Raw genomic sequence first — 57,671 nt, 5'->3', positions numbered from 1 at the left:
CAGTTGGACCGGCTTGCCGTTGGCGTCCCGCGCGATCATGTCGTGCAGCGAGATGTTGTTGACGTCGATGCTGCCGTCACCGGTCTTGTCGAAGGTCAGCGAGGGCGCGTTGCCCTTGGCGACGACGGTGAAGTCGGAGGGCGGGCTGGGGATGTTGCCCTTGGCCACGTCGTTCTCGACCTTGATCCCGGAGAGCGGCCCGGACGGGGTGTTCACCGTGACGTCGGCGGTGGCCTTGCCCTCCAGGGTCTTGGCGCCGACCAGCCCCAGGCCCTGCGCGGCCCGCGAGCTCACCAGGGTCTCGGACGTGATCTCGAAGGCCGGGGTCGCCCGGCCCTTCTGGATCTCGTCCGGGATGTCGGCCGTGATGGTGATTTTGATCGGGTCGGCGTTGATCAGGGGGAAGACGCAGGAGTACTCCTGCTTCAGCTTGGCCGGTACCGCCGCTGCCGTGCCGGCGGCGGTGACCGACACCGTGGTGGCGACCACGCCGATGGCGGCGGTGACGGCCAGGGTGGACAGCGCTCCCTTGGTCCGCTTTCTCTGAATTCCCATGAGCTGCCTCTCGCTGTGGTGAAACCATCGTGTTTCGGATCGGAAACTACTGAGCGGTAAGGTAGGGGTCAAGGGTAAATTCAGTACCGAACAGCCAGGAAATTGTGAATTGGCAGCCATTGATGAATCGGGCGGTCTTTTTTCGTCGTCCCGTGCACATTCCTCGCGCCATAGGGATGTGATTCGGACGTACTGGCGGCGGGCGTGAAAAGACCGTTGACCGCCCTCCCCGACCTCACTACTTTCCTTGGGGTATGGGAGTTCCTAAAAGCAGAACCAGGGTGAAATGCGCGCTCGGTGGCTCGGCGGCCCTCGCGCTGGCGGGCGGCGCGCTCCTCTCGTACGGGGTCGGCAGCGCGGCCGCCGTGGAGGCCCGGCTTTCACAGACGTACGAGTGCAAGTTCCCGCTGATCGGGGCGGATCCGCTGAAGGTGGCGATCACCGCCGAACTGCCCGCCTCGGTTCCCGTGAACACCCAGACGGGCGCGATACGGATCGACGCGCTGTCCACGGTGAGCGCGCGGGCGGCGCAGGGCCTCGGGCTCGTGGGCGCGAAGAGCGTGGAGGGGGTCGCCTCGGCGAGCGCCACGGTGAACCTGCCGGGCGGCGATCAGCTCGACGTGGGCCTCGACACCACCGTGGCGAAGGCCGATGTGCCCAGTCCCGCCAGGGATTTCGACGTCAAGGCGTCCGGCGCGGCCCCGTCGCTCTCCTTCCGCAGACCCGGCGCGGCCACTATTGACGTCAACGCCCTCACGCTGAAGCTGACGGCCCGGGATGCGGCGGGCAAGGTCGTCCAACTTCCGCCCTATGGCGACGTGTTCGAGGCACCCTGCGCGCTCAAGCCCGCCGACCAGAACAAGACGCTCCACCGGTTCACCATCACCGGCGCCGACCCGACGGGCCCGACCCCCACCGGCCCGACCCCCTCCGGCCCCTCGCCGACCGGCTCCGCGACGGCCGGGCCGGGGCCGACGGGGCCATCCCCGACCGGCCCGAGCCCGACGGGCCCCGGCGGCACCCCCGGCCCCACCGGAACCCCCGGCCCCGGCTCGTCCGCCCCGCCGCCCGGCACGACCGGCGGCACCTCGACCGGCGCCTCCGGCAACACCGACCTCGTCACCCACGTCAACGGCCCCGGCTCCGGCGGCGGCGGCAGCCTCGCGGGCACCGGCGCCGCCGCCGCGGGCTGGCTGCTCACCGGCGCCGGAGTGCTCGGCGCGGCGGGCATCGCCGCCCTCCACTACGCGCCGCGCCGCATCCGGGGCGAGGGCGACGACGGGACCGCGTAAGACGACGACACCGCATGAGCCGTACGCGTACGGCCGAAGTCACCCGACGACCTGCCCGGTCCGCCCGGCCGCCCGGCGGCGCAGCACCAGCCACACCACCCCACCGGCCAGGACGAGTCCGGCGAGGGCGACGACCGTCCAGTTCACCGTGGCGTAGCCGACCTCGGCGCTCTCGACCAGGTTGCCCGCCGTGTCGCTGGCGGTCACCTCCACGTTCCCCCAGTCCACGAGCGGCGGCCCGACCCACTTCTGGGTCACCTCGACGCGCTGGCCCGGCAGCAGTTCGGCGGGCAGCCGCCGCCCCGGGGGCTCGAAGGAGGTGTGCCCGAACACCCCTTTCGCCCGCAGCGTCACCTGCGGCGAAAGCATCACGTTGCCGCTGTTGACCAGCGCGTACGAGATGGTCGCGGCACGTTTCGCCCCCGGCACGAGCGGCGCGGTGTAACGGAACCTCACGTCGTCGATGCGCAGCCCCTGCACGCGGGCGCCGTTCACCTTCAGATAGACACGGGCCCCGACGGCCTGCTGGACCGCGACCCCGTTGCCGTCGGCGCGGCCCAGATGGGTGTCGAGGGCGACGATCGCCCCCGGATGGTCGCCCGGCTCGGCGCCCTTCGGCACGGTGAGCGTGAACGGGACGGTGACCTCGCCGCCGCCGGGAACGGTCACCTCGGTGCGGTCAAGCCGCGTCCAGGCTCCGACGCCGGTCATCCGCTCGCCCTTGTTCCGCACGGCGAAACCGCCGTCGCGCGGCGTGTTGTAGCCGTCCGTTCCGTACAACTGGAAGGTCGCCGTCCGGGCGTCGAGGTTCTTCACGGTCACCTTGTCGCGCACGGTCGCGCCCCGGTCGGCGGTCATCCGGAAGTACGCCCGGGTCGGTGTGTTCGGCGCGCCCTGGTGCACCGGGAAGACCGACCAGCGGCCGTTGTCGGCGGCCTGCGCGGGAAGCGCGGGCAGCGCGGCGACCGCCGCGAGCAGCCCGAGGACGGCGAGGAGCGGCGCCCGCCGCCGCGAAGTGCTGCGCTTGCTCATACGGGTTCCCCCCTGGGAGCTCGTGGGGACGGAAGCGGGCCGGTCGCGGGGTGCGACCGGCCCGGGGGAGGCGCGACTCACGTCAGGGTGAGCGTGAGTACGGCCTTGTAGTCGCCCGCGGCGGTCGTCGCGGGGATGTTGAGGGACAGTGCGCTGTCCACGGTGAACTGGCCGCCGGTGGCGGCCGCGTCGGGTGCCCCGGCCAGGGTGGCGCCGACGGTTCCGACGGGGCCCTCGGTCCCTGCCACGCAGTTGCTCTTGGAGCCGGGGGACGTCGCGCACGCGGGCTTCCAGCTGAGCTTGTCCGCGCCGATCGCACCGGCCGTACCGGTGAAGTCGGTGACCTTGCCGGTCAGCGACCAGCCGGTGGCGCCGTTGCGGCCGTCCTTGACGGTGACGGTCTGGAGATTGCCGCTGGAGACGCCGCCCAGGCCCTGGTTCACGGCGGAGAGGGCCACGCTGTCACCGGGCTGGCTCATGGAGAGCGTGCCGGCCGCGGCCTTCACCTGGGTGCTCAGGTTCTGCTGAGCGGTGGAACCGGAGGGGGCGGTGGGGTTGGTGGGGCTAGTCGGGTTGGTCGGGTTCGTAGGGTTGGTCGGGTTCGTAGGGTTGGTGGGATTCGTTGGGTTGGTCGGGTCAGTCGGGTTCGTGGGATTCGTGGGGTTCGTGGGGTTCTTCGGCACGATCTTGAAGCTCGCGAGGACCTTGTCCGTCGACTTCAGCGTGCACGGGGCGTCGAACGTGTCCTTGCCCGTGACCAGTTGGATCGGCTTGCCGTTGGCGTCGCGCACGATCATGTCGTGCAGACCGATCCCGTTCACCTCGATGCGTGCGTCGCCCACCGTGTTGAAGGTGAGCGAGGGCGCGTTGCCCTTGGCGTTGACCGTGAAGTCGGCCGGCGGGCTGGGGATGTTGGTCTTCTCGACCGTGTTCTCGACGCCGATTCCGGAGAGCGGCCCGTCCGGCGTGTATACCGTGACGGTCGCCGTCGCCTTGCCCTCCAGCGTCTTTCCGCCGACCAGTCCGAGCCCTTGTGCCGCCCGTGAACTCACCTTCGTGGCCGTGTTGACCGCGAAGGCGGGCGACGCCGTGCCCACTTCGATCTCGGTCGGTATCTCGGCCGTGATGGTCGCCTCGATCGGGTCGCTGCCGATCAGCGGAAATACGCAGTCGTACTGCTGGACGAGCTTCGCCGGGGCCGCCTGCGCGGTTCCGGCGCCCGCGAATCCGAGCAGCGCCGCGACGACACCGCCGGCGGCGGCGACGGCCAGGACGGATCTCGTCCCGGACTTTCTCTGCTGAGCTCCCATGAGCTACCTCTTGTGTGTTGTACGGACAGTGCGGAACTGGCGCGAACACTCGCCCGCGAAAGGGCGTGAGGCTAGGTGAAGGGCGGAAAGTTCCGCGTTTCGGATGCGTAAACTACTTGCGAGTAGGGGGACGGTCAAGGCACGGGATATGCAAGGGTGGCGGAGGCCCCGGTGGCTCCTGTTTCTTGTCACCGCGGTGAGTGCGGCCGTGCCCTTTCTTGTCTCCGCCGTACACATGCTCACCGGCGTGACAAATCCCGGAATGGAAATGAAATAAATACAAAGAAGAAATGAAATTCCGGAAGCGGTGAGGAATGATCCGTATCGGGCGCCGGTCTCGCCGGGTGATCCCGCGCCGCCATCGGCCGCTCGGGCGCGATTGCAATATGACGGTGTGTCAGATATGACGGAACGCCAGGGAAGGTGGGGAGTCCATGGGGAAGCCGGGACGGCCGGGGACGGTGCGGCGGGGCGCGAGGCGCCCTGGCAGCCGCTCCCCGCGATCGGTAAGGTCGGCCCCGGCCGAGCGGCAGCCGGCCGCGTCGACCCGCAAGGCACCACGCTCGCCCCGGTCCTCCCCGTCGGGCGGCGCCGTCGAGAGTCCCCGCCCCACCACGCGACCCCGCCCCACCGCAAGTCCCGGCAGCGGTACGAGTACCGACACCCGTACAAGTCCCCGTATCAGCGCACCTCCCGGCAGTGGTACGAGCTCCACGAGCGGCCCGGCGCCGCAGGGCGGCCCACCCCCCGGCCGTCCGGCGGGCCCGCCGCCCCCGAGCCTGCGGAGCTCACCGCTGCCGCCACCCCCCTCGCAGCTCCATCGGTCTGATTCGGAGTGTTCATGACGCCCGTAGCGCCGAACCCTGAACTTGTCATCGGATTGAGCCCGTTGGGCCTGCCCGACCCGCGTCCGGTCGCCGCGGTCCGCCGGGCCGGCGGACTCGGAGTGCTGGATCTCGGGGCGGGCGACCGCCGCGCCAGAGAGGCGCTCGCCCGCGTACGGCGCTGGACGGCGGACGCCTTCGGCGTCCGGGTCGGGCCGTCCTGTGCCCTGACGCCCGAGGAGGTGGCCGAGGAGTGCGGCGGCGCCCTCCCGCCCGTGGTGCTGCTCGCCGCCGACGCCGACTGGAAAATCAGCCAACTGGCCGACGAATGCAGGGTATTGGCGGAGGTCGGGGACCGGGACGAGGCGCGCCGGGCCGCCGCGGACGGCGCGTACGGGCTCGTGGCGCGCGGCAGCGAGTGCGGCGGTCGCGGTGGCGACCTCAGCACCTTCGTCCTCCTCCAGGCGCTGCTCGCCGACCCGGCGTACGACCTGCCCGTGTGGGCCTGCGGGGGCATCGGCCCGCGTACGGCGGCGGCCGCCGTGGTCGGCGGCGCGGCCGGGGTCGTCCTCGACACCCAGCTGGCCCTGCTCGCCGAGTCCGGGATCGCCGACGAGGCGGCGGCCGCGCTGCGCACGGCGGACGGGTCCGGGACGAGCGTCGTCGACGGCGTCCGGGCGCTGCGGAACGCCCGCACGGGCCTCCAACTCCCCGTCGGCCAGGACGGGTTCCTCGCCGCCCGGTTCGCCGAGCGGTGGGGCACCGTGGCCGGTGCCGTACGCGGGGTGCGCGAGGCGATCGCGGCCGCAGTGGGCGACCCGGCCGTGGCGCGGACCCTGGCGGCGGGTTCCGCGATGGCGGACGCGCTCGGCACCCGGCTGCCGGTCGTGCAGGGACCGATGACCCGGGTCAGCGACCGGGCGGGCTTCGCGGCGGCCGTGGCGCGCGAAGGGGCGCTGCCGATGCTGGCGCTCGCCCTGTCCGACGGCGAACAGAGCCGCGCCCTCCTCGAACGGACCCGCGGCGAACTGGGTGAACGGCCCTGGGGCGTGGGCATCCTCGGCTTCGCCGACAGCCGCATCAGGGCGGAACAGCTCGCGGCCGTACGAGCCGTCCGGCCCACGCACGCGATCATCGCCGGGGGGCGGCCGTCCCAGGCGGCCGACCTGGAGGCGGCCGGAATCAAGACGTTCCTGCACGTGCCCTCGGCCACGCTGCTCGAACAGTTCATTGACATGGGCATGCGTAAGTTTGTCTTCGAAGGCGCCGAATGCGGCGGACACGTCGGACCGCGCAACAGCTTTCCGCTCTGGGAAGCGCAGTTGGCGGTGGTCGAGGAGTACGTGGCGCGCGCGCCCGGCACCGCGGGCGACTTCCAGGTGCTGCTCGCGGGCGGCATCCACGACGAGCGCTCCTCGGCCATGGCCGCCGCGCTCACCGCCCCGCTCGCCGCGCGCGGCGTCGCGGTCGGCGTCCTGATGGGTACGGCGTACCTCTTCACGGCCGAGGCGGTCGAATCCGGCGCGATCCAGCCGGTGTTCCAGCGCCAGGTGATCGCCGCCGGGGCCACCGCGCTCCTGGAGAGCGCCCCGGGCCACGCCACCCGCTGCGTCGCCAGCCCGTACACCGCCCACTACGCGGCCGCCCGCGCGCGCCTGCACGCCGACGGCACCCCCGACCGTCAGGCGTGGGAGGAGCTGGAGCGGCTGAACATCGGGCGGCTGCGGATCGCCAGCAAGGGCGTCGAGCGCGAGGGCGGCGAGCTGCGGCCCGTCTCCGAGCAACGCCAGCTGGACGCCGGGATGTTCATGGCCGGGGAGGTGGCCGTGCTGCGCTCGGCGGCCACGACCGTCGGCGCGCTGCACGACGCCGTGAGCCGGGGCGCCGCCGCCTTCGCCGAGCGGCGCGCGGCCGAACTGCGCGAAGCCCTCGGCGCGGCCGACGACGTCGTCGAGGATCCTGCCGCGCAGCCGCTCGACATCGCTGTCGTGGGCATGGCCTGCATGTTTCCGCAGGCCCCCGATCTGGCGACGTACTGGGCGAACGTCGTCGGCGGCGTCGACGCGGTCACCGAAGTCCCCGCCGACCGCTGGGACCCGGAGATCTACCACGACGCCACGGGCGAGCGCGCCGGTACGACCGCGTCGCGGTGGGGAGGCTTCCTGCCGCCGATCCCCTTCGACCCGTTCGCGTACGGCATCCCGCCCGCCTCGCTCGGCAGCATCGAACCCGTACAACTGCTCGCCCTCGAAGCGGCCCGGCGGGCGCTGGAGGACGCCGGGTACGGCGACCGGCCCTTCGACCGCTCCCGTACGTCCGTGGTGTTCGGGGCCGAGTCCGGCAGCGACCTGTCCGGCGCGACCACCTTGCGCACGGTCCTGCCCGCCTATCTGGGGGAGGTGCCGCCCGCCGTCGAGGAGCAGTTGCCGAAGCTCACCGAGGACTCCTTCCCCGGCATGCTCGCCAACGTCATCGCGGGCCGGATCGCCAACCGCCTCGACCTCGGCGGCGCCAACTACACGGTCGACGCGGCCTGCGCCTCCTCGCTCGCCGCGCTCGACGTGGCCTGCAAGGAACTCGCCTCCGGCACCAGCGAGATGGTGCTCTGCGGCGGCGCCGACCTGCACAACGGCATCAACGACTACCTGCTGTTCTCGTCGGTGCGCGCCCTCTCCCCGACCGGCCGCTCCCGTACGTTCGACTCCTGCGCCGACGGCACCGTGCTCGGCGAGGGCGTGGCCTGCGTCGCGCTGAAGCGACTGGCCGACGCCGAGCGGGACGGCGACCGCGTCTACGCCGTGGTCAAGGGCATCGGCAGCGCGAGCGACGGCCGCTCCCTCGGGCTCACCGCGCCCCGGCCCGAGGGCCAGCGGGCCGCGCTGGAACGGGCCTACCGGGCGGCCGGGATCTCACCCGCCCGCGTCGGCCTGGTCGAGGCGCACGGCACCGGGACCGTGGTCGGCGACCGCACCGAACTGGCCACACTGACCGCCGTGTTCACCGAGTCGGGCGCGGCCCCGGGCGGCTGCGCCCTCGGCTCGGTCAAGTCCCAGCTGGGCCACACCAAGTGCGCGGCGGGCCTGGCGGGTCTGATCAAGGCGGCGATGGCCCTGCACACCGGCATCACCCCGCCCACGCTCCACCTCCAGGAGCCGAACGCGGCCTGGGACCCCGCCACCAGCCCGTTCGCCTTCCACGCCGAGGCCCGGCCGTGGGCGGCCCCGGTGGCCGAACGGATCGCCGGGGTCAGCGCGTTCGGCTTCGGCGGCACCAACTTCCACGCGGTGCTCACCGCCCACGACGCGGACGCGCCACCGGCCCAGGGGTACGAGGAGTGGCCCGTCGAACTGTTCCTGTTCCGGGGCGCCGACACGGCGGCGGCCGGACGGGAGGCGGAGTGGCTGCTGGGCGAGCTGGGCGCGGGGTTTCGGCTGCGGGACGCCGCCCTGGTGGCGGCCCGGCGAGCCGAGACGCGGCCGGGCCCGGTGCGGATCGCGGTCGTCGCGGAGAGCGTGGACGAACTGCGCGGGCTCCTGCGGAAGGCGGGGGACGGGGAGCGGGGGCGGGGGGTGTATCTGGCCGACGGGGCCGGGTCCGGCGGGCTTGCGAGTGACCGGCCCGGGTCCGGTGACCTCGGAGCCGACCCGAAGGTCGCCTTCCTCTTCCCCGGTCAGGGCAGCCAGCGCCCCGGCATGCTCGCCGAGCTGCTCGTCGCGTTCCCGGAGGCCGCGCACCTGGTGCGGCAGGGCGGGGCGTACGCCCATGCGCTCTATCCGCCGAAGGCCTTCGACCAGGGTGCGGCCGACCGCCAGCAGGAGGCATTGAAGGACACGCGAATGGCCCAACCAGCCCTGGGTATCGTCGGGCTGACGGTGAGTCATGTACTGGAATGGGCAGGCGTACGGCCCGACATGGCGGGCGGGCACTCCTACGGGGAACTGGTGGCACTGGCCGCCGCCGGAGCCCTCACCCCCGACGCGCTGCTCGACCTCAGCGCCCGCCGGGCCGAGTCGATCCTGGACTCGCTCGGGGAGGACCCCGGCACCATGGCGGCGGTCGCGGCCGCCCCCGCCGACGTGGAGCGCGTCCTCGCCGGGGCGGGGCTGACCGGCCGGGTCGTGGCCGCCAACCACAACGGCCCCCGCCAGACCATCGTCTCCGGCCCCACCGCCCTGGTGGACGAGGCGATGGAGCACCTCCGGGGCGCGGGACACGGCGTGCGGCGCATCCCGGTCGCCTGCGCCTTCCACAGCCCGCTGGTCGCGGGCGCGGGCGAACGGTTCGCCCCGGCCCTGGCCCGGCACCCGGTCAGGGCGCCGGAGTTCCCGGTCTGGAGCAACCGGACGGCCGCCGCCTATCCGGCCCGGCCCGCTGGCGTACGCGCCGAACTGGCCGCGCAGATCGGGTCCCCGGTGCGCTTCGCCGAGCAGGTCGAGGCGATGTACGCGGCGGGGGCGCGGGTCTTCGTCGAGGCGGGCCCGGGCACGGTGCTGACCGGCCTCGTCGGCCAGATCCTGGGCGACCGGCCGCACCTGGCGGTCGCCTGCGAGCCCCGCCCCGGCGCCGGGCTGCGCGGCCTGCTGGAGTCGCTGGCGCGGCTGGCGGTCGCGGGTGTGCCGGTACGCGCCGGGCGGCTCCTCCACGGCCGGGGCGCGGTGACGGCGCGGCCGGAGCCGCCCGGCTGGACCGTGGACGGCCACCTGGTCCGCACCCGCTCCGGCGACCTGCTGCCCGGAGCCCTGCAACCGGCCCGACGGGTCAGTCTGGAGACGAACACGATGACGCGCGACAGCCCCTCCCAGCACGAACTCATCGCGGACTTCCTGCGCACGACGCGCGAGTTGGTCGCGGCCCAACGAGACGTCCTGCTCACGCACTTGGGGGCGACGGGCGGTGTCGCATCCCCACCACCGGTCCCTCCTCGTACGGACGCCGCTCCGCAGGCCGTGCCCCCGGCCGTGGTCGAGGAGACGCCACGTCCGGTCGTCGTCGACATCGAGCAGGCCGTGCTCACCGTCATCAGCGAGCGCACCGGCTATCCGGCCGACATGATCGAACCCGATCTGGACCTCGAAGCGGACCTGAGCATCGACTCCATCAAGCGCACCGAGATCGTCGGTGAACTGGCCCGCCACCTCGCGGGGACCCGCACCTTCGACGACGCGGAGATGGAGGAGCTGTCCCGGGCCCGGACGGTCGCCGCGATCACGGAGTGGATCACCGGGCACGAGACCCCGGCCGCGCCCGAGTCCGAGCCCCCGATCGCCGAACCCGAGCCCGTCCACGGCGTCGCCCCGCACCGCTTCCTCCTTGAGGAGATGCCCCTCGACGTGCCCGCCGCACCACCGGACGCCGACCTCAACGGCAGGCGCTTCGCCCTGCTCGGGGGCGGTGCGACCGCCGAGGAGCTGGCGGCCCGGCTGAGGGACCGGGGTGCGGAGGCCGTCGCGTACGACACGGACCGGCGGCTCGACCCGGCCGACGGCCCCCTCGACGGGGTCTTCCACCTGGGGGCCGTCGTCCCCGCGGCCCCCTCCGACGGCGGCGGGGCGCTGCTCCCCGGAGCCTTCGAGGTCTTCCGGGCCGCACTGCGTCTCGAACCCAGGTGGCTGATCTGCGGCAGGACCGCGCCCGGCGCCGGAGAGGACGCGGGGGCGGGGCTGCACGGGCTGTTCCGGACCATCGGGCGGGAGTACGGCGACGTCGCCGCCCGCGTCGTCGACCTGGACCCGGCGGCCACGGCCGCGCGGCGGGCCGACTTCCTGCTGGCCGAGCTGTACGCCGAGGACCGCGCCCCCGTCGTGGTGCGCACCGACGCCGGGCGGTACGGGTACGCGCTGGTGGAGCGCGCCCTAGGCGGTCTGGCGCGGACCGGCGCCGGGCCCGCCGGGGACGGGGCCGCCGAAGCGGCGGCGCTCGGGCTCGACCGGGACTCCGTCGTCGTGCTCGCCGGAGGCGCGCGCGGGATCACCGCCGACTTCGCCCTGGCGCTCGCGGCGGCCTCCCACTGCCGGATCGAGCTCCTCGGCAGGACCCCGCTGCCCGCCGGGCCCGAGGACCCGGAGCTCGCGGGCGCCGCCGACGCGGCCGCGCTGCGGACGCTGCTCGCCGCCCGGGGCGAGCTCGCCCCCGCCGCGATCGAGCGCGAGGTCAGGAACGTCCTCGCGGGCCGTGAAGTCACCCACACCCTGGACCGGTTGGGGCGCCTCGGCAGCCCCGCCGCGTACCGCGTCGCCGACATGTGCGACGGCGGGGCCGTGGCGCAGGCCGTCAAGGAGATCCAGGCGGAGCACGGGCGCATCGACGTGGTGGTGTACGCGGCGGGCGTGATCGAGGACCGGCTCATCGAGGAGAAGGACCCCGAGTCGTTCCGGCGGGTGTACGCGACGAAGGCGGACGGCGCCCGCGCGCTGCTCGACGCCGCGTCCCAGCTGCCCCACGGCCCCGGGACGGCCGTGCTGTTCGGCAGCGTCTCCGCCGTGCTCGGCAATCGGGGGCAGAGCGACTACGCCGCCGCCAACGACGCGCTCGCGGGCCTCGGCGAGCGGTGGGCGCGGCGCACCGGGCGGCGGGCGCTGACCGTGCACTGGGGGCCGTGGGCGCCGTCCGGGGTGCACGGCGGCATGGTCACCCCGCACCTCGCCCGCGAGTACGCCCGGCGCGGCGTGTCCCTCATCGACCGCGAGGAGGGGGCGCTCGCCCTGCTGCGGGAGCTGGCCTGGGGCGACGCGTCGACCACGTCCGTGGTCTACACGGCGTCGGGTTGGTGACATGACCGACGAGAGGCCGATTGCCCATGATGTGAAGGAGCGTCAAGTCCCCGTCGCCATCGTCGGCATGGCCGTCCTGCTGCCCGGCGCCAAGGACCTGGACGCGTACTGGCGCAACCTCGTCGACGGTGTGGACGCCGTACGGGAGGTGCCCGAGGGGCGCTGGGACCCGGTCTACTACCGGCCCGGCGACCCGGGCGGCGCCGCCGACCGGATCTACTGCCGGCGCGGCGGCTTCGTGGACGGCCTCGCCGAGGTCGACGCCGCCCGCTTCGGCATCATGCCGAGCTCGGTCGCGGGCACCGAGCCCGACCAGCTCATCGCGCTCTCCGTCGCGGCCCGGGCGATCGCGGATGCGGGCGGCGAGGAGCGGCTGCCCGAGCGCGGCCGGGTCGGGGTGGTCCTGGGCCGGGGCGGATACCTCAACCCGGGCCTCGTCCGCCTCGACCAACGTGTGCGCACCGCACACCAGTTGACGCGCACCCTGGGCGAGCTGCTGCCCCACCTGGCGGCGGACCAGCTCGACCGGGTCCGGGCCGCCTTCACCGAGACGCTGGGACCCGAGCACCCGGAGTCGGCCATCGGGCTCGTCCCCAACCTGGCGGCGTCCCGCATCGCCAACCGCCTGGACCTGCGGGGCCCGGCGTACACCGTGGACGCGGCCTGTGCGTCCTCGCTGATCGCCGTCGACCAGGCGGTGGGCGAACTGGCGTCGGGCCGCTGCGACCTGATGCTCGCGGGCGGGGTCCACCACTGCCACGACATCACGCTGTGGAGCGTCTTCGCCCAGCTCCGCGCCCTCTCGCCGAGCCAGCGCAGCCGCCCCTTCCACGCCGCGGCCGACGGCATCCTCATCGGTGAGGGAACCGGCGTCGTCGCCCTCAAGCGCCTCGCGGACGCCGAACGCGACGGCGACCGCGTGTACGCGGTGATCCGTGGCACCGGCGTCGCGGGCGACGGCCGCGCCGCAGGGCTGATGCACCCCGACCCGGGCGGCCAGACCCGCGCGGTCCGGCAGGCCTGGCGGGCGGCGGGCCTCGACCCCCGCGACCCGGGCTCCCTCGGCCTCCTGGAGGCGCACGGCACCGGCACCCCGGCGGGCGACGCGGCCGAACTGGCCACGCTGGCCGAGGTGTTCGGGCCGGGCGCGGACGGTGCGGCAGTGCCCGTCATCGGCTCGGTGAAGTCGATGATCGGCCACTGCATGCCCGCGGCGGGCGTCGCCGGACTGGTGAAGGCGGCCCTCGCCGTACATCACGCGACCCTGCTGCCGACCCTGCACTGCGACGATCCGCACCCCGCCCTCGCCCGCACCCGGTTCCGCCCGGCGACGGCCGCCCGCCCCTGGGAGGGGCCGCTGCGCCGGGCCGCCGTCAACGCCTTCGGCTTCGGCGGGATCAACGCCCATGTGGTCCTGGAGCAGGCGCCGGGAGCCGTGCCCGCCCGGCACCGGGCGGCCGTGCGCGAACCGGAGCGGGTGCTGCGCCTGACCGCCGACACGCCGGAGGGCCTGGCACGGGCCCTGGACTGGGACGACGCGACGGTACGGGAGCGGGGCGCCGCCTCGTACGGGCAAGGCACCCCCACGGCTCGGCTCGGCATTGTCGACCCGACCGCCAAGCGGCTGGCGCTCGCCCGCCGTGCGGTGGCCCAGGGCCGCCCGTGGCGCGGCCGCAGCGACGTGTGGTTCGCCCCGCGCCCGCTGCTCGGGACGGCGGGCGGGGGCAAGGTGGCGTTCGTCTTCCCCGGCCTGGAGGCCGAGTTCGCGCCCCGGGTGGACGAGGTGGCCGAGCACTACGGGCTGCGGCTGCCGGGCCGCGCGTACACCGAGGCGACCGACGTCGCCCGGCACGGGCTCGGTGTGCTCCGCGTCGGCCGGGTCCTCGACGAAGCCCTGCGCGCGCTCGGCGTCCGGCCCGACGGGGTCGCCGGGCACAGCGTCGGGGAGTGGGCGGCGATGATCGCGGGCGGCGTGTTCGCGGCCGACAAGGCGGACGACTTCTTCGCCTCCTTCGACCCGGACTCGCTCCGGGTCCCGGGCCTGGCGTTCGCGGCGATCGGCGCACCGGCGGCCCGGGTGAGCGAGGCCCTCACCGACTGGCCGGACCTCGTCCTCTCGCACGACAACTCGCCCGGCCAGTCGATGGTGTGCGGCCCGGAGCGGCCGGTCGAGGAGTTCGCGGCGAAGCTCCGGGCCGAGCGCGTGATCTGCCAGGTGCTCCCGTTCCGCTCCGGCTTCCACACGCCGATGCTCGCCCCGTATCTGGGCCCCATGAAGCGGGGCGTGGACGCGGCGGAGATCCTTCCGCAGCGGGTCCCGGTCTGGTCCGGCACCACGGCGGCCCCGTTCCCGGCCGGCCCCGACGAGGTCCGCGCCCTGTTCGTCCGCCACCTCCTGGAGCCGGTACGGTTCCGGCCGCTGGTCGACGCCATGTACGCGGCGGGCTTCCGCGCCTTCGTCCAGGTGGGCACGGGCCGTCTGACCTCGCTGATCGACGACACCCTCAAGACCCGCGACCACCTCGCGCTCTCCGCCAACTCGCCCCAGCGCGGCGGACTCGCGCAGCTGCTGCGGGTGGAGACGGGGCTGTGGGCGGAGGGGTACGCGCTGTCGCCTGCCCGGCCGGCCGGGCCGCGCTCCTCCTCCGCCCCGATCCCCCTCGACCTCGGAGCGGCGCTGCTTCCCCTCGACCCCCACCGCTTGGACGAGTTACGTGCGGAGCTGAGCCCTCGTACGGTCGCGGGGGCCGAACACCCCATATCGGCGGGCCTGTTGGGTGAGTCGCTCACCCGGCGCCACCCCGTCGCCGCGGAGCTCGACGCGCTGATGCGGGAGACGGCGGACAGCGTGGCGGCGGTGCTGGAGGCGGCGGGCCCGCCGGGGGCGCCGACCGCACCCGACGTGGTCACCGCACCCGTCGAGCAGGAACACCGCACCCGACTCCGCGTCTCCACCGCCGACATGCCCTACCTCCTCGACCACTGCTTCTTCCCGCAGCGGCCCGGCTGGCCCGATCCCGCCGACCGGCATCCGGTCGTCCCCGCCACCACCGTCCTGCACCACCTGATGGCCGCCGCCGAGCGGGCCGCGCCCGGGCACCGGGCCGTCGCCGTCCACGACGTGCGGCTGGAGAAGTGGGTCAACGCCATCCCGGCCGTGGACGTGACGATCACCGCCCGGCCGGACGGCCCCGGGCGGTGGGCGGTCGCGTTCGGGCCGTACGCCCGCGCGAGCGTCGAGCTCGCCCCCGGCTACCCGGCCCCACCGCCCGCACCCCCGCTGGACGCGGCCGAAGAGCGCCCGCCCGACATCGCGGCGGCCCGGCTCTACGAGGACCGGTGGATGTTCCACGGGCCCGCCTTCCAGGGCGTCACCGCGCTGCGCGGGGTCGGGCCCGGCCACGTCCGGGGCACGATCACCACGCCGTCCGCGCCGGGCGCCCTCCTGGACAACGTGGGCCAACTCCTCGGCTACTGGCTGATGTCGACCCACCCCAACCGGACCGTGATCTTCCCCGTCGCGCTGGGGGAGGCCCGTTTCTTCGGGCCGCCCCCGCCCCCCGGCACCCCCGTCGACTGCCACGCCGTCATCACCTCGCTCACCGAGGACACCCTCCTCGCCGACGTCCGGCTCACCCTGCCCGGCGGGACGGTGTGGGCGGAGCTCTCCGGCTGGCGCGACCGCCGGTTCTCCGGGCTCGACGCGCGCAGGTCCGGCGGTTACCCCGAGCACCTGGCCCTGGCCGAGGCCCGGCCCGGCGGCTGGTGCCTGCTGCGGGACGTGTGGCCGGACCCGGCCTCCCGCGACCTGCTGATGCGCATGCAGCTGGGCCGGGCCGAGCGCGAGGCGTACGAGACGAAGCCGCCGCGCGGCCGGCGGCAGTGGCTGCTCGGCCGGATCGCCGCCAAGGACGCGGTGCGGCGGTGGCTGTGGGAGCGCGGCGAGGGCGCGGTGTTCCCGGCCGAGATCGAGATCGTCAACGAGGAGTCGGGGCGGCCGCGTGCCGTGGGGGTGCACGGCCGTACGCTCCCGGCCCTCGACCTCTCCCTCGCCCACCGGGGCGATCTCGCGGTGGCGCTCGTACGCCCGCCCGGCCCCGGCCCGTACGGCACCGGTGTCGGCATCGACATCGAAGAGATCGCGGACCGCACCCCCGAGACCCACCGCGTCGCCCTCGGCCCCCGCGAGCTCGGCCTCCTCGGCCGGCTCGTCGCCGGGACCGGGGAGTCCGAGGCCCTGTGGTTCACCCGGTTCTGGACGGCCAAGGAGGCCGTCGCCAAGGCGGAGGGCACCGGGTTCGGCGGGCGGCCGCACGCCTTCGAAGTGACCGATGCCGCCCCCGACGTGAGCGGTGAGGCCCCCGATTCCCTCACCGTCACCGTCGACGGCCGCCGCCACCACGTCCATTGCGTCCGCGCCACCCCCACCCACGTCGTGGCCTGGACCACGTCCGCGCCGCCCCCCGAGGAGAGTGCCCAGTGACCACCAGCGAACGGCCGCCCGGCCCCGCCCCGCTCGCCCCGCCCGACGAGGAGACCGTCCTGGCGGAGATCGCCCGACTGATCGTGACGGTGCTCGGGGACTACGCCCCCGACCCCGCCGACATCCATCCCGACACCCTGTTCGGCGACGACCTGGAGCTGGAGAGCATCGACCTCGTGATGCTCTCCGGACATCTGGAGGAGCGGTACGGCGAGCGGGTCAACTTCGCCGAGTTCGTCGCCGGTCTGGAGATCGACGAGATCATCGCGCTCACTGTAGGACAGCTCGTCGCCCACGTGGTGCGCTGCCTGGACGAGACCCCCGGACCGGGAGCCGCCCGATGGTCATGATCCGCGCCAACGGGCTCGGGCTGCACGTCCAGCGGCTGGCCCCCAAGGGCCACGAGCCGTACGGAACGGCCGTGTTCATCCACGGCGCCTTCATCGACAGCCTCGCCAGCTACTACTTCACCCTCGGCCCGGTCTTCGCCGCCGCCGGATACGAAGCCGTCATGTACGACCTGCGCGGGCACGGCCGCAGCGAACGCCCGCCGTCCGGCTACACGCTGGAGGACTTCACCGCCGACCTGGACGCCCTGCTCGACGGGCTGGACATCGCCGGTCCTGTCCACCTCGTCGGCAACTCCTTCGGCGGCACGGTCGCGCTCGACTACGTGGTGCACCGGCCCGAGCGCGTCGCCACCGTCACCGTGATCGAGTCGGGGCCTGCCAGCCGCACCTGGTCGGACACCATGTCGGCGGCGCTGCGGCACGCCGGGGGCATGGCGGAGGACGACGCGCTGCTGTGGTTCACCGAGCAGTACGGCACGCTCTCCTCGACCCGTACCGGCGACACCCGCCACGACGCCCACATCCGCCGGCTCGGCCAGGCGGCGGGGCGTCTGGTGCGGTCCACCACCATCGCCGAGGACATCCCCGGCGGCCGGGTCCTCACCGACGAGCAGCTCGGCCGGGTGCGCTGCCCGGTGCTGCTGATCAACGGTCAGGAGGGCCTGGTGGCCGCCGAGGCCGCCCGGCTGCGGTCGCTGCTGCCGCACTGCCGGGTCGCCGTGGTACCGGGGCAGAAGCACTCGGTCCTCGTCGAGGCGTCCGACGCCGTCGGGGAACTGGCCCTGAGCTGGATCCGCGACCACACGGGCGCCGTACCCGAGCACGCCGCCCCCGGACCGAGCCGACCGGGCCCGGTCCGGTGAGCCGCTTCCTGTTCGTGGTGCCGCCGCTGACCGGCCACATCAACCCGGCCGCCGCCGTCGCCGCCGAGCTGACCGCTCGGGGCCACGAGGTGGCGTGGGCCGGACGCCCGGAGGTCGTCGGGCGCTTGGTGGGGGAGCGGCCCCGGGTGTACGAGTGCGCCGGGCCGGACGGCATCGGCGGACGGCCGCCCGACCTGCGCGGGGTCGCGGCCCTGAAGTTCCTGTGGGCGCGGTTCCTCGGCCCGCTCGCCGAGGCGATGGCGCCCGGGGTCGCGGCGGCGATCGCGGAGTTCGGTCCGGACGTGGTGGTGGCCGACCAGCAGACCGTGGCGGGCGCCCTGGTGGCGGAGCGGCTCGGCGTGCCCTTCGCGACCTCGTCGACCACCTCGGCCGAGCTCACCGACAGCATGGCCGGAATGCCCGGCGTGCACAGCTGGCTCACCGGGCTGCTCGGCGAGCTGAGGCAGCGCATCGGCGATCCGGCCGCCACCCACGACCCGCGCTTCTCCCCGGCCCTCACCCTCGCCTTCACCACCCCCGAGCTGACCGGCCCGTACACCACCCCCGAGACGGATCTGCGGTTCGTCGGACCGGCGCTGGCCGCCCGGCGCTCCGCCTCCGGGGACTTCCCCTGGCAGTGGCTGGACCTGGCGCCGGGGGCGGCGGCGGTCCTGATCACGCTGGGCACGGCCAACACCGACGCGGGCGGCCGCTTCCTCGCCGAGAGCGTCGCGGCGGTCCGCGCCCGCACCGGACAGCTGCGGGCGGTGGTCTGCGACCCCGGCGGGCTGCTCGGGGCGGTGCCGCCCGGGCCCGACGTGCTGGTCAGGGCCCAGTTGCCGCAAGTCGCCCTCCTGGAGCGGATGTCGGCGGTCGTCTGCCACGCGGGCCACAACACCGTCACCGAGGCGCTGTGGCACGGGGTGCCCCTTGTGGTCGCGCCGATCCGGGACGACCAGCCGGTCGTGGCGGCCCAAGTGGTGGGCGCCGGGGCCGGGTTGCGGGTGAAGTTCGCGCGGGCGGGGCGCGAGCGGATCGGCGCGGCCCTGGACGCGGTGGTGACCGAGCCGGCTTACCGGGACGCGGCCCGCCGCGTCCGGGACGCCTTCCGCGCCGCCGGCGGCGCGTCGGCCGCTGCCACGCACCTCGAAAAGCTCGCCGCCGCGGCGCCCGTCGCCGGACGGCCCCGATAGAGCCCCCACAGAGAGGGACGCACCGCCTCGGCCGCCGCGGGTGCCACCTCGTCCGTATAGAGCCCCACAGAGAGGGACGCACATGCCCGACAGCGAACGGATCGCCGAACTGCGCCCGTCGTACCAGGACGAGCTGGCCCGTGGCACGGGCCGCTTCTTCCTGGCGGCGCGCACCGACTGCCCGTGGTGCCTGGGCCGGGACCTGCGCCGCAAGTTCCGCACCACGGACCTCATCCAGGGCAAGCCCGGCGAGTTCGTCCTCGACGAGTGCCGCGGCTGCGGCCACGTCTTCCAGAACCCGCGGCTGAGCCAGGAGGGCCTGGACTTCTACTACCGGGACTTCTACGACGGCCTCGGCGCCGAGACGACCGCCAAGATGTTCGAGGGCAACGGCAGCAAGAAGCGGTTCCGCCGAAGCGCCCGCGCGCTGCGGCGGGTCGCCCTGCCCGGCCGGTGGCTCGACGTCGGCACCTCGCTCGGCCACTTCTGCGCCACCGCCAAGGAAGTGCTGCCCGACACCCGCTTCGACGGCCTCGACATGGGCGAGGGCGTCGAGCTCGCGGCCAAGGAGGGCCGGATCGAGGAGGCCCACCGTGGCCTCTTCGTGGACCTCGCCGAAGAGATGGCGGGCCGCTACGACGCGGTCAGCATGTTCCACTACCTGGAGCACACCCTCGACCCGCACCGCGAACTCGCCGCCGCGCACACGGCGCTGGCGCCCGGCGGGCATCTGCTGATCGAGGTCCCCGACCCCGAGTCGCTGTCGGGGCGGCTGCTCGGTCGGCTCTGGCTGCCCTGGTTCCAGCCCCAGCACCTGAACATGGTCCCGATGGGCAACCTGTGCCGGCGGCTGCGCGACCTCGGCTTCACCGTCGAGGTGGCCGAGCGGCGCGACGCCCACATCCCGGCCGACCTGGTGTGCGCCACCTGGTTCCTGTTCGACCGGCTGCTGCCGCGCGACGACGCGCCCTGGCGGCCCCGCCGCCCCGGCCGCGCCGCACGCGCCGTCCGGTTCGCGCTGGTGTGGGCGGCGGTGCCGGTGCTGATCGCGGTGTACGGGCTCGACCAGCTGCTCAACCCGCTGGTGCGGCGGACCCGGTTCTCCAACGCGTACCGGGTGATCGCCCGCCGTGACGGGTGAGCGCGCCGGTCACCCGCCCGACAGCACCTGGGCCAGGTCGTAGCGGACCGGTTCCTCCAGCTGGGTGTACGTACAGCTGTCGGGGGACCGGTCCGGGCGCCAGCGGCGGAACTGGGCGGTGTGCCGGAAGCGGTCGCCCTCCATGTGGTCGTAGGCCACCTCGCACACCCGCTCCGGCCGCAGCGCCACCCACGACAGGTCCTTCTTGCCGGTCCAGCGGCTCTGCGCGCCCGGCAGCCGGGCGCCCTCGTGGGCGGCCTCGTCCAGCCAGGCCGCCCAGGGGTGCCCGCCGCCCACCGGGTCGTCCATCAGGAGCGGCGCCAGCTCCTCGACGAGCTCGGCCCGGCGCTTCATCGGGAAGGCCGCGCAGACGCCGACGTGCTGGAGGGCGCCCGAGCCGTCGTACAGGCCGAGCAGGAGCGAGCCGACGACGGGGCCGCTCTTGTGGAAGCGGTAGCCCGCCACCACCGCGTCGGCCGTGCGCTCGTGCTTGATCTTGTACATCAGCCGGGCGTCCGGGCGGTAGCGCAGATCGAGCGGCTTGGCCACCACCCCGTCGAGCCCGGCGCCCTCGTACCGCTCGAACCACTCCTGGGCCTCTTCGGCGTCCGTGGTGGCGGGCGCCAGGTGCACCGGCGCCGTGACGCCCTCCAGGGCCCCGGCCAGGGCCGCCCGGCGCTCGCTCAGCGGGGTGTCGAGCAGCGAGTCGTCGCCGAGCGCCAGCAGGTCGAAGGCGACGAAGCTGGCCGGGGTCCGCTCGGCCAGCAGCTTCACCCGGGAGGCGGCCGGGTGGATGCGCTCGGTGAGCCGGTCGAAGTCGAGGCGGCCCTCGTGGACGATGACGATCTCGCCGTCCACCACACAGCGCCGCGGCAGCCGCTCCTTGAGGGCTTCGGCGAGCTCGGGGAAGTAGCGGGTCAGCGGCTTGCCGTTGCGGCTGCCGATGACGATCTCGTCGCCGTCTCGGTGGACGATCGCACGGAACCCGTCCCACTTCGCCTCGTACTGCATCCCGGGCGGAATCCTGGCGACCGACTTGGCGAGCATCGGCTTCAGGGGCGGCATCACCGGCAGATCCATGCCATTGATTCTCACCGGACTGTGCCGATATGCGCCATTTGCGGCGCACGCCTACCGTGGCCTGCATGGGCACGAGCAAGGGCGAGGCCGTCGAGCTGGACGTGGCCGGACGGGCCGTCCGGCTGTCCAACCCGAACAAGGTGTACTTCCCGGAGCGCGGCTACACCAAGCTGGACGTGGCCACGTACTACCTGGCCGTCGCCGACGGGATCACCCGCGCCCTGCGCGACCGCCCGACCACCCTGGAGCGCTACCCCGACGGCGTCGACGGCGAGTCCTTCTTCCAGAAGCGGGCCCCCAAGAACCTGCCCGAGTGGATCCCGACCGCCCGCATCTCCTTCCCCAGCGGCCGCCACGCCGACGAGATCTGCCCGACCGAGCCCGCCGCCGTCCTGTGGGCCGCCAACCTGGGCTGCCTCACCTTCCACCCGTGGCCGGTGCGGCGCGAGGCCACCGACCACCCGGACGAACTCCGCATCGACCTGGACCCCCAGCCCGGCACCGACTTCGACGACGCGGTCCCGGTCGCCCACGAACTGCGCGCCCTGCTGGCCGAGTCGGGCATCAGGGGCTGGCCCAAGACGTCCGGCGGCCGGGGCATCCACGTCTTCGTCCCGATCGAGCCGCGCTGGACGTTCACCGAGGTGCGCCGCTGCGCCATCGCCATCGGGCGCGAGCTGGAGCGGCGCATGGCGGGGAAGGTCACCACCGCGTGGTGGAAGGAGGAGCGCGGCGAGCGGATCTTCGTCGACTACAACCAGACGGCCCGCGACCGCACCATCGCCTCCGCCTACTCGGTCCGCCCCAAGCCGCACGCCCCGGTCTCCGCGCCGCTGCGCTGGGACGAGCTCGACGACGTCCACCCCAAGGACTTCGACCTGAGGACCATGCCCGCGCGGTACGCGGAGGTGGGAGACGTCCACGCGGACATGGAGGACCACGCCTTCGGCCTGGAGCCGCTGCTCGAACTGGCCGCCCGCGACGAGCACGAACACCAGCTGGGCGACATGCCGTACCCGCCGGACTACCCCAAGATGCCGGGGGAGCCCAAGCGGGTGCAGCCGAGCCGGGCCAAGAAGGAGGAGGCGTAGTCGCCTATGCCGTGGGCGGGCGGCGCTCCGCCGGGGGCAGCAGGAGTATCTCCAGGGCCTGGGCGCACGCCCGCGCCTGTGCCAGGAACCACGCGCCGCGCTCGTCCGTCATCACCGCGGGCGCCGCCCGCAGCGAGAGGGCGAAGCGGGCGTGGCCGGAGCGGTCGAGGACCGGCACGGCGAGGGTGCGCGTCCCGTACGCGGTGCCGTACGCGCCGGTGGGCGCCGCCTCGCTCTCCTCGCGCGCGAAGCCGTCGGCCCGTACGTCCGCCAACTCCTCGTCGGGGGCCACCGGTTCGTCCGGCCGGGGCCAGGCAAGCAGCACCCGGCCCGGCGCCGTCGAGCGCAGCGGGCGGCGCAGCCCGGCCATCGGGGGCACCGGGCCGCCCGCGACGCTCACCACGTGCGGGCCGCTGCGCAGCGCGAGGTCGGCGGCGGCGCCGGTCCGCGCGGCCAGGTCGGCCAGCTCCGGGGCGGCCAGGTGCAGCCCGCGCCGGTGGTACGAGAGACGGCCGAGCTCGGTCATGGCCGGGCCGAGCCGGTAGCGCGCGGTCCGCACGTCCTGCTCCAGGAAGCCCGCCGCCACCAGCGTGCGGGCCAGCCGGTGCGCGGTGGAGACGGGTAACCCAAGGCGCCGGGAGAGATCGGACGCGCTGAGGTCGGGGCCGTTGTCGTGGAAGGAGTGCAGCACCTCCAGGGCGCGCTGCACGGCCTGCGCGCCGGTCGGGGTGCGCACCGTGGTGGCCTCGGTCATATCGGCTCCCTGCCGGGTCGTGATCGACGAAGGGCTCCACACTACGGCCGGGCCATCTGGTCGCTCAGGGCAACGGCGAAGGCGACCGGAACCGCTCCGGCCCGCGTTGTCAGTGGCCGGAGGGAGACCGGGAAAAGACTGCCCGGCGCCGTCGCGGCAGCCGTAATCGGCCAAAGACCGCGCGGTGGGAGGAGATCGCTTGACGCGAGCGGTGAAGGGCGTTCAACGATCATTGACCGGACGTTGATCCGACCGGTCCAGCATGGATGTCATGTCGATCAACACCATCATCGCCGGGCAGGAACTCGCCTGGCAGGAGACCGCGTTGTGCGCCCAGGCGGGGCCCGAGTTCTTCTTCCCCGCGCCCGGGAGCTCGACGCGGGAGGCCAAGCAGCTCTGCGGCAGCTGCGAGGGGCGCCAGGCCTGCCTGGAGTACGCGCTGGCGAACGACGAGCGGTTCGGCGTCTGGGGCGGCCTCTCCGAGCAGGAGAGACTCCAGCTCCAGCGCCGCCGGGGCTGACCCCGGGAGCCCGAGCCACGAACCCGGTCGCCTCAGGAACGGCCGGGTTCCGCCGGCGGACGCGCGTGCCCGTTTCGGGGGCGGGCCGCGCGTCCGCGCTCTGGCACGTCCGGCCCCGGCGGGTCATGCTGGGTGGGCTGGAGGACCCAACGTCACGGCTTGGGGGGCGTGTTGAGGACAGCGGGCGGCACGGCGGAGCGCACGTACGACTACATCGTGGTGGGAGCGGGCTCGGCGGGCTGTGTGCTCGCGGCGCGGCTCTCCGAGGACCCCGGCGTCCGGGTCGCGCTCGTCGAGTCGGGGCCGCGCGACCGCAAGCCGGAGATCCGCATCCCGGCCGCCTTCCCGAAGCTCTTCAAGACCGCGTACGACTGGGACTTCACGACCGCGAAGCAGGAGGCGCTCGGCGGGCGCGAGCTGTACTGGCCGCGCGGCCACACCCTCGGCGGCTCCTCGTCCCTCAACGCCATGATGTGGGTCCGCGGCCACCGCGCCGACTACGACGCGTGGGGCGAGGCCGCCGGGCCCGAGTGGGCGTACGACGAGTTCGTCCGGTACTTCCGCCGGGCCGAGCGCTGGACGGGCCCGGCGCCCCGGGACTCGGTGTACGGCACGGACGGGCCGCTGTGGATCTCACCGCTGCGCGACCCCAGCCCGCTCACCTTCGCCTTCCTCGCCGCCTGCCACGACCGCGGCATCACGGGGCTGCGGGAGCTCAACGGCCCGGACCACTCCGGGTACGCGACGACTCCCGTCAACCAGCGGAAGGGCCGCCGGTGGAGCGCCGCCGACGGCTATCTCAAACCGGCCGCCCGCCGCCCCAACCTGGACATCCTCACCCAAACACGGGTGCGCGGGCTGGAGTTCGAGGGGACGAGGGCCACCGGAGTCGTCACCGAAGGCGGCCTGGGCACCCTCACCGCCCGCCGCGAGGTCGTCCTCAGCGCGGGCGCCGTCGGCTCGCCGCACCTGCTGATGCTCTCCGGGATCGGCGACCCCGAGCGGCTGCGGGAGGCCGGGGTCGAGGTCAAGGTGGCGTCGCCGGACGTCGGCCGCCACCTCCAGGACCACCTCGCGTACGCGGTGACCGTGCGCTGCCCCCGGCCCGTCACGCTGACCGGCGCCGACACGCTCCCCAACCTCGGCCGCTTCCTGCTGCGCGGCCGGGGCCCGCTGACCTCCAACCTCGGGGAGGCCGTCGCGTTCGTGCGCACCCGGCCCGACCTGGTGGCGCCGGACATCGAGCTGGTCTTCGCCCCGGCGCCGTTCGTCGACCACGGGCTCACCCCGCCCACCGAGCACGGCCTCACCGTGGGGGTGGTCCTGCTGCAGCCCGTCAGCGAGGGCCGGATCGACCTCGGCGGGACGGCCGTCACCACCCCGCCCCGGATCGACCCCGGCTACCTCACCGCCGAGGAGGACCTGCGGCGGCTGATGGTGGGGGTGCGCCGGGCGGAGCAGCTGCTCGCGACCCCGGCCCTGGCCGAGCACACGGCGGGGCCGCTGGCGCCCTACCCGGGCGTCGTCGACGACGAGGCGCTCGCGGCGGCGGTGCGCGGCTCGGCCGAGACGCTGTACCACCCGGTGGGCACCTGCCGGATGGGCAGTGACGAGGGCTCGGTCACCGACCCCCGGCTCCGGGTGCGCGGCGCCGAGGGTCTGCGGGTGGTCGACGCGTCGGTCATGCCGCGCATCACGCGCGGCCACACGCACGCCCCGACGGTCGCCCTCGCGGAGAAGGCGGCGGAGCTGATCCGGGAGGACGCGCGGTAGCGGGGTGGGCTCAGGCCTTGCCGCGGGCCAGCATCCGGGCCTTGCGCGCGGCGAGCTTCTCGTCGAACTTGCTCGCCTCCGAGTCGAGCCCGCCCATGTACAGACCGAGCTCCTCCTGCGCCTTGAGACCCTCCGGGCCGAGCCCGTCGATGTCCAGGACCTTCAGATAGCGCAGCACGGGCTGGAGCACGTCGTCGTGGTGGATGCGCAGGTTGTAGATCTCGCCGATCGCCATCTGCGCGGCGGCCCGCTCGAAGCCGGGCATGCCGTGGCCGGGCATCCGGAAGCCGACGACCACGTCGCGTACCGCCTGCATGGTCAGGTCGGGTGCGAGCTCGAAGGCCGCGCCGAGCAGGTTGCGGTAGAAGACCATGTGCAGGTTCTCGTCGGTCGCGATCCGCGCCAGCATGCGGTCGCAGACCGGGTCGCCCGACTGGTGGCCGGTGTTGCGGTGCGAGATGCGGGTGGCCAGCTCCTGGAAGGCGACGTACGCGACGGAGTGCAGCATCGAGTGCCGGTTGTCGGACTCGAAGCCCTCCGCCATGTGCGCCATGCGGAACTGCTCCAGCTTGTCCGGGTCCACGGCGCGCGAGGCGAGCAGGTAGTCGCGCATCACGATGCCGTGCCGGCCCTCCTCGGCGGTCCAGCGGTGCACCCAGGTGCCCCAGGCGCCGTCGCGCCCGAAGAGGCTCGCGATCTCGTGGTGGTAACTGGGGAGGTTGTCCTCGGTGAGGAGGTTCACCACGAGCGCGATCTTGCCTATGTCCGTGACCTTGGACTGCTGCGGCTCCCAGGCCTCGCCGTCCTCGAAGAGGCCGGGGAAGTTGCGCGCGTCCGACCACGGCACGTAGTCGTGCGGCATCCAGTCCTTGGCCACCTTGAGATGCCGGTTGAGCTCCTTCTCGACGACCTCCTCCAGCGCGTACAGCAGTCGGGCGTCGGTCCACACGTCCGCACTGCCGAGGTGGGGAGAGGTGATCGTCACGAGGGTGCTCCAGGGGGACGGGGAGGGGGACGGGTTACCTACGCCTACGTAGGTTACGAGACCGTAGGTTAAGCGCGCAGTAAGCCCCAGCCAAGTCCCGTCCCCCTCCCACCCGACTACTCTCCGTTATCTGCCCAGGTCATAGCGGGGCAGTGGGAGGCAAGTCAGACATCCTCAGCTGCCCTCCCGCACCTCCTCGGCCGTCGTGTCGCGCAGCTCGCCGTCGAGCAGCAGCCACCGGGTGACCCCGATCGACTCCAGGAACGGCACGTCGTGGCTCGCCACGATCAGCGCCCCCTCGAAGGCCGCCAGCGCGTCGGTGAGCCGCCGCACGCTCGCCATGTCCAGGTTGTTCGTCGGCTCGTCCAGCATCAGCAGCTTGGGCGCGGGCTCGGCGAGCAGCAGCGCGGCGAGCGAGGCCCGGAAGCGCTCGCCCCCCGAGAGGGTTCCGGCCGGGCGGTCGGCCCGGGCCCCCTTGAACAGGAAGCGGGCGAGCCGCGCCCGGATCGCGTTGCCGGTGGCGCCGGGTGCGTACCGCGCCACGTTCTCCACCACGCTCAGCTCGTCGTCCAGCACGTCGAGGCGCTGCGGCAGGAACCGCAGCGGCACGTGCGCCACCGCCTCGCCGGCCGCCGGTGCGAGCTGCCCGGCGAGCGCCCGCAGCAGGGTCGTCTTGCCGGCCCCGTTGCGGCCGACGAGCGCGATCCGCTCCGGCCCGTGGATCTCCAGACTGCCCAACGCCCGGTCCGCGTACGGCAACCGGAGCTCACGCAGGGTCAGGACGCCCTGGCCCGGATGGACCTTGGTGTACGGGAGCTCGACGCGGATCTCGTCGTCGTCCCGGACCGCGTCGACGGCCTCGTTGAGCCGGTCCCGCGCCTGGGCCAGGCGCTCGGTGTGGAGGATGCGGTGCTTGCCCGCCGACACCTGGGCCTCGCTCCTGCGGCCGTTGGCGACGATCTTCGGCACCCGCTTGTTCTCGTAGCTCTTCTGGGCGAACCGCTGGCGCCGGGCCAACTTGACGTTGGCGTCCGAGAGTTCGCGCTTCTGCCGCTGGACGTCGGCCTCGGCGGTGCGCACCATCCGCTCGGCCGCCTCCTGCTCCACGGCCAGCGCCTCCTCGTACGCCGAGAAGTTGCCGCCGTACCAGGAGACCCCGCCGTCGCGCAGATCCGCGATCTGGTCCACCCGGTCCAGGAGTTCGCGGTCGTGGCTCACCACGACCATCACTCCGGACCAGGACGCGACCGCGTCGTAGAGCCGCCGACGGGCCTGCAGATCCAGGTTGTTGGTCGGCTCGTCGAGCAGCAGGACGTCGGGTCGGCGCAGCAGCAGCGCGGCCAGGCGCAGCAGCACCGACTCGCCGCCGGAGAGCTCCCCGATGGTCCGGTCGAGACCGACGGCGTCGAGGCCGAGCTGTCCGAGCGCCGCCCGGGCCCGCTCCTCCACGTCCCAGTCGTCGCCGACCGCCGTGAAGTGCTCCTCGCGGGTGTCGCCCGCCTCGATGGCGTGCAGCGCGGCCCGCACCCGGTCGATCCCGAGGGCCTCGTCGACGCGCATACCGGTGGCCAGGGTCAGGTTCTGCGGCAGATAGCCGATCTCGCCCGCCGTGGCCACCCGGCCGCCGGCCGGGGCGAGTTCACCGGCGAGCAGGCGCAACAGCGTGGACTTTCCGGAGCCGTTGAGGCCGATCAGACCGGTGCGGCCGGGGCCGACGGCCAGCTGGAAGCCGTCGAACACCGAGGTGCCGTCGGGCCAGGCGAAGGAGAGGTCGGAACAGCTGATGTGCGTCGACGACGCGGAGTAAGCAGACATGGATGTCTCCCGGTTGCGGGGAAGGGCGGGGGCAACGGGAACTGAGACACCGGTGTCAGGGCAGCACGGGAAAAGAAAAGAGGCCCTGGTCGTGGAGGACGGCTCGGAGGCAGGTCACACCGCGCGCGCGACACGGAAGGGAGTGCGCGAAACGGTGTCTCAGGTGCCTCAGACGAGCAACGTCCTACTCCGATCGACGACAACAGGGCCGAGATGAACGTACGACGTGACGCCGACGGCGTGCAAACGATTTACGGCACGCGGTCGATCGGCGCGGCGGCGGGCCGCGGTCAGCGCGCGTCGCGCAGCAGCGCGGTGAGGTCCCCGTCGAGGTCGAGGTAGTGGTGCTCGTGGCCGGCGGGCACCAGCAGCTGGGTGCGCTTGAGGAAGCGGCGCACCTCGGAGGTGCGGATGTGCACCATCGCGGTGCCCTCCGGGGCGTGGAACTCCACGACCGTGCGGTCGAAGCCGTACGGCCTCACCCGCACGTCACCCATCCCCGCCGAGGTGTCCACCCCCGCTTCGAGGAGTTCGCGTGCGAACGCCCAGCAGACCTCCACCCCTTCGAGGGTGGCGGGCGCGGGGAAGACCATCCGTACGGCGAACGGGTCCTCGCGGTCGTAGCTCAGCGTCGCGGGGACGGTCTGCACCCGCGGGTCGGACGCGATCAGGCGGGCCTCGACGGCTTGCTCGATGACAGTGGACAACGCCCTGTTCCCCTAACCTCACGACCGGGTGCTTCTCTTCCTGCTGTTCACGAAGACGGCAGAAGACGCGGTTGCGTGCACACGAGCGGAGGGTGAGCTGTGTCACCTGATCGCTACGTGTGCGTCACTTACCGGTGCGTCACCGCTCGGTCCTGCGCGGTGCTCAACGGACTCCTGATTGATGTCGATACGGTCGAATTTCGCCCTCTGGACTCCCTTCCCGGGGTCGGCTAGCTTCCAGCGCCATGAAGCCCATGGGGAAGACGAGACGCATGCTGTCGGTGGGGCTCGGCGGGGTGGCGCTGGCGGCCGCGCTGACCGCACCGGCCCAGGCGCGGGGTCACGGCGAGGGCCGCCCGGCACCGTCCTGGCAGCTGACGCAGACCGGTACGGACGCCCGGTTCAGGGGGCTCGCGGCGGTGAGCCGGACCACCGCGTGGGTGGCCGGCACGAAGGGCACGGTGCTGCGGACCACCGACGGCGGGCGCAACTGGCGCGATGTCTCGCCTCCGGGCGCGGGCGGGCTGGAGTTCCGGGATGTGGAGGCCTTCGACGGCCGGCGGGCCGTGGTGCTCGCGATCGGCGAGGGCGAGGCGTCCCGGGTCTACCGGACCGAGGACGGCGGCACCACCTGGAAAGAGTCGTTCCGTAACTTGGACCCCAAGGCGTTCTACGACTGCCTCACCTTCTTCGACCACCGCCACGGCCTGGCGGTGAGCGACCCGGTCGACGGCAGGTACCGCATCCTGTCCACCGCCGACGGCGGCCGCTCCTGGAAGGTGCTGCCGAACACCGGGATGCCGGACGCGCAGCCCGGCGAGGCGTCCTTCGCGGCGAGCGGCCAGTGCCTGGTGAGCTCCGGGCCGCACGACGTGTGGCTGGCCACCGGCGGCGCCGCCACCGCGCGCGTCCTGCACTCCGCCGACCGCGGCCTGACCTGGACGGCCGCCGCGTCGACGATCCCGGCCGGGGACCCGGCGCGCGGCGTCTTCGGCCTCGCCTTCCGCGACCGTACGCACGGGATCGCGGTCGGCGGCGACTACCGGGCCGGACAGCCTTCGCCCCGGGCGTCCGAGGCCACCGGGAACGGCGGCCGCAGCTGGCTCCCGGCGGCGACTCCGGTCGCGGCCTACCGCTCCGGCGTCGCCTGGCTGCCGCACAGCCGCTCGGCCGCGCTCGCGGTGGGCCCCACCGGCACCGACACCACCACCGACGGCGGCCGCACCTGGCACACCGTCGACACCGGCTCGTACGACACGGTGGACTGCGCGCCCGACCGCGGCTGCTGGGCGGCGGGCGAGAAGGGCCGGGTGGCCAGGCTGGCCGACTGAGCGGACTTGTGGAAGTGCCATGCGCTACCGCGGGCCCACCAGGGGCGCGGGGAACTGCGCGACCAGCCACGCACGGTCCGCAGCCAAAGCATCACGCACCTCCAGCGGAGCGCTTAGGCGGGCAAATCCTGCCGGAAGGAGGCGAGTTCGGGGGCGACCTTGGTCGCGAAGAACTCGGTGATCCGGTACGCGCAGACGCCGTTGACGCTGAAGGGGTCGGTCGCCGCGATCTTCTCGATCGCCGCGCGGTCGTCCCCGACGGCCAGGATGACCCCGCCCTCGCGGGGCTCCTTGCGTCCGGAGGCGATGAACACTCCGGCTTCGTACTGCCCGTTCAGCCAGCCGACGTGCTCGGCGAGCAGCTCGTCGACGCGCTCGATGGGGGCGGTGTAGGTCAGGTCCAGTATGAACATGATCGTCAGGCTACTCCGGCCCGCGTCTAGGGTGAGGGGCATGGTGACGCTGACGGAGATCCCCGAGGGCTGGCCCGCCGACGAGGCGCGGGCGCTGGCCGTGCAGGACGAACTGCGCGGCCGGGTCGTGCTCGACGAGCCCGGCCCGCCGCCCGGCACCGGTCTTGTCACGGGCGTGGACGTGGCGTACGACGACGAGCGGGACGTCGTCGCGGCGGCCGCCGTCGTCCTGGACGCGGCCACCCTGGAGGTCGTCGAGGAGTCCACCGCCGTGGGCCGGGTCGCCTTCCCGTACGTGCCCGGGCTGCTCGCCTTCCGGGAGATCCCCACGGTCCTGGCGGCCCTCGGCGCGCTGACCACCGGCCCCGGCCTGGTGGTCTGCGACGGGTACGGGCTGGCCCACCCGCGCCGCTTCGGCCTCGCCTCCCACCTCGGCGTGCTCACCGGGCTCCCGGTGATCGGCGTCGCCAAGAACCCGTTCACCTTCGCGTACGAGCAGCCGGGCACCCGGCGCGGCGAGGCGTCGCCGCTGCTGGCCGGGCCGGGCGAGGAGGTCGGCCGGGCGCTGCGCACCCGGGACGCCGTCAAGCCGGTGTTCGTCTCCGTCGGCCACCGGGTGACCCTGGACAACGCCTGCGCCCACGTCCTGAGCCTGACCCCGCGCTACCGCCTGCCGGAGTCGACGCGCAGGGCGGACGCGCTGTGCAGGGAGGCGCTTCGCAACGCGCTGCGGCCGGTGTAGTCGTACTGGCCGGGCTTGTTGACGCGATGCGGCGTGCGCCCCTTTAGGGGCGCGGGGAACTGCGCGACCAGCCCAGCACGGTCCGCAGCCGAACAACCGCGCCCCGCGATGCGCTCAACGCGCGTCGGCCACGCGGAAGCGGATGCCTGCTTTCTGGATCCGGGCAAGCAGCGCATCCCCCATCGCCGTGACGGTAGTCAACTGGCCTGCCGCAGACGGCAGATCGTCGAAGGCCAGACTGAGCGCCCCCTCCGCCAGGATCTTCGCCGTCTCGTCATACCCGGGGTCACCCCCCGACACCTCGGTGAACACCCGCCGCCCACCACCCTCCCCAACGAACCGCAGGGAGAACCAGCTCCGGTCGCGCCGCTCTTGGTCAGGGCCCGTGCCCGGCTCGTAACGGTTGATCAGGAACCGCCGCGCGGCGGGCACTTGGGCCACGCCGAACGCCGCGCCCGCCCCGGCCACCGCGCCCAGCGCGAGCGGCAGCCGCCGTACGGCCGCGAAGTGGCGGTAGCGGAAGTCGGGCCCGTAGCGGGCGCTCGCCGAGGCCGAGCGGGCCACCACCACCGGGTCGAGGACCGGCAGCGGCAGCGCCCACGCGCCGGTCTCGCGGCTGAAGTGCGGCGTGCCCAGCGGGGCCCGGGCCCGGCGCCCCACGAGCCGGGGCTCGTGCAGCCGCCGCTCCCGGGCCGCCCGCAACTGCTGCGGCCCGCGCCCCATCGCGGTGATCGCGGAGGCCAGGGTGCCGCCGGAGAACATCGCGTTGGACCGTACGAAGCCGTCCACGCGCAGCGGCACGCCCTCGGGCAGCCGCTGGACGGTGTAGTACACACCCAGGTCGCACGGCACCGAGTCGAACCCGCAGGCGTGCACCAGGCGCGCGCCGGTCTCCCGGGCGCGCGCGTCGTGGCGTACGTACATCGTGTCCACGAACTCCGGCTCGCCGGTCAGATCGAGGTAGTCGGTCCCCGCCTCGGCGCACGCGGCGACCAGGCCCTCGCCGTACCAGACGTACGGGCCGACCGTGGTGGCCACCACCCGCGCGGACTCGGCGAGCGCGCGCAGCGACTCGGGGTCGGCGGAGTCCGCGGTGACCAGGGGGAGCGAGGCGCACGCCGGGTCGATCGCGGCCAGCCTCTCGCGCAGCCGCTCCAGCTTGGCGGCCGACCGCCCGGCCAGCGCCCAGCGGCACCCCTGCGGCGCGTGCGCGGCCAGGTACTCCGCCGTGAGCGTGCCCACGAACCCCGTCGCCCCGAACAGAACGATGTCGTACGGCCGCGCCTCCTGCTCCGCCGAACGCTCCGACTGCTCCGACCGCTCTGACCGTTCCAAGGGGGTCCCCTCCGCTTCTGCCCCGGCCGCGCTCCCGCGCCGTTGTCGGTGGCTGAGGCTAGCGTGAGAAGCGGTGTCGCGGGTGATCAAGGAGGACGGACATGGGAGCACCGCCGAAGGCCGCGCTGGCGAAATGGGAGAAGGTGCGGGCGTTTGCCCTGGGGCTGCCGGGGGCCGTCGAGGAGCACCCCTGGGGCGAGACCGTGGTCAAGGTCAACAAGAAGATCTTCGTCTTCCTCGGTGTCGACGACGGCAGCTATCCGCTGGGCATGGGCGTCAAGCTGACGGACGACGCCACGCACGCGCACGCCCTGACCTCACCGGGCGCCCAGCCGTCCGGGTACGGCCTGGGCAAGTCGGGCTGGGTGCAGGTGCCGCTCGCCGAGAAGGGCGCGCCCAGGGCGGATCTGCTCTGCGAGTGGGTGGAGGAGAGCTATCGGGCGATCGCCCCGAAGAAGCTGATCGCGGAGCTCGACGGCGGCTGAGCCGGGCCGGTGGAACACTGGCGTACCACTCGGTAAAAACCAAGCGCTTGCTCGCGCAAGGGGCTTGTGCGAAGTGGAACGTGTTCTTAGCATCACTGATGTTACATCAGTTGTGTCACAGTGCTGGGGGCTCGATGACAGGTTCAGGGAACGGCCCGCTCACCGGGGTGCGCGTGGTCGAGCTGGCGGGGATCGGGCCCGGCCCGTTCGCCGCGATGCTCCTGGCCGACCTCGGCGCCGACGTGGTCAGGGTCGACCGCCCGGGCGGCGCGGGCCTGGCCGTCGACCCCGCGTACGACCTGACCAACCGCAACAAGCGCTCCGTGCTGATCGACCTGAAGTCCGAGGACGGCCCCCGCCGCGTCCTCGACCTGGTCGAACGGGCCGACATCCTCGTCGAGGGCTACCGCCCCGGCGTCGCCGAGCGCCTCGGCGTCGGGCCCCAGGAGTGCCTGGCCCGCAACCCGAAGCTGGTCTACGGACGGATGACCGGCTGGGGCCAGGACGGCCCGCTCGCCGCCCGCGCCGGACACGACATCGCGTACATCGCCGTCACCGGCACCCTCGGCATGATCGGCAAGCCGGACGAGGGGCCGACCGTCCCCGCCAACCTCGTGGGCGACTACGCGGGTGGCTCGCTCTACCTCGTCGTCGGCGTCCTGGCCGCCCTCCAGCACGCCCGGACGGCGGGGGAGGGGCAGGTCGTGGACGCCGCGATCGTGGACGGCGCCGCCCACCTCGCCACCATGATCCACGGCATGATGGCGGCCGGCGGCTGGCAGGACCGGCGCGGCGCCAACCTGCTCGACGGCGGCTGCCCGTTCTACGGCACCTACGAGACCTCCGACGGCCAGTACATGGCGGTCGGCTCCCTTGAGCAGCAGTTCTACGACGAGTTCATCCGTCTCCTGGGCCTCGACGCCATCGCCCCGGCCCGTAAGGACCTGGCCCGGTGGGAGGAGCTGCGGAGCGCCATCGCCGAGCGGTTCCGCACCCGTACGCGCGAGGAGTGGACGGCCGTCTTCGAGGGGTCGGACGCGTGCGTGGCGCCCGTGCTCTCGCTGCGCGAGGCGCCCGCCCACCCCCAGCTGGCCGCCCGCGCCACCTTCGTCGAGCACGGCGGGCTCACCCAGCCGGCGCCCGCGCCCCGGTTCTCGGCCACCCCCGGCTCCGTCCGCCGTCCACCCGCCCTGCCCGGCGCCGACACCGCAGAGGTCGCCCGCGACTGGGGCGTGCCGGAGCTCGCCGGGGACCGGAACGCCAAGTCCACAGAGGAGAACGACCGTTGAAGCGGCAGATCTTCACCGCCGAGCACGACGCCTTCCGCGAGACCGTCCGCACCTTCCTCGCCAAGGAGGTCCTGCCGCACTACGACCAGTGGGAGAAGGACGGCATCGTCTCGCGCGAGGCCTGGCTGGCCGCCGGGCGCCAGGGGCTGCTCGGGCTCGCGGTGGACGAGGAGTACGGGGGCGGCGGCAACGCCGACTTCCGCTACAGCGCGGTGCTCGCCGAGGAGTTCACCCGGGCGGGCGCGGCGGGCCTCGCGCTCGGGCTGCACAACGACATCATCGGGCCGTATCTGACCGGGCTCGCCACCGAGGAGCAGAAGCGGCGCTGGCTGCCGGGCTTCTGCGACGGCTCCCTGATCACGGCGATCGCCATGACCGAGCCCGGCGCCGGATCCGACCTCCAGGGCATCGCCACGCACGCCGAGGACAAGGGCGACCACTGGCTGCTCAACGGCTCCAAGACGTTCATCTCCAACGGCATCCTCGCGGACCTGGTGATCGTCGTCGCGAAGACCACGCCGGAGGGCGGCGCCCACGGGCTCTCGCTGCTCGTGGTCGAGCGGGGCATGGAGGGCTTCGAGCGCGGCCGCAACCTCGACAAGATCGGCCAGAAGTCCCAGGACACGGCCGAGCTGTTCTTCACCGACGTACGGGTCCCCAAGGAGAACCTGCTCGGCGAGCTCGACGGCGCTTTCGTCCACCTGATGACCAACCTGGCGCAGGAGCGGATGGCCATCGCCGTCGCCGGGATCGCCGCCGCCGAACACCTCCTCGAGATCACCACGCAGTACGTGAAGGAGCGCGAGGCCTTCGGGCGGCCGCTGGCCACCAAGCAGCACATCCGCTTCGAGATCGCCGAGATCGCCACCGAGTGCGCCGTCACCCGTTCGTTCCTCGACCGCTGCATCGTGGATCACTCGAACGGGGAGCTCGACGCCGTGCACGCCTCGATGGCCAAGTGGTGGGCCACCGAGCTCCAGAAGCGCACCGCCGACCGCTGTCTGCAACTGCACGGCGGCTACGGCTACATGAGCGAGTACCGCGTCGCCAGGGCTTTCACGGACGGACGCATCCAGACCATCTACGGCGGGACCACCGAGATCATGAAGGAGATCATCGGTCGTTCCCTGCTCGGCTAACCCTCCTTGAAAGGCTTTTCAGTGAGCACCGAAGCGTATGTGTACGACGCGATCCGCACCCCGCGCGGCCGGGGCAAGGCCAACGGCTCCCTGCACGGCACCAAGCCGATCGACCTCGTCGTCGGGCTGATCCACGAGATCCGGGGGCGCTTCCCCGACCTCGACCCGGCGGCGATCGACGACATCGTCCTCGGCGTGGTCGGCCCGGTCGGCGACCAGGGCTCCGACATCGCCCGGATCGCGGCGATCGCCGCCGGGCTGCCGGACACCGTCGCCGGGGTCCAGGAGAACCGCTTCTGTGCCTCGGGCCTGGAAGCGGTCAACCTGGCCGCCGCCAAGGTCCGTTCGGGCTGGGAGGACCTGGTGCTCGCGGGCGGCGTCGAGTCGATGTCGCGGGTGCCGATGGCCTCGGACGGCGGTGCCTGGTTCGCCGACCCGATGACCAACTTCGACACCAACTTCGCCCCGCAGGGCATCGGCGCCGACCTCATCGCCACGATCGAGGGCTTCTCCCGGCGCGACGTCGACGAGTACGCGGCGCTCTCCCAGGAGCGGGCCGCCGAGGCCTGGAAGGACGGCCGCTTCGCCCGGTCCGTCGTCCCCGTGAAGGACCGCAATGGCCTGGTCGTCCTCGACCACGACGAGCACATGCGCCCCGGCACCACCGCCGACTCGCTGGCCGCCCTGAAGCCGTCGTTCGCCGCCATCGGCGACATGGGCGGCTTCGACGCGGTGGCGCTCCAGAAGTACCACTGGGTGGAGAAGATCGACCACGTCCACCACGCGGGCAACTCCTCCGGCATCGTCGACGGCGCCGCCCTGGTCGCCATCGGCTCGCGCGAGGTCGGCGAGCGCTACGGCCTCACCCCGCGCGCCCGCATCGTTTCGGCGGCCGTCTCCGGCTCCGAGCCCACCATCATGCTCACCGGCCCCGCCCCCGCCACCCGCAAGGCGCTCGCCAAGGCCGGGCTCACCATCGACGACATCGACCTCGTCGAGATCAACGAGGCGTTCGCCGGAGTGGTGCTGCGCTTCGCCCGGGACATGGGCCTCTCGCTCGACAAGATCAACGTCAACGGCGGCGCCATCGCCCTGGGCCACCCGCTGGGCGCCACCGGCGCGATGATCCTCGGCACGCTCGTCGACGAGCTGGAGCGCCGCGACCAGCGCTACGGCCTCGCCACGCTGTGCGTGGGCGGCGGGATGGGCATCGCCACCGTCGTCGAGCGTCTCTGACCGTCCGTCCCGGCACACCTTCTCTTACGGAGCAGCAGCAATGACCGAGAGCACGACCATCCGCTGGGAACAGGACGAGACCGGCGTCGTCACCCTCGTCCTCGACGACCCCAACCAGTCCGCCAACACCATGAACCAGGCCTTCAAGGACTCCATCGCGGCGATCGCCGACCGCGCCGAGGCCGAGAAGGACTCCATCCGGGGCATCGTCTACACCTCCGCCAAGAAGACGTTCTTCGCGGGCGGCGACCTCAAGGACATGATCCGGGTCGGCCCGGAGAACGCCCAGCAGGCCTTCGACACCGGCACCGCCATCAAGCACTCGCTGCGCCGCATCGAGACCCTGGGCAAGCCGGTCGTCGCCGCCATCAACGGCGCGGCGCTCGGCGGCGGTTACGAGATCGCGCTCGCCAGCCACCACCGCATCGCGCTCGACGCCCCCGGCTCCAAGATCGGCCTGCCCGAGGTGACGCTCGGCCTGCTCCCGGCGGGCGGCGGCGTGACCCGTACCGTACGGCTGATGGGCATCGCGGACGCGCTCCTGAAGGTGCTGCTCCAGGGCACCCAGTACTCCCCGCAGCGGGCGCTGGAGAACGGCCTGGTGCACGAGGTCGCGGCGACGCCCGAGGAGATGCTCGCCAAGGCCCGCGCGTTCATCGACGCCCACCCCGAGTCCCAGCAGCCCTGGGACGTCAAGGGCTACCGGATCCCGGGCGGCACCCCGTCGAACCCGAAGTTCGCCGCCAACCTCCCGGCCTTCCCGGCCAACTTGAAGAAGCAGCTGAACGGCGCCCCCTACCCGGCCCCGCGCAACATCCTCGCGGCCGCCGTCGAGGGCTCCCAGGTCGACTTCGAGACCGCGCTGACCATCGAGGCCCGCTACTTCACCGAGCTGGTCACCGGCCAGACCGCGAAGAACATGATCCAGGCGTTCTTCTTCGACCTCCAGGCCGTCAACTCCGGCGCCAACCGCCCCAAGGGCATCGAGCCGCGCCCGGTCCGCAAGGTCGCCGTCCTCGGCGCCGGCATGATGGGCGCGGGCATCGCGTACTCGTGCGCCCGCGCCGGCATCGAGGTCGTCCTCAAGGACGTCTCGCTGGAGGCCGCGCAGAAGGGGAAGGCGTACTCGGAGAAGCTCCTCGCCAAGGCGCTCTCGCGGGGCCGCACCACCGAGGCCAAGCGCGACGAGCTGCTCGCGCGGATCACTCCCACCGCCACCCCGCAGGACCTGGCGGGCTGCGACGCGGTGATCGAGGCGGTCTTCGAGAACACCGAGCTCAAGCACAAGGTGTTCCAGGAGATCCAGGACATCGTCGAGCCGGACGCGCTGCTCTGCTCCAACACCTCGACCCTGCCGATCACCGGCCTCGCCGAGGGCGTCTCGCGCCAGGCCGACTTCATCGGGCTGCACTTCTTCTCGCCCGTCGACAAGATGCCGCTCGTCGAGATCATCAAGGGCGAGCGCACCGGCGATGAGGCGCTGGCCCGCGCCTTCGACCTGGTCCGCCAGATCAAGAAGACCCCGATCGTGGTCAACGACTCGCGCGGCTTCTTCACCTCGCGGGTCATCGGCCAGTTCATCAACGAGGGCGTCGCGATGCTCGGCGAGGGCGTCGAGCCCGCGTCGATCGAGCAGGCGGCGGGCCAGGCGGGCTACCCCGCCAAGGTGCTCTCGCTGATGGACGAGCTGACCCTCACCCTGCCCCGCAAGATCCGCGACGAGACGCGGCGGGCGGTCGAGGAGGCGGGCGGTGTCTGGCCCGGCCACCCGGCGGACGCGGTCATCGACCGCATGGTCGACGAGTTCGGCCGCCCCGGCCGCAGCGGCGGCGCGGGCTTCTACGAGTACGACGGGGACGGCAAGCGGGTCCGGCTCTGGCCCGGGCTGCGCGAGCACTTCGGCAAGCCCGGCGCGGAGGTCCCCTTCGAGGACATGAAGGAGCGGATGCTCTTCGCCGAGTCGCTCGACACCGTCCGCCTCTTCGAGGAGGGCGTGCTCACCTCGGTCGCCGACGCCAACATCGGCTCCATCATGGGCATCGGCTTCCCGGCGTGGACCGGCGGCGTGATCCAGTACATCAACGGTTACGAGGGCGGTCTGCCCGGCTTCGTGGCGCGCGCCCGCGAGCTGGCCGAGCGCTACGGCGACCGGTTCCTGCCGCCCGCGCTGCTGGTGGAGAAGGCGGAGAAGGGCGAGAAGTTCGCCGACGCGTGAGCGAGGGGTGAGGGGCCGGGGACGATGTCCCCGGCCCCTCGTTCCGCTATTCCGCCTCCGCGCGGAACGCCGCCCGCAGCTCCTCCTTGAGCGAGCGCTGGAACGCGGTGACCAGCGCCTGCACCACCATGGGCTGCATATGGGCCGACAGCGACCGCATCGCCGCCACGTGGTCGGGGTCCGACTCCCGCTCCCGGTACGGGTTCCACACCTCGTCCCGGAACAGCCGCGTCAGCTCGTGCGCGGCCGAGCGGGTGTGTTCGAGCAGCACGGTCCGCGCCGCCAGGATCGTCTCGTGCGCGATCGGCACGTCCAGGAGCTGCACCCCGAGGGCGAGCAGGCCCGGGTCGACCAGGAACGCGTCGGCCTTCCCCTCGGTCCGCTCAAGGACGCTCATCGCGGCCAGCCGGTCGAGGTCCGTGTCGGAAAGGGCCCGCCCGGCCCGCCGCTCCAGCTCGGCCCGGGTCGCCTCCTCGGCCGCGTCCGGCGCCCAGGAGGCGACCACGGCACGGTGGATGGCCAGGTCGTGCGCGCTGAGGTCGGCCGGCAGCTGCTCCAGATAGCGCTCGATCGCGGCGAGCGTCATCCCGTGGTGCTGCAACTCCTCGATCAGCGCCAGCCGGGACAGGTGCGCCGGGCCGTAGTGGCCGACGCGGCGCGGCCCGATCGCGGGGGGCGGCAGCAGGCCGCGCGTGCTGTAGAAACGGATGGTGCGCACGGTGACCCCGGCCCGCGCGGCCAGTTCGTCGACCGTCAGGGTCGGCTCCTCGGTCTCCGTCGCCATGGCGGTGCCTCGTTTCCCCGGGTGCGCGGACTGCGATGCAACAGTATTGCTGTCTCACCACTGTTGTCACCCACCCGGGGAACGGGCCGCCCCGCCGGCTCAGCCGCCCGCGACCAGCGGGTAGTGGTCGGAGAGGTTGGTGTACGTGTAGCTCTTGCCCCAGCTGCTCACCGTCCAGGGCGCGGACTGCTCCTTGACGACGTCGTTGTTCCAGCCGGACGGACGCGCGTGCCCCTGGTAGTGCAGCACGTAGTCGAGGTCCTCGCGCGCCTCACCGGGGTAGCGGTAGGCGGCGATCGAGTTGTCGACGGTGTCGAACGAGTAGGTGTGGCCGGTGCGCGAGTCCGCCGCGACCAGGCCGCCGTCGGTGAGCATCGAGGCGTACTCGGAGCTGTGCGAGTCGACGTTGAGGTCACCGGCGAGCATGACCTCCTCGTTCGCCGGGATGTTCTTGGCGTCCAGGAACGACTTGATCGCCTTGAGCTGGAGCGAGCGGTCCTTGGCCGCCTCGCCCGCACCGCAGCCGGAGTCGGTGGACTGGAGGTGGGTGCCCACGACGTGCACCTTGGTGCCGTTGACGTCGAGGACGACGTACGCGATGCCCTTGTTGGACCACCAGTCGGCGCCGCAGGCGTCCTTGAAGATCACCTGCTCCTTGCGGACGATCGGCCACTTGCTGAGCACGGCGACGCCGCCGTCCTCGGGGGTGGTCGAGGAGTACGAGCCGCCGGTGGCGTCCCAGCCGTCCTTGCTCCGGCCGACGACCGGCGTCTGGTACGGGTACTGGGCGGCGGCGTTCCGCTTCAGCGCGTCCGACGTGGTGTTGTCGAACGCCTCCTGGAGGACGACGACGTCGTTGCCCTGGAAGAAGGACGCGGCGGGTATCGCCTGGGCACGGTGCTCCTGGCCCCAGTTCGGGTACAGGTTGGTGCTCATCATGAACGTGTTGTACGTCAGGACCTTCAGCCGGGGCGCGTCCGCAGCGGCGGTGGCGGCCGAGGCGGACGGGGTGGCGGCGGCCAGCGCGGCTGCGGCGAGCGCGGTGGCGAGGGCCGCGCCGGGGACACGGCGAAGCGCGGAGTGCGGCACTGGAACTCCCGAGAGTGGAGTGGGGGGTTGGACTGGCGCGCACATCAAATCAGCCACAGTTACTTCGGGGTAACCGTTCGGTGGCGCATTTCTTGCCGGAGCCGTAACGAGCGGGCGATCTTGGAGCCGGGACGCCGGATGACAGTGGGGAGAATGTGTCATCTGTTATCTGATATCCCTGAATACATGATCGAAAGTCGTACGCCGTCCGCCCCCGCCCCGCCTCCGCCCGGCGGTGTCCTGTGGAGCCTCGCCGGCGACGTGCGGATGCTGCTCACGCTGCCCGCCGCCCTCACCCTCCAGGTCGCGCACCCGGCCGTCGGCGCCGGGGTCGACGAGCACTCCGTGTTCCGGACCGACCCCTGGGGGCGCGGCGAGCGCTCCCTGCGCTCCCTCCAGCTCTGGGTGTACGGCGGCGAGGCGGCCGCCGAGGAGGGGCGGCGGCTGCGCCGGCTGCACCGGACCATCCAGGGCACCGACACCCGGGGCCGCCCCTACCACGCCCTGACCCCGGCCAACTACGCCTGGGTGCACGCCACCGGCTACCCCGTCTTCGCCCACTCCCAGAAGTATCTGAACCGCCCCCTCACCGAGGCCCAGGAGCGGCAGCTGTACGCGGAGTGGCTCCAGGTGGGACGCATACTCGGCATCCACGACCGGGACATGCCGGGGACCATCGAGGAGTTCTGGCCGTACTACCGCAAGATGCTGGGCGACGAGATCGCCTCGAACGCGGTCGTCGAGGAGCTGGTATCCGTCGACGCGAAGGTCCCGGCGCCCGACCGGGGCCCGCTGCCCGTCCGGCTGCTGCTCCGGCTGTGCTGGCCGGTGCTGCTGCCGCGAATATCCCGCTTCCGGCGGTTCGTGACCGTCGGGTTCCTGCCGCCGGACGCGCGCGACGCGCTCGGCCTTGAGTGGACCGACGCGCAGGAGCGGAAGCTGCGCCGGTTCGGCCGCGTGGTGCGGGCCGTCGTGCCCGCACTGCCCGAGCGGCTGCGCTACCTCCCGCTCGCCCGGGAGGCCAGGGCGCGGCACCGGCGCTGACCGAGACCCACCGACACCCTCAGGCCGAAGCCCGGTGCACCAGCGCCGTCTCCGTGATCACCGGCGTCGGCACGTCCGCCGCCCCCTCGCCCAGGCCCCGCAGCAGCAGCCGGGCCATCAGCCGGCCCATCCCCTCGATGTCCTGGCGGACCGTGGTCAGCGGCGGGTCTGTCGTCTCGGCCACTCCGCGCATGTCGTCGAAGCCGACCAGGGCCACGTCCTCGGGCACCCGGCGCCCGTGCTCGCGCAGCACCCGCAGGGCGCCCGACGCCATCAGGTCGTTCGCGGCGAACACCGCGTCCAGGTCCGGGCGGCGCTCCAGCAGCCGGGCCATCGCGCGGGCCCCGCTCTCCGCCGTGAAGGCGCCGTCCTCGATCAGCTCCGGATCGGCGTCGGGCAGCACGTCGTGGAACCCGTCGAGCCGGTCCGTCGCGGACGTCTGGTCGCGCGGGCCCGCGATGTGGGCGATACGGGTGCGGCCGAGCGAGAGCAGACGGCGTACGGCCTGCCGCGCGCCGCCCCGGTTGTCGGCGTCCACGTACGGGACGGGCTGCTCACCCGGTGTCGTCGGCCAGCCCGGACGGCCCCCGTACACCGTCGGCATCCCCGTCCTGCGGGCGATCGCGGGCAGCGGGTCGTCGGTGTGCAGCGAGAAGGCGAGCGCGCCGTCGACGTGGCCGCCCGCGAGATAGCGCGCGATCCGGTCGTAGTCGCCCGGCCCCTCCACCAGGAGCAGCACCAACTGCGTGTCGTGCGCGGTGAGTTCCCTGCTGATGCCCCGGATCTGCTGCGAGAAGAACGGGTCGGAGAAGATCCTGATCTCCGGCTCGGGGATGATCACCGCGACGGCGCCGGTGCGGCGGGTGACCAGGGTCCGGGCCGCGTGGTTGGGGACGTACCCCAGCTCCTCGACCGCCCGGCGCACCTTGTCGACGAGCGGCGGCCGCACCCCCGCGCCGCCGTTGACGACCCGGGAGGCCGTGGCCCGCGAGACGCCGGCGCGCGCGGCGACGGCTTCCAGGGTGGGGCGGGACCCGGGGTGCTGCACGGTCAAGGCGGGTGCTCCTCGTGCGCGGCGGCGGTGTGCCGCGTACAGCTTATGCGGCTGTGGACCCCGCGCCCCTCAAGGGGCGCGGGGAACTGCGCGACCAGCCACAGACGGCCCGCAGCCGAATCACCACATCGCCGGCGGAGCGCTCAGTGGTGGTCGTGGATCTCGTTGGTCGCCGCGATCTTCTTCCAGGACTTCGGCTGCGTCACCGCCGCACCGGCCGAACCGGCCACCAGCTTCGCCTTCTTGGCGGCCGGGGCGGCGGGCTTCACGGGCTGGTACAGCCAGGTGTCGAAGAGCCCGGCGAGCGGCTTGCCGGAGACCTTCTCGGCGTACCGCACGAAGTCGCCCACGTTGGCGTTGCCGTACTGGTGGGCCGTCGGCCAGCCCTTCAGGAGGGCGAAGAAGGTCTTGTCGCCGACCGCGTTGCGCAGCGCCTGGAGGGCGAGCGCGCCCCGGTCGTAGACGGCGAGGTCGAACTGGTTCTCCGCGCCCGGGTCGCCCGGCTTCACCTTCCAGAACGCGTCGTCGGCCGGGTGCTGCGCGTACACGTAGTCCGCGAGCTCCTGCGCGGTGCCCTCGCCCTCCTTCTCCGACCACAGCCACTGGGCGTAGCGGGCGAAGCCCTCGTTGTTCCAGATGTCCTTCCAGCCGTCCACCGAGACGCTGTCGCCGTACCACTGGTGGGCCAGCTCGTGGACGACCACCGAGACGTTGGCGCCGTTCGCGAACTGCTTGGGGCTGTAGTACGGCCGCGTCTGGGTCTCCAGGGCGAAGCCGGAGGTCACGTTCGGCACATAGCCGCCGACCGAGTTGAACGGATACGGGCCGAACACGTCACTCAGCCACTCGGTGACCTCCTTGGTGCGCTCGATGCTGGCGCGCGCGGCGCCGTCGTTGTCGCCGAGGTCCTTGCTGTACGCGTTGATGACCGGCAGCCCGTTGGCGGTGGTGTCGGTGGTGATGTCGAACTTGCCGACCGCGAGCGTCGCCAGATAGGTGGCCTGCGGCTTGTTGGAGCGCCAGTTGTAGCGGGTCCAGCCGAGCTTGGAACTCTGCGACTGGAGCGTGCCGTTGCTGATCGCCTGGGTGCCGTCCGGCACGAGCACCGACACGTCGTACGTGGCCTTGTCCAGCGGGTGGTCGTTGGACGGGAACCACCACACGGCCGAGTCGGGCTCCTGCGCCGCCACCCCGCCGTCCGGGGTGCGGTGCCAGGCGGTGTACCCGTCGATGCTCAGCTCGGACGGCTTGCCCGCGTACTTCACCACCACCGAGACCGACTTGCCCTTGGCGAGCGGCGCGGCCGGGGTGATCTCCAGCTCCTGGGTGCCGGTCCTGGCGTACTTCGCCTTGGTGCCGTTGACCCTGACCTCGCTCACCGCGAGCCCGAAGTCGAGGTTGAAGCGGGAGAGGTTCTGCGTGGTGGTGGCCAGGATCGTCGCCGTGCCCTCCAGGAGGTCGGTGGCGGGCTGGTACTTCAGTCTCAGGTCGTAGTGGGAAACGTCGTAACCGCCATTGCCGCTGCTCGGGTAGTAGGGGTCGCCGATACCCGGGGCGCCCGGGGTGAAGTCGGTCGCGGATGCCGGGATCGCCAGCAGCAAGGACGCGGCGAGCACGCTCGGGGCGAGGATTCTGCGGTGCACGAGTGCTCCAAGTCGTCGGGGTGAACGATCTCTTCGGAGCCTATTCAGCGCCCGCCGGGCAGGCCATGTCCATGGCCCCTCCTGTCACACGATCGCCATTGCGCCGACATGTTGACCTGCTCGTCCAGGAGCACTTTCGGACCGTGCATGCCCCCTTTTGCACGGGAGTTGACGGGAGTACCGTCCGCCCATGCCGATTCCTGCGCGGTCCAGCCGCACAAGGTTCAGATCGCTCCGGTCGCCCGGTTGGGCGCGCCTGCTCGTGGTGGCGGCCGCGGCCGCCCTGACAGCCCTGTTCCTCTCCCCGGCGGGCGCCCAGGCGGCCCGCGCCGGGGAGAGCACGCCCGTCTACTCGTACGAGAACGCGATACGCGAGTCCGTCTGGGTCGACACCCGGCTCGACGAGGACGGCGACGGCAGGGGCGACCGGGTCGCCGTCGACATAGTCCGCCCCCGCGAGCCCGCGAGCCGGGGCCGCAAGGTTCCGGTCATCATGGACGCCTCGCCGTACTACTCCTGCTGCGGGCGCGGCAACGAGCACCAGCTCAAGACGTACGACGCCCAGGGCAACGTCGTCCAGATGCCGCTCTTCTACGACAACTACTTCGTGCCGCGCGGCTACGCCTTCGTCGGCGTCGACCTGGCCGGAACCAATCGCTCGGACGGCTGTGTCGACATCGGAGGCCCGTCCGACATCCAGTCCGCCAAGGCGGTCGTCGACTGGCTCAACGGCCGCGCCCGCGCCTACACCACGCGGACCGGCGGCCAGCGGGCGAACGCGGGCTGGACCAACGGCCGCACCGGCATGATCGGCAAGAGCTGGGACGGCACCATAGCCAACGGCGTGGCCGCCACCGGCGTCGACGGCCTCAAGACCATCGTCCCGATCAGCGCCATCTCCTCCTGGTACGACTACTACTTCGCCAAGGGCGCCCCGCTCTACGACTCCGGGCCCGACTGGCTCTCCAACGCGGTCGAGAGCCCCGAGGCGCGGGCCCACTGCGGCGCCGTACAGCAGCGGCTGGTCGACGGGGCGCCGCGCACCGGCGACTGGACGCCGCTGTGGAGCGCGCGCGACTACGTGGCCGACGCGGGCGACGTCAAGGCGAGCGTCTTCGTGGTGCACGGCATGCAGGACCTGAACGTACGGACCAAGAACTTCGGCCAGTGGTGGGACGCGCTGGCGGCGCGGGGCGTCGAGCGCAAGATCTGGCTCTCCCAGACCGGGCACGTCGACCCCTTCGACTACCGCCGCGCCGACTGGGTCCCCACCCTCCACAAGTGGTTCGACCACTACCTCCTCGGCTACGACAACGGCATAGAGCGCCGGCCGATGGCCGACATCGAGCGCCACCCCGACCAGTGGTCCACCGACCGCACCTGGCCCCCGTCCGGCACCCGTGACACCGTGCTGCGCCCGGTCAGCGGCTCCGCGCCCGGCGTCGGCGGCCTCGCCCTGAACCCGGCGCCCGCCGGCGCGACCGAGACGTTCACCGACAACCCCCAGCTGGACGAGGGGAGCTGGTCCGCCGCCGTGGACAAGTCCACCCCGGAGAAGGCCGGGTTCGTGACCCGGCCGCTCGGCGCCGACCTGCGCCTGTCCGGCTCCTCGACGGTGACCGTCACCGCGACCCCGACCACCACCAGCGCCCACCTCTCGGCGGTCCTGGTCGACCTGGGCCCCGACACCATCCGCAACTACGGCGGCGACGGCGAGGGCATCCTCACCGGCACCGCGCGCACCTGCTGGGGCGCGAGCACGGCCGGGGACAGCGCCTGCTTCAAGGTGACGTCGGCCGACACCAAGGCCGTCGACTACACCGTGTTCAGCCGCGGCTGGGCCGACCTCGGCAACTACGCGGGCGGCACCGGGCAGCCGCTCACCCCGGGCAAGCCGTACACGATCACCCTCGACCTGCACGCCACCGACCACGTCGTCCCGGCCGGCCACCGCCTCGCGCTGATCGTCGCGGGCACCGACAAGGACCTCATCGACCCGCCCGCGAGCCGCCCCACCCTCACCCTCGACCTCGCCCGCACCTCGGCGAAGCTGCCGCTCCTCGGCGGTACGGGGGCGTTCTGGCGGGCCACGTCCACCACCCCGCACCAGATCGCGCCGCGGGTCCCGCACCCGGCCGGCGTCGAGGCCCCGCACCTGCTCCGCCCGGTCCCGGAGGCGCGATGAGAGGCCGCACCCTGCTCCTCGGCGTCACCGGGGCCGCGCTCGCCGTGCCCCTGGTGACGGTCCCGGCGCGGGCCACCGCGAGCCCGCCGCGTACCGGCTTCGAGGTGAGCGCCGGGGCGCGCTGGACAGGCGAGCGCGAGGAGCAGGACTTCCTCGCGGCCGTCGCCCAGGGCAGCACCGAAGCCTCGGTCCTGCGCATCGGCACCACCACCCAGGGCCGCCCGCTCCAGCTCGTGCGCGTCGGCACCGGGCACACCGCGAACCGCGTCCTGCTGGTGTGCAGCCAGCACGGCGACGAGCCGGCCGGACGCGAGGCCTGTCTGGCCACCGTCCGCGACCTCGCCTACGCGAAGGACCGGGCGACCCGGCGGCTCCTGGCGCACACCACGCTCTACGTCGTGCCGACCGCCAACCCGGACGGCCGGGCCGCCGACACCCGCGTCAACGCCGACGGATTCGACATCAACCGCGACCACATCGCCCTCAAGACGCCCGAGGCACGGGCCGTGGCCGCCGTCCTGCGCGACGAACAGCCCGACGTCGTCTACGACCTGCACGAGTACAGCGCCACGCCCAAGTACTACGACAAGGACCTGTTCGACCTGTGGCCGCGCAACCTCAACACCGCCCCGGCGGTGCACGAGGAGGCCCGGACGCTGTCGAGCGCGTACGTACGGGAGGCCGCCCGCGCGGACGGCTTCTCCACCGGCACCTACGGCATCTGGACCGACCCCGTCACCGGCGAGCCGGTCAAACAGGTCGCGGGCGACGGGCAGGAGCGGATCCTGCGCAACGCGGCGGGCGTCAAACACGCCGTGGGCCTGCTCATCGAGAGCCGCGTGGATGCGGCCAGCGACACCGAGAAGGCCGACCCGGCGCTCAACAACCGGCGCCGGGTGGTCTCCCAGCTGAGCGGGCTGCGCGGACTGCTGAGCTTCACGGCCGAGCGCAGAGGTGCCGTCGAGGCGGCCACCACGGCCGCCCGGTTGGCCGGATACCGCGACCGCGGGCCGGTCTACCTCGGCGGCGCGGACAACGAGCCCGCCAAGCCCGAGCAGACCCTCACCGACCCGCCCTGCGGCTACCGCCTCACCGCCGTCCAGTACGCCGAGGTCAAGGACCGGCTCGCCCTGCACGGCATCCGGGCGAGGCGGTCCGGTGACGGCGCGTTCGTCCCGCTGCGCCAGCCGCTGCGGGCGCTCGTGCCCCTGCTGCTCGACGCCCGTGCGCAGTACGGGCTGACGGCGGCCGAACCCGTGCCGCGCTGCTGAGACGGCGCCGCCGAGACGGGTTCTCACCGGAGGGGAGTGCGGGAGGCGGCCAGTGCGGCCGCCTCCCGCGCACACCCCCAGGCGACGGTGACCCCGGCGCCGCCGTGCCCGTAGTTGTGCACCAGCAGACCGCCGGACGCGGTGGTCTCCGCCCCGATCCGCACCCCCGCGTCCCGCACCGGCCGCAGCCCCACCCGGTGGGCGAGCACCCGCGCTCCGGCGATCTCGGGACGCACCCGTGCGCACCGCGCCACGATCTCCTCGGCCACGCGCGGGTCCGGGACGAGGTCCCACGCGTCGTTCTGCGCGGTGCCGCCCAGCAGCAGCCCGTAGGGCTGGGGGAAGAAGTAGGTCGTGTCGGGGGAGGAGTGGTCGACGGAGGTGTACCACTCGGTCACACCGGGGTTCTCGACGACCACCAACTGACCGCGCACCGGCCGCACCCCGGGGTCGGGCACGAGCGAACGGGCGCCCAGGCCCGTGCAGTTGACCACGACCGGCGCGTCGTCGGGCAACGAGCCGAGCTCGCGTATCTCCACGGTCCCGCCCGCCGCCTCCAGACGCCCGCGCAGCCAGGCCAGGTGCACCGGCATGTCGATCAGCGGTATCCGGGCGCGCACCCCGTCCGGAGCCTGGTGCAGCCCGTCCACCCCGGCCGCCCACGGCCCCAGCTCGGAGAGCCGGATGCCCGACTGCAGCCCCTCGACGAGCCGCACCCCGGTCCGCCCGGGATCGGCGGCCAGCTCCTCGTACACCCGCAGGGAGGCGAGCGCCCAGTCGCCGACGCGCCCGGCGGGCTCGATGCGGTACGGCCACCACAGCGCCCCCGCCACCGCCGACGTCGTCTCCCCGACCGGATCCCGGCTCCACACCCGCACGTGGCGGCCCGACTCCGCCAGGACCACCGCCGTGGTCAGACCGATGACTCCGCCACCCAGCACGATCATCCGCTCGCTCATGGCGGGACGGTAGCGGAATGGGCGACGCCGTGCTCGGAACAGCCGCAGAGGGGAATACTCAGGACATGTCTGCCGCGTACGCGACCTTCGCACTCGCCCCCGCGATGCGGGCAGGCGACGTCGCGGGGGCCGGTTCTCCCCAGCTGCACCGCGACTTCATGGACTTCGTCGTCGACGGCCGGCCGCTGCTGCTCCAACTCGCCGACCTGGACGCCGTGTCCCCGCTCGCGGCGGACGTGCCGCCCGCCATCCTCGGCGCCCAGGTGCGCAGCCTGCTCCTGGAGACCGAACCGCCGCTGGCCGACGGGCGGTTCGTGGTCTATGCCTGCCCGGAGTGCGAGGACCTGGCGTGCGGCGCGGTCACCGCGATCATCGAGCGCTCCGGCGACGACATCGTCTGGCGGGACTTCGCCTGGCAGACCGGGCCCGTACCCGATCTGCCGCTCAACGGCTACCACGGGATAGGCCCGTTCCGCTTCCGCGCCGAGGAGTACAGAGCGGCCCTGGAGCGGCTGCTCCGCGACGAGCCGCCCCGGCGCCGGGTCCTGCTGGTAGGGGCCCGCGCGGCCGTCCTCGGCAAGCTCGCGGCGGCCCTGCGCTCGATCGGCATCGGCGCGGACATCGCCCACGACGTGACCGACGCGATCCCGGAGGAGCTCGCCGCCTACGGGGCGGTCGCCTTCGGCCGCGCGGTCCCGGAGGCCGAACGCGCGGCGGTGCGCGCCGCGTTCGGACGCGCCCACGCGCACCCCGTGTACGTGACGGGCCTGGCCCCCATCACCCCGCTCCTGGTGGCCCAGCTGGAACAGGCCCTGGACCGCACACCGCCGGGCCAGCGCCGGCTCACCTACCTCTCCGCCTCCCCGGACGAGGCCCGGCTCGCGGTCGGCGCGACCTGCCGCGTCCGGCTCACCGCGTACCGGCTGGACCGGCTGCACCGCGTCCACACCCAGGAGGTCCTGGACACGGTCCTCGACCCCGGCCCGCACCGCATCCCGCTGGACGAGCGCGCCCTGCGCGGAGAGTCCTTCCTGGTGGCCCGCACCACGGGCGGAGTGATCACGACGGCGGTCGTGCGCTGAAACGGTCCGCTGGGGCGTGACCTGCCCGGGGACCGGCCGATAACCGCCGGTCGCCGGTCGACCGGCGACCGCTGTCGGCGCACCCCAGTAGGATCTATGTCCTCATGACTGCCACTCTCGTCGCCAAGGACCTCGCCGCCGGCCACGGCGACCGCACGCTCTTCGCCGGGCTCGACCTCGTCGTCGCCCCCGGCGACGTCATCGGCCTCGTCGGGGCGAACGGGGCGGGGAAGTCCTCCCTGCTCCGGCTGCTCGCCGGACTCGACACGCCGGAGGACGGCGAGCTGAAGCTCTCCCCGCCGGGCGCCACCGTGGGGCACCTGCCGCAGGAGCCGGACCGGCGCCCCGGCGAGACCGTGCGCGCCTTCCTCGCCCGCCGCACCGGCGTGGCCGCCGCCCAGGAGGCCATGGACGCGGCCACCCAGGCCCTGGTCGACGGAGCGCCCGGCAGCGACGACGCGTACGCGGAGAGCCTGGAGCGCTGGCTCGACCTCGGCGGCGCCGACCTGGACGAGCGCGCCGAGGAGGTGGCGGCGACCCTCGGCCTCACGATCGGCCTCGACCAGCCGATGACGGCCCTCTCCGGCGGCCAGGCCGCCCGCGCGGGGCTGGCCTCGCTGCTCCTCTCGCGGTACGACGTGTTCCTGCTCGACGAGCCCACCAACGACCTCGACCTGGACGGTCTGGAGCGCCTGGAGTCCTTCGTCAAGGGCCTGCGCGCGGGCACGGTCGTGGTCAGCCACGACCGCGAGTTCCTCACCCGCACCGTCACCAAGGTGCTCGAACTCGACCTCGCCCAGCAGCAGATCACGCTCTACGGCGGCGGCTACGAGGCGTATCTGGAGGAGCGCGCCACCGCCCGCAGGCACGCCCGCGAGGACTACGAGGAGTACGCGGACAAGCGCTCGGCCCTGGAGAGCCGGGCCCTGATGCAGCGCGGCTGGATGGACAAGGGCGTCAAGAACGCCCGCCGCAAGGCCGGCGACAACGACAAGATCGGCCGGAAGTTCCGCAGCGACGCCAGCGAGAAGCAGGCCTCCAAGGCCCGCCAGACCCAGCGCATGATCGAGCGCCTGGACGTCGTCGACGAGCCCCGCAAGGAGTGGGAGCTCCGGATGGAGATCGCGGCCGCGCCGCGCTCCGGCGCGGTCGTCGCCACCCTCAGCCAGGCCGAGATCCGGCGCGGCGACTACACCTTCGGCCCCGCGACCCTCCAGATCGACTGGGCCGACCGCGTGGCGATCACCGGCGCCAACGGCGCGGGCAAGTCCACCCTGCTCGCCGCCCTGCTCGGCCGCCTCCCGCTGGACGCGGGGCGGGCGACGCTCGGCTCCGGCGTCGTCGTCGGCGAGGTCGACCAGGCCCGGGGCCTCTTCGTCGGCGAGGAGGCCCTGCTGGAGGCGTTCTGCGCGGCCGTCCCCGACACCGAGCCCGCCGAGGTACGTACGCTCCTCGCCAAGTTCGGCCTGCGGGCCGACCACGTGCTGCGCCCCGCCGCCTCGCTCTCGCCCGGCGAGCGCACCCGGGCCGCGCTCGCGCTGCTCCAGGGCCGGGGCGTCAATCTGCTCGTCCTCGACGAGCCGACCAACCACCTCGACCTCCCGGCGATCGAGCAGCTGGAGTCCGCCCTCGACTCGTACACCGGCACGCTGCTCCTGGTCACCCACGACCGCCGGATGCTGGACGCGGTGCACACCACCCGGCGCATCGAGGTCGCCGACGGCAAGGTGACCGAGCAGTGACCTGACCGTGCGGTGATCTGGCCGTGCGGTGACGCGAGTCTCCGGGACGCGCCGGTGTTACGTGAGCGGCGGCCGGTCCGCGCGTACGGTGAGCGCGTGGACCGCGAGCGCGACCGACTGCAGGCCGTTCTGGAGGCGCTGCCCCGGGCGGCGATCGTGCAAGGCGGCGACGAGCACGTGGTCGCCGTCAACCGCCGCTTCGTGGAGATGTTCGGCCTGGCCGGACGGGTCTCGTACGAGCCCGGCGCTCCGCTCGGACCGGTGGTCGAGGCGGTCTGCGACACCTTCGCCGACCGTCCCGCCTGGGTCGTCGAGACCACCCACGGCGTCGCCGCCCGCCGCGTCCACCGCGCCGCCGAGATCGACCTCACCGACGGCCGGGTCATCCGCCGCGACGTCGAGCCGCTCTACGACTCGGGCGGGCGGCCCTTCGGGTCGCTGTGGACCGCCGAGGACGTCACCGAGGACAAGCGCCGTGAGCACGCGCTGCGGCGCGACAACGAGGCGCTGGCGGAGCTGGCCCGCCAGCGCAACGAGTTCCTCGCCTCCGCGTCGCACAGTCTGCGCACCCCGCTGACCTCCATCATCAGCTTCTGCGACCTGCTCGCGGACCCGGCGTCGGGCCCCCTGGACGCGGACCGGCTGGAATTCCTGGACGCGATCCGCCGCAACGCGCAGCGGATGGCGACCGTGATCACCACGCTCCTCGACACCACCGGGATGCGCGAGCCCCAACTGCGCCTGGAATTCGGCGAGGTGGACATCGCACGGATGCTGGAGCACGCGGTGCACGACCGCATGTCGACGCTGACGGAAGCGGGCCTGTTCACGGTCCTCTCCTGCGAGCCGGGCCCACCGCTGTACGGCGACGAGCACCGCCTGGAACACGTCCTGGCGAACCTCCTGGAGAACGCGGCCAAGTTCACGCCACCGGGCGGGGCGGTGGGGATCGACGCGACGCCGGACGGCAACGCTTGGCGCATCACGGTCTCGGACACGGGAATCGGCGTGCCGGAGGCCTACCGCGAGGAGATCTTCTCCGGTTTCGTACGGGCCCCCAACGCCGAGAGCGGCGGCTTCCCCGGCACCGGTCTCGGCCTCGCCTTCAGCCGGGACATCGTGCGCCGCCACGGCGGTGACCTCACCGTCTCGGACGCGCCCGGCGGGGGAGCGGTCTTCACCCTGCGCCTGCCGGTGGCCGGGCCCGCGCGCACCGGGGAGGAGCCGTGACGCGGATCCTGATCGTCGAGGACGACCCGGACGTGGCGACGGCGCTGCGGGTGCTGCTGACCAGGGCCGGGTACGAGGTGGTGGCCGCCGCCGACGGCCGCGAGGGCCTGCGCCGCCTCTTCGCCGACGGCCCCGACCTGATGCTGCTCGACATCGGCCTGCCCGGCCTGGACGGCTGGCAGGTCCTGGAACGCACCCGGGACATGACCGATCTGCCCGTACTGCTCCTCACCGCACGCGGCGCCGAGAGCGACCGGGTGCGGGGCCTGCGGGCGGGGGCCGACGACTACCTGCCCAAGCCGTTCGGCAACGAAGAACTCCTCGCCAGGGTCGAGGCCCTGCTCCGCCGAGCCGCCCCCGCGCGCTGGGCGGGAGCCGCCCACGACGACGCCCTGCGCCTGGTCCCCGAACGCCGCGCGGCCCTCTGGCACGGCGAGGAGGTCCGCCTCAGCGACATCGAGTACCGCCTCCTCCAGCTCCTGGTCCGCAACCGGGGCCGAGTGGTCACCACGGACCAGCTCCTCGACCAGGTCTGGGACGACCCCCAGGGCATCGGCCGCGACCGGGTGAAGTTCGCGGTACTGAGACTGCGCCGCAAACTCCAGCAGGCGGCCGGCGAGCTGGAGTGGGATCCGATCGAGGCGGTGCGGGGGATGGGGTACCGGTATCGGGGGGATGCGGGGGGCTAGGGCGGCGGGCTGCGGGGGCAGGGGCCGCAGGCCCCGCCTTGTCAGGGGCGCGGGGAACTGCGCGACCAGCCCAAGCCGGTCCGCAGACGAACGGGGGTCCGGGGCGGAGCCCCGAAAGCGGGGTGCAGGGGGCGCAGCCCCCGCCCGGGGGTCCGGGGGCGTAGCCCCAGGGGAAAGCCCGCCTTCCGCCCCCTCACCCCCGGAGGGTTCAGGGAAGGGGCGGGGTGGGGGTCAAAAGTCCCGCCCGCCCGGGGCCGAACGTCCCGAACCCCCACACCGCAACCGTCCCGCAACCGACCACCACCGCCACCGGCAACGCTCGGCGGACAACCTCGTGGACGCCCCCGCCCGGCCGTCCCAGGAGCCCCCGTGCCCACCCCCCTCCCACCCCGCAGCATCGCCGTCGTCCTCGGCACCCGCCCCGAGCTGGTCAAGCTCACCGAGCTGATCCGCCTGCTCGGACCCGCCGCGCACGTCGTGCACACGGGGCAGCACTACGACGAGGAGCTCTCCGGCCGGTTCCTCACCGACCTCGGCATCCCCGAGCCGACCTACCTCACCGGCATCGGCGGCCGCCCCCGCGCCGTCCAGATCTCGGCGGCCCTGGCCCAGCTCGACGCGCTGTTCCTGGCGGAGCCGCCGCTCGCCGTGGTCGTCCAGGGCGACACCAACGCCGCGCTCGCCGGTGCCCTCGCCGCCAACGCCCGGTCGGTCCCGCTCGTCCACGTCGAGGCGGGGCTGCGCAGCCACGACCGGAACATGCCGGAGGAGCACAACCGGGTCCTGATCGACCGGCTCGCCGACGTGCTGTGCGCGGCGACCCCGGAGAACCGCGACAACCTGCTGGCCGAGGGGGTGGCCCCGGAGCTCGTGGAGATCACCGGCAACACCGTGGTCGAGGCGGTCCACAGCCAGCTCCCGGACGCCGACGAGCGGTCCGCCCACCTGGAGGAACTGGGTCTCACCCCGGACGGCTACGTCCTGGCCACCGTCCACCGCCCCGAGAACACCGACGACCCGGCGGCCCTGCGCGCGATCCTCACGGAGCTGGCCGCGCTCGCGGCCGACGTGCCGGTGGTGCTGCCGCTGCACCCGCGTACCCGGGCCCGCGTCGAGGCGGCGGGGCTCGCCGCGCTGCTGGGCCCGCTGCGGGTGACCCGTCCGCTCGGGTACCGCGACTTCCTCGCCCTGGCGCGGCACGCGGCGCTGCTGGTCTCCGACTCCGGGGGCGTCCAGGAGGAGGTCACCGTGCTGGGGCGGCCGCTGGTGGTCGTCCGCAACTCCACGGAGCGGCCCGAGGCGATGGCCGACTTCGCGACGCTGGTGGCGCCCGGTCCCGGGCTCGGGCGGGCCGCGCGGGACGGTCTTGCCCTGGGTGTCGCGGGCCGCGCCCGCCTCGCGGCGCTGCCGAGCCCGTTCGGGGACGGGCTCGCGTCGCGCCGGATCGTGGCGCTGCTGGCGGAGCTGGTCGCCGTCACCGCCACGCCGTACGCGGCGGCGGCGTAGTGCCTCGCCCGAGGCGCGGTCGGCCGGCTGCGGGCCGTCGGTGGCTGGTCGCGCAGTTCCCCGCGCCCCTCAGGGGGCTTGACGCCGCCGGGGTCGTGCCGTGAGCGGCGCCGTAAGCGCCCACCGGTAGGCCGTCGGTCGGCTGCGGGCCGTCGTCGGCTGGTCGCGCAGTTCCCGCGCCCCTTATGGGCCGGAGGCGTCCGGCGGCTCGTCGCGTCGTTCCCCCGCGCCCCTTTCGGGGCGCCCCCCCACCCACGAAAGCCCCCATGTTCGACAGTCTCCTCGTCCTCCTCTTCCCCTTCGTCCTCCTCATCTGCTTCCTCCTGTACTGGGCCGGGGCCCGGCACGCCTACCTCAACCGGCCGCGTACCGAGCCCGGTGACCCCGCCGCCCTCGACTGGCACTTCTTCGTGCCGTGCCGGGACGAGGAGGCCGTCGTCGGGGCCACCGTCTCGCAGCTGCGCGCCGACTTCCCGGCCGCGCACGTGTGGGTCGTCGACGACGACAGCGACGACCGGACCGGGCTGATCGTCGCCGCCCTCGCGGAGGACGACCGCCGTGTCCATCTCGTACGCCGGGTACGCCCCGAGGCCCGCACCGGCAAGGGCGACGCGCTGAACGCCGCGTACGACCAGCTCGGTGAGTTCCTGCCGGAGGGCGCCGACCGCGACCGGGTCGTGGTGTGCGTCGTGGACGCCGACGGGCGGCTCGACCCGCGCGCCCTCGAACTCGTCTCGGGCCCGGCCGCGTTCGGGGACCCGGAGGTCGGCGGGGTGCAGGTCAGCGTGCGGATGCGCAACGTGGACGACCCGCGTCCGCTCCCGGAGCGCGGCCGGGTCGCCAACGTGTTCGCGCGGCTCCTCGTCCGCGTCCAGGACATGGAGTTCGCCGTCTCCAACGCCGGGATGCAGCTGCTGCGCGGCCGTACCGGCTCGGTCGGCCTGGGCGGCAACGGCCAGTTCACCCGGCTCTCCGCGCTCGACCGGATCGCCGACGCCGAACGCCGTCCGTGGCAGCGCGGCGCGCTCCTGGAGGACTACGAGCTGGGCCTGCACATGATCCTCGCGGGCTTCCGGATCACGCACATAGCCGACACCTGGGTCTCCCAGGAGGGCCTGCCGCACGCCCGCCGGCTGCTCACCCAGCGCACCCGCTGGGCGCAGGGCAACCTCCAGTGCGTGCGCTACGCCCCGCGCATCGTCTCGTCCCGCCACTACAGCGGCCGGGGCGTCCTTGAGGCGCTGTACACGTTCTGCCAGCCGGTCGCGCATCTGCTGACGCTCGCGCTGAGCACGGCGATGCTGGTCCTGGGCGGCGTCGGCTCACTCGCCCTGTGGCCGCTCATGCTGGTGCTCGCGGCCCTGGCGATCGGCCCGTTCGTCCTGTGGGGCCCGGTGTACCGCCGCGACCACGCCCCCGACGCGTCCCGCCTGACGGCGGTGCTGTGGGGCGTGGCGCTGTGGCTGTACGCGTACCACCTCTTCGTGGTCTCGGCCCGGGCCTTCGTCCGCATGGCCCGCGGCCGCAACGGCTGGGCCAAAACCCGCCGCAACGCGGAGAAGGTGACGTCGGGGCCGGTGGCGCTGGAGGCGTAGCCTCCGGTCGGCCGTTCGACCCGAAGGGTCGCCATGAGGGGCGCGGGGAACTGCGCGACCAGCCACGCACGGTCCGCAGCCGGGGCACGGGCGGGGGAGCGGTGGCCCGGGACGGGGTGCCGCTGTGCCCACCCGTGCCGCCCCTGGCGGCACGCATGCCCACAGCGGCGGCGGTCGGCTTCCCCGCACCCTTCAGCGGCGACCCTTCGGGTCCAGCAACCCTGCCTTGCGAAGGGCGTCCGCCATCGCCCCGTTCGCCGGGGGCGGCGGCGACTGGCGGCCACCGCGGTCCCGGTCGCCGCCACCCCGCCGCTGCTGCTGGCGCTGCTGTGGGGGCCGCCCACCCCGCTCTTCCCGCTTCGGCCCGCCGCCCGAGGCGTTCGCCTCGTCATCCAGCCGCAGCGTCAAAGAAATCCGCTTACGCGGCACATCGACATCCAGCACCTTCACCTTGACGATGTCCCCCGGCTTGACCACCTCGCGCGGGTCCTTCACGAACGTCTTGGACAGCGCCGACACGTGCGCGAGCCCGTCCTGGTGCACCCCGACGTCGATGAACGCGCCGAACGCCGCCACGTTCGTGACCACGCCCTCAAGGACCATCCCCGGCTCCAGGTCGCCGATCTTCTCGACGCCCTCCTTGAAGGTCGCCGTCTTGAAGGCGGGCCGCGGGTCGCGCCCGGGCTTCTCCAGCTCGCGCAGGATGTCCGTGACGGTCGGCAGACCGAACGTCTCGTCCACGAACGTGTCGGCCCGCAGCGACCGCAGCACCGCCGTGTTGCCGATGAGCGCCGCCACCTCGCTGCCCGTCGACTTCACCATCCGGCGCACCACCGGATACGCCTCGGGGTGCACGCTGGACGAGTCCAGCGGGTCGTCGCCGCCGCGGATCCGCAGGAAGCCCGCGCACTGCTCGTACGCCTTCGGGCCCAGGCGCGCCACGTCCTTGAGCGCCTTGCGCGAGCGGAACGGGCCGTTGGCGTCGCGGTGCGCCACGATGTTCTCGGCGAGTCCGGCGCCGATGCCCGAGACGCGCGAGAGCAGCGGCGCGGACGCGGTGTTGACGTCCACGCCC

The 57,671-nt window shown here is 73.3% G+C and carries 43 protein-coding genes (2 of these 43 running past the window's edge); 27 read left to right on the top strand and 16 right to left on the bottom strand.

The annotated features are described in order from the left end of the window. Nucleotides 1–555, bottom strand: the 5' end (the start) of a protein-coding gene (locus QIY60_RS00735; protein WP_283140598.1) for a DUF6801 domain-containing protein. 813 nt of this gene lie to the left of the window's left edge; 555 of the gene's 1,368 nt are visible here — the first part of the coding sequence; it begins with the start codon at nucleotides 553–555; the stop codon falls past the left edge of the window. Between the two features lie 281 nt (nucleotides 556–836). On the opposite strand from QIY60_RS00735, the gene QIY60_RS00730 reads away from it, so the two are divergent. Next, nucleotides 837–1,847 carry a DUF6801 domain-containing protein gene (locus QIY60_RS00730; protein ID WP_283140597.1) on the top strand — a complete coding sequence of 337 codons (1,011 nt, stop codon included), beginning with the start codon at nucleotides 837–839 and terminating at the stop codon, nucleotides 1,845–1,847. A gap of 39 nt (nucleotides 1,848–1,886) precedes the next feature. Here the strand turns inward: QIY60_RS00730 and QIY60_RS00725 are convergent, their stop codons facing one another. Together QIY60_RS00725 and QIY60_RS00720 are read right to left on the bottom strand one after the other, a co-directional pair. Next, nucleotides 1,887–2,879, bottom strand: coding sequence for a DUF916 domain-containing protein (locus QIY60_RS00725; protein ID WP_283140596.1), 993 nt, complete (start codon nucleotides 2,877–2,879; stop codon nucleotides 1,887–1,889). A gap of 77 nt (nucleotides 2,880–2,956) precedes the next feature. Continuing rightward, complete coding sequence (locus QIY60_RS00720; RefSeq protein WP_283140595.1) at nucleotides 2,957–4,189, bottom strand: DUF6801 domain-containing protein; 1,233 nt, start codon at nucleotides 4,187–4,189, stop codon at nucleotides 2,957–2,959. Nucleotides 4,190–4,592: 403 nt separating this feature from the next. Between QIY60_RS00720 and QIY60_RS00715 the strand changes: the two genes are divergently transcribed. From QIY60_RS00715 to QIY60_RS00685, 7 genes are all read left to right on the top strand, one after another. Then, nucleotides 4,593–5,018 carry a hypothetical protein gene (locus QIY60_RS00715; protein ID WP_283146142.1) on the top strand — a complete coding sequence of 142 codons (426 nt, stop codon included), beginning with the start codon at nucleotides 4,593–4,595 and terminating at the stop codon, nucleotides 5,016–5,018. A gap of 12 nt (nucleotides 5,019–5,030) precedes the next feature. After that, nucleotides 5,031–11,783 (top strand): type I polyketide synthase, encoded by a 6,753-nt coding sequence (locus QIY60_RS00710; protein WP_283140594.1) that lies wholly within the window; start codon nucleotides 5,031–5,033, stop codon nucleotides 11,781–11,783. Between the two features lies 1 nt (nucleotide 11,784). Further along, nucleotides 11,785–16,266, top strand: a complete 4,482-nt coding sequence (locus QIY60_RS00705) for a beta-ketoacyl synthase N-terminal-like domain-containing protein (protein ID WP_283140593.1) — start codon at nucleotides 11,785–11,787, stop codon at nucleotides 16,264–16,266. Beyond that, entirely contained in the window at nucleotides 16,263–16,616 is a 354-nt protein-coding gene (locus QIY60_RS00700; RefSeq protein ID WP_283140592.1) for an acyl carrier protein, read from the top strand. The genes QIY60_RS00705 and QIY60_RS00700 overlap by 4 nt, the downstream gene beginning before the upstream one ends. After that, nucleotides 16,607–17,479, top strand: a complete 873-nt coding sequence (locus tag QIY60_RS00695) for an alpha/beta hydrolase (protein WP_283140591.1) — start codon at nucleotides 16,607–16,609, stop codon at nucleotides 17,477–17,479. Before QIY60_RS00700 ends, QIY60_RS00695 begins: the two co-directional genes overlap by 10 nt. Beyond that, nucleotides 17,476–18,672: a glycosyltransferase gene (locus QIY60_RS00690; RefSeq protein ID WP_283140590.1), complete on the top strand. Its 1,197-nt coding sequence runs from the start codon at nucleotides 17,476–17,478 to the stop codon at nucleotides 18,670–18,672. The genes QIY60_RS00695 and QIY60_RS00690 overlap by 4 nt, the downstream gene beginning before the upstream one ends. Nucleotides 18,673–18,754: 82 nt before the next feature. Next, nucleotides 18,755–19,813 carry a class I SAM-dependent methyltransferase gene (locus QIY60_RS00685; protein ID WP_283140589.1) on the top strand — a complete coding sequence of 353 codons (1,059 nt, stop codon included), beginning with the start codon at nucleotides 18,755–18,757 and terminating at the stop codon, nucleotides 19,811–19,813. A 9-nt stretch (nucleotides 19,814–19,822) separates the two neighbouring features. On the opposite strand, the gene QIY60_RS00680 is transcribed toward QIY60_RS00685, so the two are convergent. After that, nucleotides 19,823–20,893 (bottom strand): ATP-dependent DNA ligase, encoded by a 1,071-nt coding sequence (locus QIY60_RS00680; RefSeq protein ID WP_283140588.1) that lies wholly within the window; start codon nucleotides 20,891–20,893, stop codon nucleotides 19,823–19,825. A 65-nt stretch (nucleotides 20,894–20,958) separates the two neighbouring features. Here QIY60_RS00680 and ligD point away from each other — a divergent pair, with 65 nt between their 5' ends. Continuing rightward, the gene (ligD, locus tag QIY60_RS00675; RefSeq protein ID WP_283140587.1) at nucleotides 20,959–21,984 is read left to right on the top strand and encodes a non-homologous end-joining DNA ligase; all 1,026 of its coding nucleotides are present in this window, start codon (nucleotides 20,959–20,961) and stop codon (nucleotides 21,982–21,984) included. Nucleotides 21,985–21,988: 4 nt separating this feature from the next. Here ligD and QIY60_RS00670 read toward each other — a convergent pair whose 3' ends face one another. Continuing rightward, the gene (locus tag QIY60_RS00670; RefSeq protein ID WP_283140586.1) at nucleotides 21,989–22,738 is read right to left on the bottom strand and encodes an IclR family transcriptional regulator; all 750 of its coding nucleotides are present in this window, start codon (nucleotides 22,736–22,738) and stop codon (nucleotides 21,989–21,991) included. A gap of 271 nt (nucleotides 22,739–23,009) precedes the next feature. On the opposite strand from QIY60_RS00670, the gene QIY60_RS00665 reads away from it, so the two are divergent. Both QIY60_RS00665 and QIY60_RS00660 read left to right on the top strand, forming a co-directional pair. After that, entirely contained in the window at nucleotides 23,010–23,258 is a 249-nt protein-coding gene (locus QIY60_RS00665; protein WP_283140585.1) for a WhiB family transcriptional regulator, read from the top strand. Nucleotides 23,259–23,426: 168 nt separating this feature from the next. Beyond that, entirely contained in the window at nucleotides 23,427–25,031 is a 1,605-nt protein-coding gene (locus tag QIY60_RS00660; protein WP_283140584.1) for a GMC family oxidoreductase N-terminal domain-containing protein, read from the top strand. A 10-nt stretch (nucleotides 25,032–25,041) separates the two neighbouring features. Here QIY60_RS00660 and QIY60_RS00655 read toward each other — a convergent pair whose 3' ends face one another. The 3 genes from QIY60_RS00655 to QIY60_RS00645 form a co-directional block, all read right to left on the bottom strand. After that, nucleotides 25,042–26,016 (bottom strand): acyl-ACP desaturase, encoded by a 975-nt coding sequence (locus tag QIY60_RS00655; RefSeq protein ID WP_283140583.1) that lies wholly within the window; start codon nucleotides 26,014–26,016, stop codon nucleotides 25,042–25,044. A gap of 174 nt (nucleotides 26,017–26,190) precedes the next feature. Further along, nucleotides 26,191–27,831: an ABC-F family ATP-binding cassette domain-containing protein gene (locus QIY60_RS00650; protein ID WP_283140582.1), complete on the bottom strand. Its 1,641-nt coding sequence runs from the start codon at nucleotides 27,829–27,831 to the stop codon at nucleotides 26,191–26,193. A 290-nt stretch (nucleotides 27,832–28,121) separates the two neighbouring features. Continuing rightward, entirely contained in the window at nucleotides 28,122–28,538 is a 417-nt protein-coding gene (locus QIY60_RS00645) for an SsgA family sporulation/cell division regulator (RefSeq protein WP_283140581.1), read from the bottom strand. A gap of 245 nt (nucleotides 28,539–28,783) precedes the next feature. On the opposite strand from QIY60_RS00645, the gene QIY60_RS00640 reads away from it, so the two are divergent. Continuing rightward, nucleotides 28,784–29,869, top strand: coding sequence for an oxidoreductase (locus tag QIY60_RS00640; protein ID WP_283140580.1), 1,086 nt, complete (start codon nucleotides 28,784–28,786; stop codon nucleotides 29,867–29,869). A 113-nt stretch (nucleotides 29,870–29,982) separates the two neighbouring features. Here QIY60_RS00640 and QIY60_RS00635 read toward each other — a convergent pair whose 3' ends face one another. Further along, nucleotides 29,983–30,282 carry a YciI family protein gene (locus QIY60_RS00635; protein ID WP_283140579.1) on the bottom strand — a complete coding sequence of 100 codons (300 nt, stop codon included), beginning with the start codon at nucleotides 30,280–30,282 and terminating at the stop codon, nucleotides 29,983–29,985. Nucleotides 30,283–30,322: 40 nt separating this feature from the next. Between QIY60_RS00635 and QIY60_RS00630 the strand changes: the two genes are divergently transcribed. Then, nucleotides 30,323–31,024, top strand: coding sequence for an endonuclease V (locus QIY60_RS00630; protein WP_283140578.1), 702 nt, complete (start codon nucleotides 30,323–30,325; stop codon nucleotides 31,022–31,024). A 114-nt stretch (nucleotides 31,025–31,138) separates the two neighbouring features. Here QIY60_RS00630 and QIY60_RS00625 read toward each other — a convergent pair whose 3' ends face one another. Further along, a complete protein-coding gene (locus QIY60_RS00625) occupies nucleotides 31,139–32,359 on the bottom strand; it encodes a saccharopine dehydrogenase NADP-binding domain-containing protein (RefSeq protein ID WP_283140577.1) in 1,221 nt (406 codons plus the stop codon). A 101-nt stretch (nucleotides 32,360–32,460) separates the two neighbouring features. Here QIY60_RS00625 and QIY60_RS00620 point away from each other — a divergent pair, with 101 nt between their 5' ends. The 5 genes from QIY60_RS00620 to QIY60_RS00600 all read left to right on the top strand — a co-directional run bounded on the left by QIY60_RS00620 (nucleotide 32,461) and on the right by QIY60_RS00600 (nucleotide 38,723). Next, complete coding sequence (locus QIY60_RS00620) at nucleotides 32,461–32,844, top strand: MmcQ/YjbR family DNA-binding protein (RefSeq protein WP_283140576.1); 384 nt, start codon at nucleotides 32,461–32,463, stop codon at nucleotides 32,842–32,844. A gap of 98 nt (nucleotides 32,845–32,942) precedes the next feature. Next, entirely contained in the window at nucleotides 32,943–34,133 is a 1,191-nt protein-coding gene (locus QIY60_RS00615; RefSeq protein ID WP_283140575.1) for a CaiB/BaiF CoA-transferase family protein, read from the top strand. After that, on the top strand, nucleotides 34,130–35,272 hold the full coding sequence (locus QIY60_RS00610) for an acyl-CoA dehydrogenase family protein (protein WP_283140574.1): 1,143 nt from the start codon (nucleotides 34,130–34,132) through the stop codon (nucleotides 35,270–35,272). Before QIY60_RS00615 ends, QIY60_RS00610 begins: the two co-directional genes overlap by 4 nt. 21 nt (nucleotides 35,273–35,293) lie before the next feature. Beyond that, the gene (locus QIY60_RS00605) at nucleotides 35,294–36,508 is read left to right on the top strand and encodes an acetyl-CoA C-acetyltransferase (RefSeq protein WP_283140573.1); all 1,215 of its coding nucleotides are present in this window, start codon (nucleotides 35,294–35,296) and stop codon (nucleotides 36,506–36,508) included. A gap of 40 nt (nucleotides 36,509–36,548) precedes the next feature. Then, nucleotides 36,549–38,723 (top strand): 3-hydroxyacyl-CoA dehydrogenase NAD-binding domain-containing protein, encoded by a 2,175-nt coding sequence (locus QIY60_RS00600; protein ID WP_283140572.1) that lies wholly within the window; start codon nucleotides 36,549–36,551, stop codon nucleotides 38,721–38,723. 46 nt (nucleotides 38,724–38,769) lie between these two features. On the opposite strand, the gene QIY60_RS00595 is transcribed toward QIY60_RS00600, so the two are convergent. Then, complete coding sequence (locus QIY60_RS00595; RefSeq protein ID WP_283140571.1) at nucleotides 38,770–39,507, bottom strand: MerR family transcriptional regulator; 738 nt, start codon at nucleotides 39,505–39,507, stop codon at nucleotides 38,770–38,772. A gap of 99 nt (nucleotides 39,508–39,606) precedes the next feature. After that, nucleotides 39,607–40,596, bottom strand: coding sequence for a sphingomyelin phosphodiesterase (sph, locus tag QIY60_RS00590; RefSeq protein ID WP_283140570.1), 990 nt, complete (start codon nucleotides 40,594–40,596; stop codon nucleotides 39,607–39,609). Between the two features lie 186 nt (nucleotides 40,597–40,782). Between sph and QIY60_RS00585 the strand changes: the two genes are divergently transcribed. Beyond that, on the top strand, nucleotides 40,783–41,640 hold the full coding sequence (locus QIY60_RS00585; protein WP_283140569.1) for an oxygenase MpaB family protein: 858 nt from the start codon (nucleotides 40,783–40,785) through the stop codon (nucleotides 41,638–41,640). A gap of 19 nt (nucleotides 41,641–41,659) precedes the next feature. On the opposite strand, the gene QIY60_RS00580 is transcribed toward QIY60_RS00585, so the two are convergent. Beyond that, nucleotides 41,660–42,694 carry a LacI family DNA-binding transcriptional regulator gene (locus tag QIY60_RS00580; RefSeq protein ID WP_283140568.1) on the bottom strand — a complete coding sequence of 345 codons (1,035 nt, stop codon included), beginning with the start codon at nucleotides 42,692–42,694 and terminating at the stop codon, nucleotides 41,660–41,662. Nucleotides 42,695–42,837: 143 nt separating this feature from the next. Then, on the bottom strand, nucleotides 42,838–44,337 hold the full coding sequence (locus QIY60_RS00575; protein WP_283140567.1) for a M1 family metallopeptidase: 1,500 nt from the start codon (nucleotides 44,335–44,337) through the stop codon (nucleotides 42,838–42,840). Nucleotides 44,338–44,527: 190 nt separating this feature from the next. Between QIY60_RS00575 and QIY60_RS00570 the strand changes: the two genes are divergently transcribed. Beyond that, complete coding sequence (locus QIY60_RS00570; protein WP_283140566.1) at nucleotides 44,528–46,522, top strand: Xaa-Pro dipeptidyl-peptidase; 1,995 nt, start codon at nucleotides 44,528–44,530, stop codon at nucleotides 46,520–46,522. Further along, nucleotides 46,519–47,793, top strand: a complete 1,275-nt coding sequence (locus QIY60_RS00565; protein ID WP_283140565.1) for a M14 family metallocarboxypeptidase — start codon at nucleotides 46,519–46,521, stop codon at nucleotides 47,791–47,793. Before QIY60_RS00570 ends, QIY60_RS00565 begins: the two co-directional genes overlap by 4 nt. Nucleotides 47,794–47,816: 23 nt before the next feature. Here the strand turns inward: QIY60_RS00565 and QIY60_RS00560 are convergent, their stop codons facing one another. Then, nucleotides 47,817–48,752, bottom strand: coding sequence for an FAD-dependent oxidoreductase (locus QIY60_RS00560; protein WP_283140564.1), 936 nt, complete (start codon nucleotides 48,750–48,752; stop codon nucleotides 47,817–47,819). Nucleotides 48,753–48,817: 65 nt separating this feature from the next. Here QIY60_RS00560 and QIY60_RS00555 point away from each other — a divergent pair, with 65 nt between their 5' ends. The 6 genes from QIY60_RS00555 to QIY60_RS00530 all read left to right on the top strand — a co-directional run bounded on the left by QIY60_RS00555 (nucleotide 48,818) and on the right by QIY60_RS00530 (nucleotide 56,596). Next, complete coding sequence (locus tag QIY60_RS00555; protein WP_283140563.1) at nucleotides 48,818–49,834, top strand: oxidoreductase; 1,017 nt, start codon at nucleotides 48,818–48,820, stop codon at nucleotides 49,832–49,834. Between the two features lie 104 nt (nucleotides 49,835–49,938). Then, entirely contained in the window at nucleotides 49,939–51,576 is a 1,638-nt protein-coding gene (locus QIY60_RS00550) for an ABC-F family ATP-binding cassette domain-containing protein (protein WP_283140562.1), read from the top strand. A gap of 96 nt (nucleotides 51,577–51,672) precedes the next feature. Then, nucleotides 51,673–52,806 (top strand): ATP-binding protein, encoded by a 1,134-nt coding sequence (locus tag QIY60_RS00545; RefSeq protein WP_283140561.1) that lies wholly within the window; start codon nucleotides 51,673–51,675, stop codon nucleotides 52,804–52,806. Further along, the gene (locus tag QIY60_RS00540; protein WP_283140560.1) at nucleotides 52,803–53,495 is read left to right on the top strand and encodes a response regulator transcription factor; all 693 of its coding nucleotides are present in this window, start codon (nucleotides 52,803–52,805) and stop codon (nucleotides 53,493–53,495) included. Before QIY60_RS00545 ends, QIY60_RS00540 begins: the two co-directional genes overlap by 4 nt. Nucleotides 53,496–53,864: 369 nt before the next feature. Next, the gene (wecB, locus tag QIY60_RS00535) at nucleotides 53,865–55,001 is read left to right on the top strand and encodes a UDP-N-acetylglucosamine 2-epimerase (non-hydrolyzing) (RefSeq protein WP_283140559.1); all 1,137 of its coding nucleotides are present in this window, start codon (nucleotides 53,865–53,867) and stop codon (nucleotides 54,999–55,001) included. A gap of 266 nt (nucleotides 55,002–55,267) precedes the next feature. Then, on the top strand, nucleotides 55,268–56,596 hold the full coding sequence (locus QIY60_RS00530; RefSeq protein ID WP_283140558.1) for a glycosyltransferase: 1,329 nt from the start codon (nucleotides 55,268–55,270) through the stop codon (nucleotides 56,594–56,596). Between the two features lie 192 nt (nucleotides 56,597–56,788). On the opposite strand, the gene QIY60_RS00525 is transcribed toward QIY60_RS00530, so the two are convergent. Beyond that, nucleotides 56,789–57,671 carry the final stretch of a Tex family protein gene (locus QIY60_RS00525; protein WP_283140557.1) on the bottom strand. 1,481 nt of this gene lie beyond the right edge of the window, so 883 of the gene's 2,364 nt are visible here — the last part of the coding sequence; its start codon lies beyond the right edge, outside the window; its stop codon occupies nucleotides 56,789–56,791.

This window comes from Streptomyces sp. BPTC-684 (assembly GCF_030028635.1).
Lineage (GTDB): Bacteria > Actinomycetota > Actinomycetes > Streptomycetales > Streptomycetaceae > Streptomyces > Streptomyces noboritoensis.
The sequence above is the reverse complement of the archived record's forward strand: the minus strand, read 5'-3'. Positions and strand labels throughout refer to the sequence as shown.

What these genes read in the sequence shown, in the direction of transcription:
- QIY60_RS00725 (WP_283140596.1), bottom strand. Translation starts at nt 2,879, where the DNA reads ATGAGCAAGCGCAGCACTTCGCGGCGGCGGGCGCCGCTCCTCGCCGTC.
- QIY60_RS00720 (WP_283140595.1), bottom strand. Translation starts at nt 4,189, where the DNA reads ATGGGAGCTCAGCAGAGAAAGTCCGGGACGAGATCCGTCCTGGCCGTC.
- QIY60_RS00715 (WP_283146142.1), top strand. Translation starts at nt 4,593, where the DNA reads ATGACGGAACGCCAGGGAAGGTGGGGAGTCCATGGGGAAGCCGGGACG.
- QIY60_RS00710 (WP_283140594.1), top strand. Translation starts at nt 5,031, where the DNA reads ATGACGCCCGTAGCGCCGAACCCTGAACTTGTCATCGGATTGAGCCCG.
- QIY60_RS00705 (WP_283140593.1), top strand. Translation starts at nt 11,785, where the DNA reads ATGACCGACGAGAGGCCGATTGCCCATGATGTGAAGGAGCGTCAAGTC.
- QIY60_RS00695 (WP_283140591.1), top strand. Translation starts at nt 16,607, where the DNA reads ATGGTCATGATCCGCGCCAACGGGCTCGGGCTGCACGTCCAGCGGCTG.
- QIY60_RS00685 (WP_283140589.1), top strand. Translation starts at nt 18,755, where the DNA reads ATGCCCGACAGCGAACGGATCGCCGAACTGCGCCCGTCGTACCAGGAC.
- QIY60_RS00680 (WP_283140588.1), bottom strand. Translation starts at nt 20,893, where the DNA reads ATGGATCTGCCGGTGATGCCGCCCCTGAAGCCGATGCTCGCCAAGTCG.
- ligD (WP_283140587.1), top strand. Translation starts at nt 20,959, where the DNA reads ATGGGCACGAGCAAGGGCGAGGCCGTCGAGCTGGACGTGGCCGGACGG.
- QIY60_RS00670 (WP_283140586.1), bottom strand. Translation starts at nt 22,738, where the DNA reads ATGACCGAGGCCACCACGGTGCGCACCCCGACCGGCGCGCAGGCCGTG.
- QIY60_RS00665 (WP_283140585.1), top strand. Translation starts at nt 23,010, where the DNA reads ATGTCGATCAACACCATCATCGCCGGGCAGGAACTCGCCTGGCAGGAG.
- QIY60_RS00650 (WP_283140582.1), bottom strand. Translation starts at nt 27,831, where the DNA reads ATGTCTGCTTACTCCGCGTCGTCGACGCACATCAGCTGTTCCGACCTC.
- QIY60_RS00640 (WP_283140580.1), top strand. Translation starts at nt 28,784, where the DNA reads ATGAAGCCCATGGGGAAGACGAGACGCATGCTGTCGGTGGGGCTCGGC.
- QIY60_RS00635 (WP_283140579.1), bottom strand. Translation starts at nt 30,282, where the DNA reads ATGTTCATACTGGACCTGACCTACACCGCCCCCATCGAGCGCGTCGAC.
- QIY60_RS00630 (WP_283140578.1), top strand. Translation starts at nt 30,323, where the DNA reads ATGGTGACGCTGACGGAGATCCCCGAGGGCTGGCCCGCCGACGAGGCG.
- QIY60_RS00620 (WP_283140576.1), top strand. Translation starts at nt 32,461, where the DNA reads ATGGGAGCACCGCCGAAGGCCGCGCTGGCGAAATGGGAGAAGGTGCGG.
- QIY60_RS00615 (WP_283140575.1), top strand. Translation starts at nt 32,943, where the DNA reads ATGTTACATCAGTTGTGTCACAGTGCTGGGGGCTCGATGACAGGTTCA.
- QIY60_RS00600 (WP_283140572.1), top strand. Translation starts at nt 36,549, where the DNA reads ATGACCGAGAGCACGACCATCCGCTGGGAACAGGACGAGACCGGCGTC.
- QIY60_RS00595 (WP_283140571.1), bottom strand. Translation starts at nt 39,507, where the DNA reads ATGGCGACGGAGACCGAGGAGCCGACCCTGACGGTCGACGAACTGGCC.
- QIY60_RS00585 (WP_283140569.1), top strand. Translation starts at nt 40,783, where the DNA reads ATGATCGAAAGTCGTACGCCGTCCGCCCCCGCCCCGCCTCCGCCCGGC.
- QIY60_RS00570 (WP_283140566.1), top strand. Translation starts at nt 44,528, where the DNA reads ATGCCGATTCCTGCGCGGTCCAGCCGCACAAGGTTCAGATCGCTCCGG.
- QIY60_RS00565 (WP_283140565.1), top strand. Translation starts at nt 46,519, where the DNA reads ATGAGAGGCCGCACCCTGCTCCTCGGCGTCACCGGGGCCGCGCTCGCC.
- QIY60_RS00560 (WP_283140564.1), bottom strand. Translation starts at nt 48,752, where the DNA reads ATGAGCGAGCGGATGATCGTGCTGGGTGGCGGAGTCATCGGTCTGACC.
- QIY60_RS00555 (WP_283140563.1), top strand. Translation starts at nt 48,818, where the DNA reads ATGTCTGCCGCGTACGCGACCTTCGCACTCGCCCCCGCGATGCGGGCA.
- QIY60_RS00550 (WP_283140562.1), top strand. Translation starts at nt 49,939, where the DNA reads ATGACTGCCACTCTCGTCGCCAAGGACCTCGCCGCCGGCCACGGCGAC.
- QIY60_RS00530 (WP_283140558.1), top strand. Translation starts at nt 55,268, where the DNA reads ATGTTCGACAGTCTCCTCGTCCTCCTCTTCCCCTTCGTCCTCCTCATC.